Source organism: Sorangium sp. So ce124, assembly GCF_051525235.1.
Lineage (GTDB): Bacteria > Myxococcota_A > Polyangia > Polyangiales > Polyangiaceae > Sorangium > Sorangium atrum.
Genome location: NZ_CP150312.1, coordinates 2187922 through 2245592, shown reverse-complemented (window position 1 = coordinate 2245592; position 57671 = coordinate 2187922). Strand labels below are relative to the sequence as shown.

Sequence of the window (57671 nt, the reverse complement as noted above, 5' to 3'; positions counted from 1 at the left end):
CGTGGTCTGTGCGTGGGGAGCGAGCAGCACGCTGCTAGCTTGCACTTCGTACCGCGACGATTGCTGGGAGGTGATGGAGTGCGCCCCTGCGCCTGAGCCGACTTTCTGTGACGGCGACCCAGTGACCGCAATGGCGCTCGACGAGTGCGGGGTGTTCGTCAGCGAGCAGGGCGACGACAACAGCCCCGGAACGAAGGACGCTCCGGTGAAGACCCTGCAACACGCGATTGGGCTCGCCGCGCATGGGCGAAGCCACGACGAGGAGCCGACCCGGCGCGTGTACGCGTGCGGCGGGAAGTTCATGGAGACGATCTCGCTGCCCTCGGGCGTCGACCTCTGGGGCGGGCGTCGGTGTGACGGCGGGGATTGGTCGTACGAGGGCTCATTCGAAGGGCCGGATCACCCGACGATCATCGCTCCGCCGGGGGGGATCCCGCTGCGGATCCTCGGCGAGGAGGGTGCGGCGCTCGCGGGAAACGACGCGACGTCGGTGATCGCCGGCGTGCGCGTCGTGGCGGCGGACGCCTCGGCGCGCGATGGCAAGTCGTCGATCGGGATGATTCTGAGCACGGGGGCCAGGGCGAGCGTGCGGGAGAGCGTCATTCTCGCGGGCGACGGCAAAGATGGAGAGCCGGGCAAGGACGCGCCGAGCTATCGAGCGACGGATGGCGTGGAGGGGAACGATGGCGCGTCTGCCTGCACGGCCGACGCCGCCGTGGGCGCCCTTCCGGTGGCCAACATGTGCGACGACGGCATCGAGTCGACGGGCGGATACGGCGGCGACGGCGGGCTTAACGGCGGTGGCGATGGCACGCGAGGACAGCCCGAGCCCGCGGAAAATCCCGAGGGCAAAGGCCTTGGAGGAACCGGGGCCAACAGCATGAGGTGCGAAGACGGGAGAGACGGCGCGGAGGGCGCCGACCGTGGTCGCGGCGGCGGCGCGACGGGTGAAGGGTACCTCAACATCGATGGATGGATTGGCGTCCGGGGTGAAGACGGAAAGAAGGGCGGCGCCGGCCAAGGAGGGGGTGGCGGAGGTGGCAGCAAGTCGCGCGGGCCCATGTATGCGTGTCCGACAAGCCGCCCTCAACGTGGTGCGGCCGGCGGCTCGGGGGGAAGCGGGGGCTGCGGCGGCGATGGCGGCAGGGGTGGCGGCTATGGCGGCGCGAGCATCGGGATCGTCGCACTGGAGGACACCAAGCTGGAACTCGCGGCGACGCTGGTTGTCGCGGGCAACGGCGGTAGGGGCGGGGTGGGCGGAACGGGCCAACTAGGCGGTATGGGTCAACCGGGAGGCCAAGGGGGCTTGGGTTATGGTACTACTGGCATGTGGAAAGCGTGTGACGGCGGCTACGGAGGGACCGGCGGCCGCGGCGGTGATGCCGGTGGTGGGCTCGGAGGCGCTTCCGTCGGCATCGCGTACGTGGTCCCCAATCTGGCCCTCCTGCCCGGCACGACCATCGAGGTCGGGAACGCCGGAGAAGGTGGTCCCGCAGGAAACGCCAGCCTAGACGACGAGGTGGGCAAAGGCCGGTTCGGCCCGTTGGGTCCAATCTATCGTTTCGGCGCGGCAAACGAGCTGCCCCGTTGAGTCGCTCACGGTGGCGCTGTCGTCGAGGAGTGCCGATGGTGTCAAGTTCCACGATCTTCCAGCTCCTTGTCCTCCCGCTCGTCGCTGCCGGTTGCGGCACCGCGCCAGCGGTGAACACGCCCAGCGAGCCGGTCCCAGAGCCGGTATGCATGGAGCAGCTTGCCGCGGGTCAGGTGATCGATGGCTGCGGTGTGTTCGTCAATGGGCCATTTTTCGGCGGTGACGACGCGAACCCGGGCACGAAGGACAGGCCCGTTCGCTCGGTGCAGCGCGGGATCGAGCTCGCACGCACCGGGCGCGGTCGCGTATTCGTAACCAACGACGGCTTTGACGAGTCCGTTACGCTGCCCTCCGGCGTGGATATCTATGGAGGCTTCCAAACCCTCGGATGGGCACGCCTGCCGGACGATACGACCAAGATCGTTCCCCGCGACGGCAGGCGCATCGTGATGATCGTCGAGCCAGCGGGCGCGGGCGACACCGGGACCGCGGATGGAGTCTCGACGATCGACCACATGACCCTCCTCAGCGGAACCCATGTCGGGGTGCTCGTTCGGTCAGGCGCGGTGGTGGAGTTCGTCCGGAGCGAGCTTCGCGCTTCCTCTGGGTGGCGGGGCAGCGATGGGGAAGAGTGGGAGTACCCGAACCGAGCAGCGACTGGCCCCGACGGCCTATACGGTGGGGACGCGTGCTCTGACGCCACCGTCGCCGGGGGTGTGGCGGTGACGAGCCCTTGTGAGGACGGAGCTCCAAGCATTGGCGGCAAAGGCGGCGACGGGCTCCCGAACGGCGCCGAGGACGGCGGCGCTGGCGCGCCGGTCCCGACGCCGAACCCCACGAACTCAGGACGCGGTGGCCACGCGGGCAGCGACGAGTTCGGCTGCCAAACCGGAGCCGCTGGGAGTTCTGGGGCCCTGGGAATGGCGGGTGCGGCCGGCGAGGGCATCGGGCACATCAGTGAGACAGGATGGGAGGGCGACAAGGGAGGTGACGGCAGCAGGGGCATGCCGGGCCAAGGGGGAGGTGGCGGCGGCGGCCGTCGAGGCGGCCTCTCCGCCTGCGGCGTTGCCACAAAGGGTGGGGCGGGCGGCGGCTCCGGAGGCGCGGGAGGCTGCGGCGGCCGAGGGGGGCGAGGGGGCGGGAACGGCTACCCCTCGATCGGCATCATTGCGCTCCATGCGAAGGTCACCGTGCGAGACAGCGCGATCGTGACCCAAGATGCCGGATCAGGCGGCGACGGAGGGCCACCCGAGCGAGGCGGCAAAGGCGGTCGAGGTGCGCCGGGCGGCGCCCTGGACGACGGCGCATGGTCCTGCCAAGGGGGCAACGGCGGCCTAGGGGGCGACGGAGGTTACGGCGGCCCCGGGCGTGGCGGCGACTCGATCGGCATCGCCTACCTCGACCAGGACCAGCTTACGCTGGAGGGCGTGACCTACGAGCTGGGACCGCCGGGAACGGGCGGCGTGAGCTGGGATTGGTCTGGCGAAGAGATCCGGGGGGAGGACGGCACCCGGGTCGAAACGCTGCGTTTCCCTGAATAGGATCACGACACTTCAGGCGAACCCTGTAATGACAGGGCGCCGACGGTGGCACGCTCGGAGCTCCACGAGGGCGCCCGCGGGCCTGCTGGTGGCGACGTGGACAGCCGCGCGGCGCCCCAGGAGCACGCCGCCGAGACCTCGCTCGCGGAGCTCGCCGGCGAGGGTCACGAGCTCAGCGGCCTCCGCCTCGACCCCGCGGCCGGTCCGCAGGCCGTGGCGCCACGCACCCCCAAGCACACCTCTCCGGTTCCGCGACTGTCCGCGCATTGGGGACGGACAACCTGGCGCTCGGGGCGCGATCCAGGGTCGAGCAATGTCCTAGCGCTTTGGTGGGGACGCTTGCTTCTGGAAAACGTGCGGGCGAGCGTGCGCGAGCGAGAAAAATCGCGGGGTGGAGGCAATGAGCATGGGCGAAAGATCCAGACCGAGGCGACGGAGAACGATCCTTGCGGTCGCTGTGGCCGCCCTGGCGCTCGGCGCGGCAGGGGCCGGGTGCTTGTGGAAGTTCGGGGACGACACGTTCGGGAGCTTCTGCGCGGCGGCGGTGGGTGGCGAGGAGCACTGCGTGGGCGAGAATCAGGGGCCGGGCGCCGCGTGGGCCCAGGCCGAGACGGACGGCGCTCTGCCCATCGAGCTGTGGGCCACCTGGCCGAACAACAAGACGCCGGAGGAGATCGTCGCAAGCGATTACTCGCTCGGCGTCTGGTTCGGCCACATCGACGAGGCGATCGCGTACGTGCGCGACGACGCGAGGAACGCCGAGTCCCTGCGGGCGACGCTCGCGGGCAAGCTCGCGCGGCTGCTCGACGAGGCGAGGGACCGCCAGAGGGTGCTGCTCGCGGAGGCGCCGGTCGACGCCCCGGGCAACTTCAAGAAAGCAATGATCGACAAGGCCAGCGCCGAGCGGGAGCCGCTCGCCGCCGCGCTCGCGGCCGACAGGCAGGCCATGGCGGCCGTGCAGGCGGTCTTCGACCAGGCCCGGAGCGACGTCGCGCCGCTGCGATCGAAATACGCGGGCGTCGCGGCGCGCTTCGCCGCGTACCGCGCGACCGAGGCGGCGGAGACGGCGGCGTACGCGGAGCTCTCGGCGCAGGCGTCGCGGTCGGACATCGACGGCCTCGACGGCGTGGAGCAGGCGGTGCTCGCGACGGCGCGCGAGGCGAGCCGCTCGCCCGGCGAGCTCACCGCGGAGATCCTGAGGTGGTCGGCGACGCTCCAGGTCTTCGCGGCCTCGTTCGACGAGGCAATGGCGCCGCACAGGGAGCTGCTCGCGACGCACGGCGCGGTGCTGCCGGACATGACGTCGGGCGCGCTGCGCTCGCTGAATGCGATGCTGGGTTATGTGAAGGGTCGCGTCGCCCGGAGCGACGCGACCGCGGCGGCGCTGCTCGGCGGCATCGCGCTGCGCCGGCAGGCGCTCCGCGTGCTGCAGATGGACGAGGGGGCACGCGAGGCCGTCGCAGGGGCGCGGACCCGCAAGGCGTCGGACGCCTTCGAGCAGCGTGCGCGCGCGCAGGTCGCAGCGCTGTCGGCGGCGGCGCCGGTGAGCGAGAAGCTCGGGCTGCCGCTCTTGGCCGAGCGGTGCGGGGAGCTCCTGGCGCTGGCGCAGCTGCGACCGCTCTGCGAGGCGGCGGGGTCGTCCTGGCGCGAGGCCGGGTGCGCGGAGCTTCGAGGAAGGTTCGACGCCGCGGAGGCCGAGCTCAGGACGGGGGTGCCGCAGAAGATCGCGGCGGGCCTCGCGGCGCTGCGGGAGAAGGGCATGGCCGCGGCGGAGCTCGACGCGGCTCAGGCGAGGCTCGACGCGGGGGACGTGAAGGGCGCCGCGATCGCGTATGACGCCGCCGTGCGCGGCGCGGAGGGGACATGAGAGGCTCCAAGGACGTTGCGCTGCGCGGCCGGAGCGCCGCGGTGTTCCAGAGGCTCGTCGCGCTGGTCACGGCGCTGGCGGTGCTGGCGCCGTCGTTCGCGTGGGCCGGTACGCCGTACAGCCTCGACTGGGTCACCACCTCGTTCAACACGAGGTGCTTGACGCCCGAGCTCGACGACCCCGGAGCGCCTTACTTCCACGTGAACCAGACGCCGCTCCCCACCTACGAGGTCCCGGGCGAGTTCGTGTTCAACGCCGACGGCTCGGAGAGCAACCGGATGGAGGCGGCGTTCGATTCGGTGCTGCTCGTGATGGGCATGAACGACTTCCATTTCCACGTCACCAGGAAGGGCGGCGACAACACGTGCGTCGACGCGCGCGAGGTGGTGCACCTCGTCTCGGAACCGCTCGGGCTGAACAAGCCGCTCTTCGACGTCCGGCACCGCGGGGTGGCGTTCTCCGGCGCCACGACCCTCGACCTGAGCCTCGCGGAGATCAACCCGGCGCTGGCGCGCGACATCGAGATCCTGCTGGCCGAGATCGCCAAGGAGCGCGCGGCGCTCGTGGCGAACGCACGGGCGGTGGGCCTGCTGGCGGAGAAGATGGACCTGCTACAGCAGCTGGACACCGAGCTGAAGGACCTGGTCAGCCGGCCGCTGGACGAGATCTCGCGGACCGACCTCGAGGCGATCCTGGATCGGTACAAGGACGCGGTCGCGCCGGAGACGCGAGCGGCGATGGAGCAGCTCGTCGACGACCTGAAGAAGAGCGTCAGCGATCTCGAGGACGAGGTCGCGCGGCTGATGGACGATTTCGGCGCGCAGGCGGACGAGGTGGCCGACCTGGCGACGGAAGACGCGCGCGCCGAGGGGTGGGATCCGGACGACCCGCAAACGTACGCGCTCGGGGAGAGCGAGGTGCCGTGGGTCGAGGTGCCGAACGTCGCGGGGGTCGACGGGGCGTTCGAGGAGGGGCGGGATCCCTACGCGGCGTACGCGGACGCGGTGCTCGCTGCGCTGGAGGCGGATGTCAGCGGCCGGGTGGTGGTCCTCCGGGCGGACTTCGTGGCGAACGTGCGGGCGTGGAGGGCGAACAGCGCGGCGCTGGAGATCGCGCTGCGCGACCGGATGGGGGTGTCGCTCGCGGAGACCAACGCGTTCCTGAAGGCGCAGAACCGGATCACCGGGTTCGTGCGGCAGTTCATGGATGCGTCGGACTGGTTCGAGGACTCGCCGATCCTGCCGGATCTGCGGGTGCAGGTGGACACGGTGCTGAAGCCGCGGTTCGACGCGCTCGCGGACCAGATGAAGGACAACCTCAACCTGTGGACAGGGGACGGGTTCGATCTGGAGCAGACGCAGCTCTACCAGACGATCAGCGCGTTCGCGGGGGCGATGTCGACGGTCGCCGAGGGGTTCAAGGCGTACGCGGAGGTGATGCAGACGCTGGTGCACGCGACGACGCGCATCGGGGTCGGCTTCGTGCCGGTGGTGGGGCCGGCGCTCGACCTGTGCGAGGCCGTGACGGGCAAGGCGTGGTGCCTGCCGTCGGGGCAGGAGCTGAGCGACGAGGAGCGGATCTTCTCGGGGATGGGGTTCGGGCTCGGCGCGGTCGGGCCGATGTGGCGCGCGGTCAAGATCAGCAGCGGGCTGCGGCCGGCGGCGATCCGGGTGGCCGGGGAGATCGCCGAGATCGAGGAGGTGTTCGCCAAGATCGTGAAAACGAACCGCGTCCGGGGGTACAAGAACCTCCCCGGGGCAATCACGACCAAGGCGGTGAACATCTTCGAGAAGAAAGCGGCCAAGTTCCTGGTGGACGACGGAAGAGCGCTCATCGGGGTCGGGGACGACGGCGTGCGCAGGGTGCTCGACATTCCGAAGGAGTCACCCCCTCATACCATCGAGGGGAAGGCGCCGGACTTCGTCTCATTACGCGGAGGGAACGAGCTGATTCTCAGCGAGGCAAAAGGCGGGCACGAGGTGAGCGTCAAGGACGTGATCGAGCAGTTGACGAACGCGATGGAAACGCTGAAGACGAAGTGGGGGCTCGATGGCGACGTTGCCCGCTTGGAGGTCATCATGGAGCAGGGGGCGAAATTCAATAACCGGAACATCGGCGTGCGGGACGGCTACATGGTCAACCTGCGCACGGGCAAGCCCGTCACCGTGGACAACAAGGTCATCATGGTGATCCGGCTATGAGCGAAGCAGGCCCTATGTTCTACGCGTGGTGCGACGAGGCGAACCGGGTCGACGCGCTCGCGGCAGCGCTGTCGGCGCTGGTGATCCCGGGAGACCTCATCCGCGTGGCGATGGACAACGACATCTGGCAAAAAACGCACTCCATCGACGAGGCGGTCGCGACGGTCCGCGCCCACTTCTCCGGATGGATCAACGCGGACCTATCTTTCGGTGTCACGCTGCGCCACCCCGAGCGCGCCGTCTGCTTCGGCATCGCGTGCTACACGGAAGAATGCGAACGTGACTCTCCCTTCGGCCCCCTCGTCTTGCGGGTGTGCGACAAGTCGGATTTTCTCAGTCCTGAACTCGATCTCGTCTTGGGCAAGGGCGCACGCTCGATCGAGACCGAGGCTGCGGTGGCGTGGCTCGTGATTGAGGACGACCTCGAGGACCTCCTGCTCCGCTTCTACGCGCCAGACGCCAGCGGACGGATCCCGACCGGCGCGTGCACGAACGCTTGGGACTGGGTCGCGCCGGTCGACATGTGCGCCACGTACAACGCGAACGCCGCGGAACTCGCGCGCGATCTCGCCCTGTCATGGGTGCAACTCCACGACAAGGGCAAGATCAAGCGCGCCGCAGGCATGTCGCTCGATGCGCTCCGCGCACGGGTGGAAGCCGCGCCGGCCGGTGCGCGCGTCGCCATGAAAGGTGACAGCGAGCACGCGCGTTCGCTCTCCCGCGAGACCGTCCTCAAGGCGCTGGCAGCACCGCCTTCCGCGTTGCTCGACGCGCTCGAAGCATCGGCGGTGCCCGACGATGCGTGGCGCGCCGCCGCGCCGCGCGCGAGAGAGATTTTGGACCTGACAGAGCAGATCGAGGAGATCAAAGGCCTCCCCACCTCGCGGGTGGACACGACCACGCGCAGGCACGTCCGCTTCCTCGAAGAGCACGCCCCATTCCGCGTGCGCCGCCTTTCGAGCGGCGGCGTGGTGCTCGCGACCCACCCGTACCGCTCGCTCTGGCCTCTCTGGTCCGACGCCCTCTTCGTGCTCGGCCTGATGTCCTGACGCAGGTCGTGCACGCTCTCCCATCTCCGGACTTCGCACCCACGTCGTACGAGCCAGACGGCAGACCCCTCCCTGAGCGCGCGGAGCGTGCGAATAGGGAGGGGCGGACCGCGCGCAGGCGCGGAGCGCCGAGCACGGGCCGGGGGTGGGCATCCGCTCTCTCGGAGCCGTTCTCCGGTGACGGCGGCCCCCGCCACGCTGGCCACATCGACGAGTCCGTTCAGCATCGCGGTGGGGCTCGACGGCAGCGTCTACATCGCCGATGGGGGCAATCACAGCGTCCGTCGTGTGGCGCCCGACGGCATCATTGCCACGGTAGCCGGCACGGGGGCGTGGGGCTTCGGAGGCGAAGGTGGACCGGTCGAACCCGCTCGCCCGGTGCGCCTGGGTCGCGTTCTGCGCGGTGTGCCTACCTTGGGCCCCCTCGGTGTCACCTCCGCGCGCGTCGCTGAGGGGGCGCGCAGAACTACCAAATCGAGCCCTTCATTTTCCCCGTTTTTCGGCCCCTCAGCGACGCTTCCAAAAACACCTAACCCCGCGACATCGCTTGATGTTCTTTCCGGGCGCGTAGCCCGGTAGTTCGCGGCGAACTACCGGGAGCGCAGAATGAATAGGCGTTTGCGGGACTGCGCCTGAGCAGCAGCGGCGGCGAGGTCCCGGCGCAGTCCCGCAAACGTCGGGTTGGACCGGGCCGGTTCGCGGCCGGGCGAGGCGGTCGCGAGGCCTATGGAGATCCTGCCCGAGAAGGCAGCAGAGGGCGGGCGTGGCGGGGCTCGCACGCGTGGTGCATCCCGCCGCCACGACGTTGGGCGCAGACGTGCCGAGGCAGAGCGCGGCGCCGACGGAGGCCCAGAAGCACGCACGCCGCCGACGTGGACGGCGCAGAAGGCGGATCGATCCCTGACCGCCGCGCAACGGAGGTGGTGTTGTTGCTCCTGCCCAGGCCAGCAATGCTCATGACGTGTCCGGAGGGGCAGCGGAAGAGGCGACGACGCACGACGGCAGCGGGCGGCGAGCCATCGCAGCCTGACCGCAGCGAGGACAGATGGACAGGTCGATCCCCGTGAGCTCGGCGAGCAGCGTGCACCAGTCGACCTTGACGACGTGGCGCGCAGAGGGCTCGTGCTCGTGAGAGCTGGCTTCCCGGTGCTCATCTCCCCCGACAGCGCACTGCCCTGCGTCTCGCGCCGCCAGGATCCTCGTGCGTGCCACCTCGAGCGTGGTGGTGGCGTGACACGCAGCCATCAAGCCGAAGTGTCGGATCTTCACGAAGCGATGAGGCAGCACGTGCAGCAGGAAGCGACGCAGAAACTCCTCTGCGGAGAGCGTCACGGTCTTGTCTCCGCGGGTCCGGAAGCACACGCCGCGCTCATCCATCCACCGCAGCCGGTGATTGGACAGCCCGACACGGTGGGTATAGCGACCGAGGTAAGCAAAGACCTGCTCGGGCCCAGCGAAGGGCGGCTTGGCGTACACCACCCAGGGTTTGCGGTAGAGCGCGCCGAGCAGCGCAGCGAAGGCAGCGGGGTTGGCCAGCGCGGCGGCCTCGCCGGTCAGGTCGAGCTCTCCTTGATCATAGGCCTGCCGGAGCGCGGCGAGCAACTTGCCACGGAAGAGCTTGCCGAGGACCTGCACAGGGAAGAGGTAGCCGCGCCGCCCCTCGATCCAGCGCGAGCCGTCGAGCGAGAGCCCACCGCCCGTGACGATGCAGTGCAGGTGCGGATGGAAGCTGAGATTGCGGCTCCAGGTGTGCAGCACGGCGGTGACACCGATGTCGGCGCCGAGCCGCCTGGGATCGCGGCCGAGCGTGAGCAGGGTCTGCGAGCCGCACTGGAAGAGCAGATCGAAGACCGTCTGCGGGTTGACGAGCGCCAGCGGGCGCAGCTCAGCCGGGAGCGTGAAGACGACGTGGAAGTAGTGCGTCGGCAGGATGCGCTGCTGCCGCTCGGCGATCCACCTGGCCTGGCTGAGGCTCTGGCACTTGGGACAGTGGCGGTTGCGGCAGGAGTTGTACGAGGGCTGCTCGTGGCCGCAGCTCGTGCACACGTCGACATGGCCGCCCAGCACCGCGGTCCTGCACGCGGCGATGTCGCGTAGGACCTTGCGCTGGGCGGCGGAGACGGCGTGGGCGCGCAGGTAGGCCTCGCCGTGGGCGCGGACGATATCCGCGACCTCGAGACGAGGCCTACCCGTCGCCGCGGGCCGCGGCGCCAGGCGATGCGGGTGCACGCGACCTCAGCCGAGCTTCTTCTTGGCCTCCTGGGTGCCGAGCACCTCGACCGGGCTGCGGGTGCGACCGACGTGAGCCTGGCTGACGCGGACGTAGCGGACGGTGGTGCGGATGGAGCGATGGCCGAGCAGGGCCTGGATGACGCGGATGTCGGTGCCGAGCTCGAGCAGGTGGGTGGCGAAGCTGTGCCGCAGCACGTGCGGGGTGACGCGCTTGTGCAGCTTGCAGCGCCTCGCCGCCTCGCGCAGCGCGTTGCGCACCGCCTCGTGCGAGATGACCGAGCCCTGCTTGCGACCCGGGAACAGCTCCGGTCCAGCGGGTCTCTCCGCCCGCCAGTAGATGCGCAGCGCGGTCAGCACGGGGGCGCTGAGCATCACGTACCGATCACGCCCGAGCTTGCCATTGCGGACGTGGATGAGGTTGCGCTTGCTGTCGACGTCCTCGACCCGCAGCGAGCAGACCTCATCGATCCGCAGACCGGCGCCGTACGCCGTCAGGACGATCGTGCGCTGCTTGACCGAGCCGATCGCGTTGAGCAGCGCCTCGACCTCGGTGCCGCTGAGGACCGGCGGCAGCTTCTGGGGTACCTTCGGCCAGGGGATCGCGACGGCGACCTCCGGACGCCCGAGCGTGGTGGCGTAGAGGAACTTGATCGCCGCCACGTACTGGTGCTGGGTCGCCTCCGCGATCTTTCGCTGCTCGGCGAGGTAGAGCAAAAACGCGCGCACCTCGTCGAGACCCATCTGCTGCGGCGGCTTGCGGTGGTAGGCTACGAAGGCCCGTGCGCAGCGGAGGTAATTGTCGCACGTCGACGGCTTGTATCGCCGCAGCTTCAGGTCTTCGGCCATTCGATCGCGGAGCTGTCCCATCGCTGCCCTCCTGGTGGACGCGGCGCCCGGGCAGGGGCGTCGCGAACGGCAGGGTGGGCAGGGAATGAGGCGGCGGGCGGCCAGTCCTGCGCGGCGCCGGGCTCTTTTTTCGCAATAAATACTGGCAAAATCCGCGCTGCGGCAGCAATGCCTGCCGTGACAACCGCAGCGAAGACAAGGATCCGAGCCGCGGCAGGAAACCGCGGCTCGGTATCCGCAATGCTTAACGGAGCAGGGCCCGCAGCAGCTTCTTGAGCCTCACGCCGAGCTCCTGCACCTCGTCCGCATCGCGCTCGCGGTCGCAGCAGTCATCGCGGTCGACCTCAGCAGGCACAGGAGCTGCCGCGAAGCGGCTTGGTCCAACGGGCCGCCTGCAGCCACCGGGGCGCCCGCTGCGGGCTGGCTGGCGTGGTCAACGACCGCGCCCGGCGCTCGGTGGTGCAGCGCGCGGACAAGGGATGCGCCGTTGCTCGGCGACGGCGAGCCCGCCTCCAGTCCCGCGGACGTGGGAGCACCTCCACCTAAAGGGCCGCCCTTGCCGTTCAGCTCGGGGATCGCCTCGTCCAGAGGCGCGAAGTCCCCCAAGCCGAGCTCAGCGACCTTGCGCGCCGCGCGCTTGTAGTGGTGGATCTGGCGGCTCGACTTATGCCCGGTCCGATCAGAGATCCACGTCTCCGTGCGGCAGTTCGCGAGCTTGATTGTAATGAAAGTCGCACGGGTGTCATGCAAGCGTATATTCAGCCGCGACTGCGTGGTCTCGAACAGCTCGGGCCGATCGATGCCAGCACGGCGCAGGTGATTTCGAAAGTTATGCGCCCCACTGCGCCACGGCAGAGGCCCGCTCGGCCCAATGAAGACACGCTCCTTCGGAGGACATATAGCGAAATAGGTCCGAAGCGCGCGCACGACGTCGGGGGAGAGTGCCCACGCGCGTGGGTCATCCGTCTTGTTCTCGTCGAGCACCACGGCGCCGCGCTCGAGATCGAGGTCGGACGGCTCCAGCCTTCCGGCCTCGTCTGCCCGCATTCCCTCGCGAATCAGGAAGCCATAATAGATCCGATAGGACAGCGGAATATTCACCGCCGCCATGAGGCGCCTATCCTCGTCGGGATAGAGGGAGCCTTTGGCCTTGTTGTCCTCCGCCTTGGGGATCCATCCACGCGGCAGCGGATTGCTGGCGATGATGCGCGCCGGATAGGTCGCGAGCGCGAGTATCCGATGAATGACCTTTGCGACTCCTTGACGCGAGGAGTCCTCAAGATGTCCTGGCAGCATGGAGATCGCTCGGTCCGCATGATCGAGCGTCAAACGAGGGAGAGGAACGGGGCCGAGCACCGCTAGAACATGATTCAGCTTATGCCGGTATTGTTCCGGATGGCGAAGCGCTTTCACATGCAGTGGGTATTGCTCGGCGAGCCTTCCAGACACAACCAACTCGGCGAACTCAGCGAAGGTTGTTTCCCCGGACGCGCGAGCACGCGCTTCGCCCCTGCAGAGCTGCTCGATGGCAAGCCGGACGTCGCGGAGCGCGCTGCCCTCGCGCGCCGCAGCCCGCTCCAGCAGCGGCAAGCCGAGAACGATCTGGCCGGCTGCGAGCAGGCGCCCGGCGAGGTCGGCCAGCACCTCCAAGCGCGCGTTGGCTTCCTGCTCGGTCCGGCATGTCGGCAAGCTGAACGTGGATCGACCGGCCTCGCCGAGGCTGAGGCGCGCGGTCCACGTCTTCCCGCGCAGCCGGACGGACCCGGAGCCGTTGGCGCGCTTGTCTCCTGCTGGGCTGCCAGGGGCGCGGGCGGCCAGCTTCGGGTGCTCCGTCGTGCTCGCCGAACCCGGCGAGTCTGCGGCGACCGCCGCTGCTTCCTCCACCGGAGTGGCACGTCCGGCGGAGCGGCTCGAACGCAGACGCCGATCAGTCGATGCCGGTGCAGGGAGGGATGAGGCGGGGGACGACGCCGAGCGCTTGGCGCGCACCCGTCGCTGGGGTACGTCGGTCATGGGTCGGTCTCCGGTGAACGCGGGGGTCGATCAAGGGCCCGTCCGGCGTTCCAGCGCCGAGCGGGCCCGCTCTACTTCGGCGGCAGCCTAGCACGGCTTGTTGCTGCGGGAGGAGCGCTCGCCCGGTCGGTGCGCGGGCATGGGACAGATTCGAGACCGGCGGAGGCCAGCACGGCGGCAACCCGCGTGCGCTCATCCGCCTCTGTCGTGCGACGCGAGGCCGGCTCACTGGCCAGCGCCCGCAGGTAGGCCACGAACGCCTCGCGCTGGACCAAGCGCAACTTGCCGAGTTTCGTGATCAGCAGGGGAAAGCCCGGCGCGCGGATCGTGTCGAGGAAGACGCGCGCGGGGATGCCGGTTACCGACTCGACGTTCTTCTGTGAGAGCATCTCCGGCGGCGGCGCCGTAATCGTCAGCCCATCCAGGGGGATCGCGAGCGTTGCGGTTGCCGTCGCCGTCCCTGTCTGGTCGATCACCTTCGGGCTGGACCATCCGCCGGGGGAAAGCTCCGGGCTCTCTTTGTAGCTGGCGCGCACGCCGCTGCCGGCCTGACGAAAAGCAAGCGGTGCCGATACACGGGCGAGAGCCGCTCGTGTCATGCTGTACCTCCATCTGTGTTGGGTTCGTGCGCAACCGTGACCGACGCCGCCAGAAGGTGCCCGAAAAGGTATCTCGGAGCCGACGGTATCTCACTGCGAGATACCCTCTGTGCGCGTTTAAGAAAACACCGCGTCGTGTCGCGAGGTTAGATGTTCTGGAAGGCGCCGAAGAGGGGCCGGAAGATGGGGGGAGCGAAGGGCGTCATTTGGTATCTCGGAGCGACCGGCCGGCACCGTCTGGGGAGGTCGCGCCGCGGCGTGCGCTGAGACCGGCTGCGATCGTGGGCGCGGCCGTGCCGTGGCGGTAAGGGCCATCGGCGGCATCGCGTCGTCGCCATCGCCGATCGGCACACGCTGCCAACGGAACTGCGTCAATTCCGTGCGGTGTCCGTCGTGGGGCGCTCCTCGTCGGCGACGAACTCGGGCGGCCTCCAAGCGCCCGGCGCGCTCGGCGAGCACCTCCAGCCGCGGGTTGGTTTCGTCCTCGGTCCAGTACGCCGGCAGACTGGCGGTCCAGGTGTTCCCGCGCAGCCGGACGGAGCCCACGCCGTTGGCGCGCATCGCTGTCGTTGGTTTGCGGGCACCGCGAGCGTCCGGCTTCCAGCATTCCGCCAAGCTCGCCGGCTCGGCGAGGCCGCGTCGGGTGCAGCAGTCTCCCAGCACAACGACGGGCCCCCGCCGCAGCGGCTCGAGCGCACCCGCCGGTTCGGCGGACGACGGCGCGGGGAGGGACGCAGCAGGGAGCGAAGGCGAGCGCTTGGCACGCGCCCGCCTTCGCTGGGCGAGATGAATCATGGGTCGTCTCCGGGTTCCTGGGGGTCCGACGACGGGCTCGCGCGGCATTTTCAACGCCGGACGAGCCCACCACGCGTCCGCCGCAGCCTGCCATCGCCTGCGCCGTGTGGAGGCGCCACCGCTCGGCCGGTGCGTGCGCACGGGATGGGCTCCAGGCCAGCAGCCGCCAGCACGGCGGCAACGCGCGTTTGCTCATCCCCGTCTGCGTCACGGCGCGACGCTGGGTCACCAGCCAGCGCCTGGAGGTAGGCGACGAATGCTTCGCGCTGGACGAGGCGCAGCTTGCCGAGCCTCGTGACCGGCAGCGGGAAGCCCGGCCCGCGGATCGTGTCGAGGAAGACGCGTGCCGGGATCCCGGTGACCGACTCGACGTTCTTCTGCGAGAGCATCTCCGGGTGCGGCGCTGTGAGCGTGAGCCCGTCCAGCGGGATCGCGAGCGTCGCCGTCGCTGTGATGGGATGGGCAAGCCCCCTCGGGGGGCACGATCCTCGGGCAGGCACGTCCGGGAATGTCCTCTCGACCACGCATGTGCCGTGTTCCACCTGACGAAGCGCAAGGGGTGCCGATACACGGGCGAGAGCCGCTCGTGTCATGATGTACCTCCATCCGTGTTGGGTTCGTTCGCAACCGTGACCGACGCCGCCGGAAGGGGCACGAAACGGTAGTTGGACCAAGCCGCTTCGCGGCAGCTCCTGTGCCTGCTGAGGTCGACCGCGATGACTGCTGCGACCGCGAGCGCGATGCGGACGAGGTGCAGGAGCTCGGCGTGAGGCTCAAGAAGCTGCTGCGGGCCCTGCTCCGTTAAGCATTGCGGATACCGAGCCGCGGTTTCCTGCCGCGGCTCGGATCCTTGTCTTCGCTGCGGTTGTCACGGCAGGCATTGCTGCCGCAGCGCGGATTTTGCCAGTATTTATTGCGAAAAAAGAGCCCGGCGCCGCGCAGGACTGGCCGCCCGCCGCCTCATTCCCTGCCCACCCTGCCGTTCGCGACGCCCCTGCCCGGGCGCCGCGTCCACCAGGAGGGCAGCGATGGGACAGCTCCGCGATCGAATGGCCGAAGACCTGAAGCTGCGGCGATACAAGCCGTCGACGTGCGACAATTACCTCCGCTGCGCACGGGCCTTCGTAGCCTACCACCGCAAGCCGCCGCAGCAGATGGGTCTCGACGAGGTGCGCGCGTTTTTGCTCTACCTCGCCGAGCAGCGAAAGATCGCGGAGGCGACCCAGCACCAGTACGTGGCGGCGATCAAGTTCCTCTACGCCACCACGCTCGGGCGTCCGGAGGTCGCCGTCGCGATCCCCTGGCCGAAGGTACCCCAGAAGCTGCCGCCGGTCCTCAGCGGCACCGAGGTCGAGGCGCTGCTCAACGCGATCGGCTCGGTCAAGCAGCGCACGATCGTCCTGACGGCGTACGGCGCCGGTCTGCGGATCGATGAGGTCTGCTCGCTGCGGGTCGAGGACGTCGACAGCAAGCGCAACCTCATCCACGTCCGCAATGGCAAGCTCGGGCGTGATCGGTACGTGATGCTCAGCGCCCCCGTGCTGACCGCGCTGCGCATCTACTGGCGGGCGGAGAGACCCGCTGGACCGGAGCTGTTCCCGGGTCGCAAGCAGGGCTCGGTCATCTCGCACGAGGCGGTGCGCAACGCGCTGCGCGAGGCGGCGAGGCGCTGCAAGCTGCACAAGCGCGTCACCCCGCACGTGCTGCGGCACAGCTTCGCCACCCACCTGCTCGAGCTCGGCACCGACATCCGCGTCATCCAGGCCCTGCTCGGCCATCGCTCCATCCGCACCACCGTCCGCTACGTCCGCGTCAGCCAGGCTCACGTCGGTCGCACCCGCAGCCCGGTCGAGGTGCTCGGCACCCAGGAGGCCAAGAAGAAGCTCGGCTGAGGTCGCGTGCACCCGCATCGCCTGGCGCCGCGGCCCGCGGCGACGGGTAGGCCTCGTCTCGAGGTCGCGGATATCGTCCGCGCCCACGGCGAGGCCTACCTGCGCGCCCACGCCGTCTCCGCCGCCCAGCGCAAGGTCCTACGCGACATCGCCGCGTGCAGGACCGCGGTGCTGGGCGGCCATGTCGACGTGTGCACGAGCTGCGGCCACGAGCAGCCCTCGTACAACTCCTGCCGCAACCGCCACTGTCCCAAGTGCCAGAGCCTCAGCCAGGCCAGGTGGATCGCCGAGCGGCAGCAGCGCATCCTGCCGACGCACTACTTCCACGTCGTCTTCACGCTCCCGGCTGAGCTGCGCCCGCTGGCGCTCGTCAACCCGCAGACGGTCTTCGATCTGCTCTTCCAGTGCGGCTCGCAGACCCTGCTCACGCTCGGCCGCGATCCCAGGCGGCTCGGCGCCGACATCGGTGTCACCGCCGTGCTGCACACCTGGAGCCGCAATCTCAGCTTCCATCCGCACCTGCACTGCATCGTCACGGGCGGTGGGCTCTCGCTCGACGGCTCGCGCTGGATCGAGGGGCGGCGCGGCTACCTCTTCCCTGTGCAGGTCCTCGGCAAGCTCTTCCGTGGCAAGTTGCTCGCCGCGCTCCGGCAGGCCTATGATCAAGGAGAGCTCGACCTGACCGGCGAGGCCGCCGCGCTGGCCAACCCCGCTGCCTTCGCTGCGCTGCTCGGCGCGCTCTACCGCAAACCCTGGGTGGTGTACGCCAAGCCGCCCTTCGCTGGGCCCGAGCAGGTCTTTGCTTACCTCGGTCGCTATACCCACCGTGTCGGGCTGTCCAATCACCGGCTGCGGTGGATGGATGAGCGCGGCGTGTGCTTCCGGACCCGCGGAGACAAGACCGTGACGCTCTCCGCAGAGGAGTTTCTGCGTCGCTTCCTGCTGCACGTGCTGCCTCATCGCTTCGTGAAGATCCGACACTTCGGCTTGATGGCTGCGTGTCACGCCACCACCACGCTCGAGGTGGCACGCACGAGGATCCTGGCGGCGCGAGACGCAGGGCAGTGCGCTGTCGGGGGAGATGAGCACCGGGAAGCCAGCTCTCACGAGCACGAGCCCTCTGCGCGCCACGTCGTCAAGGTCGACTGGTGCACGCTGCTCGCCGAGCTCACGGGGATCGACCTGTCCATCTGTCCTCGCTGCGGTCAGGCTGCGATGGCTCGCCGCCCGCTGCCGTCGTGCGTCGTCGCCTCTTCCGCTGCCCCTCCGGACACGTCATGAGCATTGCTGGCCTGGGCAGGAGCAACAACACCACCTCCGTTGCGCGGCGGTCAGGGATCGATCCGCCTTCTGCGCCGTCCACGTCGGCGGCGTGCGTGCTTCTGGGCCTCCGTCGGCGCCGCGCTCTGCCTCGGCACGTCTGCGCCCAACGTCGTGGCGGCGGGATGCACCACGCGTGCGAGCCCCGCCACGCCCGCCCTCTGCTGCCTTCTCGGGCAGGATCTCCATAGGCCTCGCGACCGCCTCGCCCGGCCGCGAACCGGCCCGGTCCAACCCGACGTTTGCGGGACTGCGCCGGGACCTCGCCGCCGCTGCTGCTCAGGCGCAGTCCCGCAAACGCCTATTCATTGGGCCCGCGTTGGGCCACGTCGGCGAGCGATCCGGCTGCGGATCAGACAGAACATATTGAAATTATTGATCTTTCGTCCGCCTCCGCCTCGTCGTCGCAGAAATCCTGGCGGGATTTCCGCCCCGCGGATCAGCGCCCCCGGCGCACCACCCGCGCGATCTTTCGGGACAGCGCGTCCGGGGCGACCGGATAACGCGCCACGTCGGCGGCGCCCGCCGCGACGAGCGCGTTCATTCGGTCCGAGGAGAGCCCGGCAGCGCACACGACGGCGCGCACGCCAGGCGCCGCGCGGCCGATCACCTCGAGCAGCGCGCACGCGCCCTCCACGTCGGCGCCGGCGTCGATCACCGCCACGCCCAGCCCCGCCTCGATCAGCGCTGCGGCGTCCGGCACCTCGGCGAGGTGGATCCCCTGCGCGTCGAGCCCGATCTCGCACGCCTCGCTGAGCCCCTGCCCCGCCGGCGTCAGCCGGAGCAGCGCGACGGTCCGCTCCGGCACGGGCGCGAGCTCCGCCGTCTCGCCCTCCGGCCAGGCCTGCGCCCGCTCCGCCCGGTCGCCGAGCGGCGCGCCCGCCTTGCGCGCGGGCAGCCGCCGCGCCTCGGCCTCCCGCGACATCGCCTCGTCGAGCCGCGACCGCGCCGCCGCGGCGCTCTCCGGGCGCTTCTCCGGCAGCTTCGCCAGCAGATCCAGCCGGAGCCGCTCCAGGAGCGGCGGGACCGGCGGAGCCCCGGGCGGCCGCCGCAGCGGCGGCGGGATCGAGAACATGTGCATCGCCATGAGCTCGACCGCAGGGAGGCCGACGAACGGCGGCGCTCCCTGGAGCAGCGCCGTGAGGATGCAGCCGCACGCGTACAGATCGGTGCTCGGGCCCACCGCGAGCGAGCGGCACTGCTCCGGGCTCATGTACTCCGGCGTGCCCGCGACCATGTCCTTCGAGGTGAGCGTCGGCCCGGCGTCGAGCGGGTCGTCGAGGTGCGCAAGGCCGAAGTCGACGACCTTGGCGACGCGCTCCCCGTCCTGCTCGGCGAGCAGAACGTTCTCCGGCTTGAGGTCGCGGTGGACGATGCCGCTCGCGTGCGCGGCGCCCACGCCGTCGAGGATGTCCGCGAACAGGGCCGCGACCTCCGCGAGCGGCAGCAGCTCGCGCGACGCCCGGAGCAGCGCGCCGAGCGACTGCCCCTTGAGCAGCTCCATCACGAGGTAGATCGAGCCGTCGCCGCCGTCCTCGTCGCCCCCGAGGTCGAGCACCTTGACCACGTTCCGGTGCACCAGCCGCGACGCGGCGCGCGCCTCGCGGAAGAACCTCCGCCGGCTCTCGGGGAGGATCGCGACGTGCGGGTGCATCGTCTTCACCGCGACCGGAACGCCGAGGAGCACGTGCTCCGCCTCGTAGACCTCCCCCATCCCGCCCGCGCCGAGGAGCCGCACGAGGTTGTACTTCCCGCCAAGGACCCGCCCGACGCGCGTCCGCTGCCGCGCGCCCTCGCCGGGATCATCCGAGGCGAGCGTCTCCGCGGCTGCAAAGGGGTCGGCGCCCGGTCGAGGCGCGGGCGCCCGCCCGTCCGGCGCCCGTTGGCCCTTCAGCACGGTGCGGTCCGGGTCCCCGGCCGGCGGCGGGCGCTCGCCGTCGCCCGCGCTCACGGCGGCGCCTCGCGGAAGCCCACCGCGATCTGCCCCATCACCAGGCCCTCGCCCTCGTCGCGCCACGGGCTCACCCGCACCGACAGCGCCCCGAAGAGCGCGCCGCCCGCCTCCACGCCCGCCGACAACCCGCCAAGCACGTCGTCCGCCCTGACCTCCCGGTGGACGAGGTGCAGATCCAGCGCGCCGTGCAGCCGGAGCCACGGCGCCGGATCCGCCGTCGCCCCCGCCAGCAGGAAGCCCTGCACGTCCGGCGTGGCCGGCTCCCCGCCCGCCGCGCCGTCGCCCGCCGCAGCGCCGTCGCCCGCGCCCACCGCCGCGCCGTCGCCCGAGGCGCGGATGCGGGCCCCGGCATCCGCGACCCACGTGAACCGGCCCGCGGCGCCGCCGAGCGCGATCCCGGGCTCGATGCGGACAGGCGGGCTCCCGTCGGCCATGGGCACGCCCAGGCGGAGCGTGGGGCCGAGCTCGAGCTCCGAGCGCCCGAGGCGCAGGACGCGCAGGCGCGCGCCGAACCAGCCGGTGCTGCCCACGCCCGCGCCGTCGCCCTCACCGGCCGGGTTCGAGCGGAGCGCGACGTCGAGGCCCAGCGGGCCGATCGCGCCGCTCGCGCGCACTTGCCCCGCGGCGACCCAGCCGCCCCCGGAGCGCGCCGCGGCCGCGCCGACAGCGGCGACCGAGGGCGGCGTCGGCGCGAGCCAGAGCCCGTCGGCCACCCCGGACATCGGGAGGAGCGGGAGGTACGCGCCCAGCACGGGCGCGGCCGGGGGCGCAGGCGGAGGCGCGGCTCGCGGCGCCTCCGGCGCGGCGGGCAGCTCGGCGTCGCTCGTCGCGATCACGCCGCCGCGGCCGTCGGCGACGTCGAGCCGGACGCGCAGCGGCTCGCCGGGGCGCAGCGCCTCCCGGGGCAGCGGGATCCGCGCCGTCAGGGCGCCGCCGCGATCGCCGCCGGCGAGCGCGACGGAGCGCACCCCCCCCGGCAGGTGGGCGACGAGCCGCGGCGCCACCCGCCGTCCTACGTCGACCCCGGCGAGCCCCTCGAGCTCGACCCGGGCCTCGAGCGCCGGCCCGCCCGGCGTCGTCGTCGTCGTCGTCGACGACGACGACGCGCGCGAGGCCGAGACCACCGCGCCCACCTTCGTGTACCGGACCGGGAGCGACGTGGCCGCGTCGCTCCCACGCTCCGCCGCGGCGCTGCCCCGCTCGCGCAGCCGGAGCGCGCGCGGGGCGCGCTGGAGCAGATCGATGCGCTCGGGGACGGGGCCGAACGGGCCGTCGTCGAGCGAGAGCTCGAGCGCGGGAGACGGCGTGAGCTCGATGATCCCGTACGGGTTCGCGGTGATCTCCTGCGCCCCCGGCACGACGCCCCCGGCGGCCCGCGCGGCGACGAGGTGGAACCTGCGCACCGCGCCCACGCCGAGGTACTCCTCGCGATCGACGACCCGGACCCGGAGGAAATAGGCGCCGGCCGGCATCTTCTCCGCGCGGAACGACAGGACGTCCGGCTTCACCTCCTCGCGGGCGATGAGATCGTTGAACTCCGCGTCGCGCGCGATCTCGACGCGATAACCGGCCGCGGCCGGCGCCGGCTTCCACGACGCCGACAGGACGCCGAGCCCCTCCGGGGCGAGCGCGATCTGCGCGGCGTCCGCGGTCGTCCACTCGACAGGCGCCGGCAGCGGGCGCGGGCGCGCGGGCGGCGCCTTGCCAACGAACCGGGTGCCGTGGTCCTTCGGGACCACGACGGAGAGGCCGCCCGACGTGACGCCCGCCTTGCCGTCGAACACCGCGACCGTCGTCCGCTCCCCGCGCCGCTGCACCACCGTGTCGCGCGACGACGCGCTCACGCGGCCGCCCCCGCTCGCGGCGACCTCGACCGACTGTCCCCGCAGCGCGGCGAGCGCGGCCTTCACCTCGCCGTCCGCGAGCTCGACGGCCGCGGGCGGCGTCTTCGATACCCGCGCTCGGCTCGCCGTGCCGTAGATGACGACGAGCGTATTCGGCGCGAGGAGCACCCGAGTCCGGTCCACAAACTCGATATCTGCCCTCCCCTCATCCAGCGTGTTGACGCTCGAGTTCGTGAGCAGCGGCATCCCCTGAGCCGCGGGCGACCAGGCGCCGCCGGCCGGGCGCGCGCGCACGTCCGGGTGCATCGACCGGAGCTTCGCGTCGGGGATCGACGTCACCTCGGCCGGGAGGACCAGCGTGAGCCCCTCGGCGAGCGTCGTGCCCGGGCCGCACGCGACGCGGTTGTACCGCTGGATCAGCGCTGCATGCTTGGACGAGCCGTAGAGGACCGCCGCGATGTCGTCGCACGTCTCTCCCGCCTGCACGCCCCATTGAATGACCGCCTCCGGATATCCGGGCGTCGGCTCTCCGGCGCTCGCCACGCCGACGGATCCAACGTGGATCGCAGCGTGGCTGGCGCAGCCGAGGAGCACCGCGATAGCGACAGACTGGCCATTTGACGGTGCCACGCCGGTGGCACGCTACCGGATCGAGATCGGCGTTGCAAGGGACCAGGCAATAGGATACGAGCAGACCGATGGCGTATTGGTCGGCGCGCGTCATCGCGCCCCTCCTGGCCTCCCCGCTGCTCGTCGCCGCGGCCACGGCTTCCATGCCGGCCGCAGCGCAGGAGGCCACAGCGCTCGACAGGCTCGCTCCCGCGCCCGCGGGCGACGGGCTATCCACTGTCCCTTCTGCCGGCGTATCGGGGGAGCTCCGGCCCGCGGTCGGACTTCTGTTCTCCTATTCTCATCAACCGCTCAGCCTGCGCGGGACCGCGCCTGCCGGCTCGGTAACGTGGGTGGGCCGGCAGGCGATCCTCCACGCGCTCGCGAGCGTCGAGCTCCTGCGCCGGATCAAGCTCGATCTCGACGCGCCGTTCGTGCTGGAGCAGGGCGGCGCGTCCGGCGCGCTCGGGGGCATCCGCGTCACGGCGCCCGCGGGCGGCGCCACGCTCGCCGATCTGCAGGCGGGAGGAAGGGTGACGCTGCTGCCGCAGGAGGGGCTCCGGCCGGCGGCGGCGCTCGGGCTCTCCGTTTGGCTGCCGACGGGAGACGAGGCGGCGTTCGCCGGCGCGGGCGCCGTGCGTTATGCTCCGCGGGTGATCGTGGGGGCCGAGCACCCGGGCTTCCGCTGGTCGGCCTCGGCGGGGGGCCGGTTCCAGAAGACCTCGTCGGACAGCCTGACGGGCAGCGAGGTCCTCTTCGCCGCGGGCGCCGGCGTCAGCAAAGGCCCGCTGCAGCTCGGGTCGGAGCTCTCCGTCTGGGCCGCCGCCGGTGAGGGTTCGGCGCTCGCGGTCCCGGGCCGCGCGGGGGCCGAGCTCCTCCTCACCGCGCGCTGGTCGCTCGGCCCCCTCACGCTCGACGCGGGCGCGGGCCCCGGCTTCGGGCGGCTGCCCGGCATACCGAAGGCGCGCTTCTTCGCGGCGCTCGGCATCGCGGCGGACGTCGTTCCGTCGGCGCCCCCCGCCGCCGCCCCCGCGGCCATCGCCGGCGCGTCCGCCGCGACGAAGGGCGCTCGCGGCGCGGCGCGGGCTGCGCCTCCGGCCGCCGACTTCGACGGGGACTCGGTCCCCGACGCGGAGGACGCCTGCCCCCGGGTCATCGGCGAGGCGCGCCCGCCGGCCGCGGCGGCGGGTGCCCGACCGGCGTTCCGCCGCGGCTGCCCGCCGGACCGGGACGACGACGGGATCTACGATGTCGACGATCGCTGCCCGGACGTGCCGGGGGTCAGCAGCGCGGCCGCCGACGCGGGACCGGGCGGCGCGGGATCCGGGCCCACGTCCGCAGCCCCCGCGAACGCGGGGTCCCAACCGGCGTCGAAGCACGGGTGCCCTGCGGATACGGACGGCGACGGCATCCCGAACGCCGAGGACGCCTGCCCCTACGAGCGCGGCAAGCCGAGCGAGGATCGCGCGACGCACGGCTGCCCGTTCGCCGTGCGCATCGAGGGCTCGCAGATCGTGATCCTGCAGCAGGTCCAGTTCCGGACGGGCAGGGCCGAGATCGAGCCGGAGAGCTTCGAGCTGCTCTCCGAGGTCGCGGCCGTCCTCGAGGAGCACCCCGAGATCGCCCGGGTCGCGGTCGACGGCCACACGGACAACCAGGGCTCCGCCCAGGCGAACCTGAGCCTCTCGCAGCGCCGCGCGCTCGCCGTCGTCGCGTGGCTGACCGCGCACGGCATCGACGCCCGCCGCCTCGAAGCGCGCGGCTTCGGCGCGCGCCGCCCCCTCGCCGACAACCGCACCCGAGACGGCCGGGCCAAAAACCGCAGGGTGGAGTTCCAGATCCGCAAGCGCACCGACGAGGGCGCGGCCGGCTGGAGGGACGGCCCTCTTGAATGACGCGTCGCCCGCGGAGGCCTCCGCGTGAGGGCGTTCTCGCTCAAGACGAAGGCGATCGCGCTCTTCACGGCGATCGCGCTCGTCCCCGTGGCCGTCGCCGTGACGCTCCTCACGGACGTGAACCAGCGCGCCGTGCGGACCTCCGAGGAGAGCTTGCAGGCGTCGATCCTCTCCGAGGTGGCCTCGGCCTCGATCCAGCTCGTCCGGGATGTCGAGAGCGATGCCGTCGCCGCGGCGGCCATCTTCGGCCACGCCGCGAGCGGCGCCATCCGGGACGAGGACGCTGTCGCCTCGGTGCGCGCCCTCGTCGCGACGCGCGCGCTCATCGACGCGGTGCGGCTCGAGGTGCCCGACGCGGGGATCAGCACCTTGATCCGCAAGGCGTCGTCCGACGCGGACGTGCCCGCGGCGCCGGCTGCGCTGCGCCGGCTCGCCGACGAGCGCGGCGTCGGCTTCGGCGTGATCGGGCCGGCCCGCGGCCTCCTCGTGGCCCGCGTGCGGCCCGCCGGCGACGCTGGCGCCGCGCCGGGCGCAGGCGCAGGCGCCGCGGCGCCGCCTCCCCCGGGCGGCCCGGCCGGCTACGTGGTCGCCGAGGTGGCGCTCGACATGCTCGGACGCGACCTCGAGGTGATCGCCGGGCGCCGCTTCGGGGGCCGCGCCGTGCGCCTGCTCATCGCGGGCCACGACCGCCGGGCGATCGCGGCGTTCGGGGTGCCCGGTGTCGCGCCGGGCAGCGACGCCTCGTCCTTGCCGATCTGGCGCAACCTCCCCCCGGGCGCGGGGTTGAACGACAGGATCACCGTGCTCGCCCCGCACGACGAGGGCGGCCGGCAGATGATCGGCGCCATCGAGACGGTGCCCGACCTCGGCTGGGCGGTCGCGATCTGGCGGCCGGAGCCGGAGGCCTTCGCCGCGCTCGACGAGATGCGGCGCCGCGGCCTCGCCGTCGCCGCGGGCGCGCTCGTCCTCGCGCTCGCCCTCGCGCTCGTCACCGCCCGCCACGTGACGCGCCCGATCCTGCACCTCGTCGCGCAGGCGCGGCTCATCGGCGCCCGGCGCTGGCGCGAGATCGCGCTCGGCGAAGCGCTGCGGGGGCGGCGCGACGAGATCGGCGAGCTCACGACATCGCTCGGCCGCATGGCCCAGGACCTCGAGCAAGGCGAGGCGGACATCGCCCGGGAGGCGAAGCTCCGCGGCGATCTCGGCCGGTTCATGGACAGGGCGGTCGTCGACGCAATCGTGCGGGGCGAGCACCCGCTCGCCCTCGGCGGCAAGCGGGCGGCCGTGTCGGTGCTCTTCGCCGACGTCGTAGGCTTCACGCCGCTCGCCGAGTCGCGCGACGCCGAGCGGATGGTCGCCCTCCTCAACGAGCTCTTCTCGATGCTCACCGAGATCGTGTTCCGGCACGGGGGCACGGTCGACAAGTTCATCGGCGACTGCGTCATGGCCGTCTGGGGCGCCCCGATCGCGCAGGAGGATCACGCGCGCCGCGCGCTCGCGGCCGCGGAGGACATGATGCGCTTCCTCGAGACGGCGAACGAGGAGTGGCGCGAGCGGTACGACGTCGAGGTCCGCCTCGGCGTGGGCGTGAACTCCGGAGAGGCCATCGTCGGCAACATCGGCTCCGACAAGCGGATGGAGTACACCGTGATAGGCGACGTGGTGAACGTGGCCTCGCGGCTCGAGGCGATCGCGGCGCCGAACCAGGTGCTGGTCTCCGCGGCGACGAGGGACCTCGCCGGCGACGCCTTCCCGCTGCGCGCGCTGGGCGAGCGCAACCTCACGGGGCGAAAGACGACCACGGCCGTGTACGCGCTCGATCCGAACTGAAGAGGGCCCAGCGCGCCCGCGCCCGCCAGCGCATGGTGGGACTTCCCCCCGCCCTGCCGGAAGGATGGCACCGCTTCCGTCATATTGTGAACGTTCACAAATATCGTCACTTCCAGCGACGACATCGACGCCGCGCAGCAAGGCGCACCTCGCGCGATCGCGGCGCCGGCGCCCACCCTCTTGACGCAGCGATCCGGAGGAGCTCGCCGGCCCTGCCCTCCCTCGGCCTCGCGGAGCGGCACGGGCCGGTCGATTGGCATTGACCTCGGCCATGTGATCGTTCACATTTGGTTCAAGGGGTATCCTTTTACTTCGCGCATGAGCGGGTCGCCCTGCGCGCCGCGCCCTTCGTCATCCAATCGAGTTCTTGTCGATTCCAGAGCTCCGTTCGCCCGACCGCCGCGAAAGCGATGGCCGAGCGATGGTGCTTGGTGTTCTTACCGAGGGTGAGCCGCCGGAGGACACCGCAGACCTCGTCGATTCGACGGGGGTCGAGAAATCCTCGGTACGGTCCGCCGGGTCACCCCGTCGCGTCATCGGAGAGCAAGATGAAGAAGCCGTCCTGGCATGAGCTCCGTTTCTCAAGAGAAGGCGCCGCCATTTGCGCGCTCGCATTCGCGGCCGCGTGCACGGGCGCGCTGGGTGACACGACGAAGGGCGGTGGGGCATCCTCTGCCGGAGGCGACGGATCACCGACGGACTCGGGTGTCGGCAGCGGCGGATCACCGACGGACGCGGATCCCCCGCCGTTCCAGCCCGCGGCCGGGATGTTGCGCCGTTTGACGAGAACGCAATTTCGCAACGCCGTGCGCGACGTCTTCGGCGTGGAAGTCAATATCAATGACCTCGACGCCGACAGCTGGAACGGGAATTTTGCGGTCATCGGCGCATCGACCGTCGTGACCTCGGAGCGAGGCGTCGAGCAGTACCACGCGGCCATCGAGAGCGCCGTCGACGCGGTGTTCGCGGATCGCGCGAAGCGGGACCAGTTCATCGGCTGCGCGCCCAGCGGCGCGGAGAACGACGCTTGCGTGCGTGGCTTCCTCCAGACGCTCGGGCTTCGAGCGTGGCGCCGCCCGCTCGAGGCCGCCGAGCTCGACCGGCTCGCGGCCGTCGCCGCGAAGGCCGCGACCGAGCTCGAGAGCCCCGTCGAGGGGGCCCGCTGGGCGACCGTGGCCCTCTTCACCTCTCCGAACTTCCTGTATCGCCCGGAGCTCGGGGCGCCGAGCGCCGACGGGTCGCTTCGCTTGACGGGCTACGAGATGGCGTCCCGGCTCGCGTTCCTTTTGTGGAACAGCCTGCCGGACCAGGAGCTGCTCGACGAGGCCGCGAGCGGGGCGCTCGGAACGGTGGAGGGGATACGCGCCGCGGCGACGCGGCTGCTCGAGACGCCTGCCGGGCGCGAGGCGGTCGGCGCCTTCGCCGAGGAGTACATGCGGCTCGATCGGATCGGCACGCAGGCAAAGGACTCGGGGCTCTTTCCGGAGTACAACCCCGCGCTGCAAGCGGCGATGGTCCGCGACATGCGAGGCACCTGGGAGGTCCTCGCGTTCGACGATCAAGCGAGCGCGCTCGACCTGTTCTCGACCACAAAGGTCGTCGTCAACAGCGACCTCGCCCAGCTCTACGGTCTCGACACCGCCGGCCTCGGCTCGGGCGCCTTCGAGATCCGCTCGTTGCCCGCGGACGGCCCGCGCATCGGGATCCTCAGCAAAGCGGGCTTCCTCTCGCAGTTCGCGAACCAGAAGGAGGGCTCTCCCACCCTGCGCGGCAAGTTCATGCGTGACGCCCTCATGTGCACGCCCATCCCGCCGCCCCCGGGCGACGTCGCTCTCGAGCTCCCGGAGCCGCCTGCGGACAAGCCCCTCACGAAGCGTCAGCGCCTCGAGATCCACCGGACCGAGCCCGCCTGCGCAGGCTGCCACTCGTACATGGACCCACTGGGCCTGCCGCTCGAGACCTTCGACGCGATCGGCCGCTTCCGCACCACCGACCACGGCCTGCCGATCGACCCGAGCGGCGAGTTCGACGGGCAGCCGGTGGCCGACGCGCGCGCGCTCGGCGTGACCCTCAGCGCGGACGCCTCCGTCGCGGAATGCCTCGTCCGCAAGTACTACATGTACGCAGCGGGGCACGAGGAGAGGAAGGTGGACGCGAGCGTGCTCAACGCGCTGACCGCCTCGTTCGAAGGGTCGGGGTACAGGCTGCGCGAGCTGGTCCTCGACGTCGTGACCAACGACGCTTTCTCGTCCGTCGCCCCCCAACCCTGATCGCAGGTACCCCAATGACGAACAAAGCCTTGAACCGACGAACTGTTCTCCGGGGGATTCTGGCGACGGGCGCCGCCGTCACGATCCCGCTCCCCCTGCTCGAGATCATGCTGAACGAGAGCGGCACGGCGCTCGCGCAGACGAAGACCCCGGTCTCGCCGCTCTACGTCACGTGGTTCTTCGGGAACGGCACGCTTCCCGGTCGCTGGAAGCCGACGCGCACGGGCTCCGGTCAGGCCTGGGACCTCAGCCCGCAGCTCCAGCCCCTCGCGGACCTCAAGTCGTACCTCACGGTGATCAGCGGCCTCGAAAACAAGCTCGTGGTATCCGGCGCCGAGCACCCCTCGGGGTCGGCGGGGGTCACGACCGGCGCGCCGCTCAGCGGGAACGCCGTGCGGGCCGCCTCCATCGACCAGGTCGTCGCGGACGCCATCTCGGCGGGGGCGCCGTACCGCTCCCTCGAGGTGGGGGTGACGCCGGCGACGCCGAACGGCCCTCAGGACTCGCTGCACACGGTCTCGCACAAGGGGCCGAACGCGCGCAACAACCCGGAGTTCGATCCGAAGGCCGTGTTCAATCGACTGTTCATGAGCGGCTTGCCCGAGCCCAGCGACGACGGCGCGGCTCAGGCCACGAAGATCGCGAACGTCCGGAAGAGCGTGCTCGACTCCATCCTGCAGGACGGCGCGAGCCTGAAGGAACGGCTCGGGGCGGCCGACAGGCATCGTATCGACGAGCACCTCGAGTCGATCCGGGCCATCGAGCAGCGCCTCGAGACCATGTCGTCCGGAGGCGGTTCGACGTCAGCGTGCAAGAGCCCGACGGCCCCCACCGCCGGAAAGGATGCGCGGAGCGAGGCGCCCCCCGACGTGAACGCCGCCATGGTCGAGCTCTCGGCGCTCGCGCTCGCGTGCGAGAGGACCCGCGTGCTCTCGTTCATGTTCTCGCTGCCCGCCGCGCACGTCTACTACCGGCACCTCGCGCAGGACATGAACGACGACTTCCACGACACCATCTGCCACGGAGATGCCGGGGACCAATCGAGTCAGCCTCGCGTCGACAAGGGCGTGATCTACACGATGCGCTGCCTGAACGAGTTCTTGACGAAGCTCAAGAACACGCCGCACGGCAGCTCGAACCTGCTCGACAGCTCGCTCGTGTACGTCACGTCCGACACCGCGTGGGGCAAGGTGCACACGAGGACGGAATGGCCGGTACTCTTCGCGGGGAAAGCCGGAGGGCGGCTGCGCGGCGACGAGCACCACAACTTCCCCGGCGACAACCTGAGCAAGGCGCTCCTGACGGTCGCCCAGATCATGGGCTTGCCGATCAAGGAGATCGGCATCGACGCGGGGCGGGTCACGTCGCCGCTCGCGGGCATCCAGGTCTGACCGCGCCAGCGCGCGCCGCGATCCCGCGGACGATGGAGTACATGCACCGCATGCTTTCTCGACACGCTCCCTTCTTGCACGTCACGCTGGTCCTCCTCGCATCTGCCGCCTTCCTCGCCTGCGGCGACGACGCCGACACCTCCTCTGCTGGCAGCGGCGGCGCCGGCGCTTCTGGCGGCGGCGCCGACACGACCAGCAGCGGCGCCGGCACGACCAGCAGCGGCGCCGGCACGACCAGCAGCGGCGCCGGCGCTTCCGGCGGCGGCACCGGCACGGCCAGCAGCGGTCAGGGCGGGTCCGGCGGCCAGCCTCCCGCGGACCTCGTCGAGCCCGGCGATCCCGGGCCGGGTGATGTCACCTTCACCGTGCGCGCCGATCGGGACGTGCGCCCCATCAGCCGGCTCATCTACGGCGCCAACTGGGCCGAAGACCTGGACGGCGAGCAGCGCGGCACCACCGTCGTGCGCATGGGCGGCAACCGCATGACCGCGTACAACTGGGAGAACAACGCCTCCAACGCGGGCTCGGACTACATGCACCAGAACGACGCGTACCTCGTCGACAACAGCCCGAAGGGCGATGTCCCCGGGGAGGCGGTGCGCATGCACGCCGAGGGCGCGCTGGGGCACGGCGCCGCCTTCATCGCGACCATCCCCATCTGCGGCTATGTCGCGGCGGACAAGAACGGCGGCGGCGACGTCAACCAGACCCGGAATTACCTCGAGACCCGCTTCCACCCGACGATTGCGCGCAAGGGCGCTCCCTTCTCCTCGTCGCCCAATCTCAACGACAACGCCGTGTACCAGGACGAGTTCGTCGCCTGGATGAAGCAGGCCTTCCCCGGCGCCTTCGAGGGCGACGTCGCGAGCGTGCTGTTCTCGCTCGATAACGAGCCCGACCTCTGGAATCACAGCCACGAGCGCATCCACCCGGAGCCGGTGCGCTACGCCGAGCTCGTCGACAAGAACATCGAGTTCGCGTCCGCGATCAAGGACGTCGCGCCCAACGCGCTCGTCACCGGCTTCGTCTCCTACGGGTATTCGGGCTATGTCAGCCTCCAGGACGCGCCCGACGCGGACGGCAACTTCATCGAGTACTGGCTCGACGCCATGAAGGCCGCCGAGACGAGCGAGGGGCGCCGCCTGGTCGACGTGCTCGACCTGCACTGGTACACGGAGATCTACGCGAACGGCGAGCGCCTCACGGGCTCCGACGCTTCCCCCGCGTCGGTCGAGGCCCGCGTGCAGGCGCCGCGCTCGCTCTGGGACCCGACCTTCGTCGAGGACAGCTGGATCGCGAAGGACGTCGTGCGCGGCCCGATCAAGCTCATCCCCTGGCTCCAGGGCCTCATCGACGCCCATTACCCGGGCACCGCCCTCGGCATCACCGAGTACAATTACGGCGGCGGCAACCACATCTCCGGCGCGATCGCGCAGGCCGACGCCCTCGGCGTCTTCGGCCGCGAGGGCGTGTTCCTCGCGACGATCTGGGATCCCGGCGAAGAGGTCTCGATGCTCCGGGCCGGCGTGCGCGCCTTCACGAGCTACGACGGGCAGGGCGCGCGCTTCGGCGATACGTCCGTCCGCGCCGAGACGAGCGACGTCGCCAAGGCCACCGTGTACGCGAGCATCGACGAGGCCGATCCGAGCCGGATGGTCCTCGTCGCCATCAACAAGACCGCGGCCCCGCTCACGGCCGCGGTGACCCTCGCCGCCTACGAGAGCTACACGGCCATCGACGCGTGGCAGCTCACGTCCACCAAGGCCGATCTCGTGCCTGCGGATCCGATTGCGCCGCGCGCCACGAACGCCTTCACCTACGCGATGCCGGCCCACAGCGTGTCGGTGCTGGTCCCCCGATAGTCGCGTCCCCCTCGTCCGGAGCGTCGTCGAGACAAGCCCCGTCGAGGAATGCGGAGACCCGACACGGGTTGGACAAGCCGCATCGCCGCGCGAAGGGCCCGAGCGAGCGAGCCGGGGTGGCGGGCGCTGGGCCCGAGGGTCGAGAAGCCTCGCAACAGGGAGAAGTTCGCGAGATTCAGACGACCGCCCACGGCGCACCGCGCGATGGTTTGCCCCAGCGCACTGTCGAGCGTTTTGTTTGATGGAAACGCCGCGCAGCGCCCACCCACCGGCATGACGTCTCTTCGCGCTGGGCTCGGCGGCGTCACCATGGTGGTCACGCTGCTTGTCGTGGGTTGTGGCGGATCCGGCAGCGATCCGGGCGGCAACGGCGGCTCCGGAGGCAACGGTAGTCAAGGCGGCTCCACAAGCAACAGCGGCTCCGGGGGCGAAGGCCCCATGGCCGAGCTCTCCGCTGAAGCCGGCTTCATCGAGATCCCGGGCTCGCCAACGCTCGGCCTGAACTGGCCCGCGCGCATGTTCTACTCGTTCCAGCCCGCTCAGGAGCACCCCGACGAGGCTCCCCTCATCCTGTTCTTCAACGGCGGCCCCGGCGCCGCGACCACCAGCGTCCTGCTGCCCTATGGGACCGGGCCGTTCACGCTGGATCCAGACGCGCCCGCCGACACCGCCCCGCGCGCGAACGCCGCGTCCTTCACGCGCTTCGCGAACCTGCTCTATGTCGACCCCCGCAGCGCAGGCTTCTCCTACGAGCTCGCGACCGTGGACCCGGCGTCGGACTGCTACAGAGACGTCCCCCTGTACGTCGCCGACGCCGCCGACTTCGTGTACGTGCTGCTCGAGTTCCTCGAGGCGCACGAGCCGCTGCGCGACAACCCGGTGGTGATCGCCGGCGAGAGCTACGGCGGCACGCGCGCGACGATGATGCTCTACATGATGCAGAATTACGCCCGCGACTCGGACAGCCTCGAGCTGATGGACAGGCCGCCCTCCTGGCTGAAGGACAAGATGCAGGCGCACCTCGACGCGGCGTTCCCGGCGCGCGCCGGGGCCGCTCGGGAGCCCGTGCAGGTCGCCGAGCAGTTCGGCTGGCAGCTCCTGATTCAGCCCAGCCTCTACGGAGCGGAGCAGAGGATGTACGAGGCACCGCTGGCGAGGCAAGACCCGGATTTCGCCGAGTACTTCGTCAACCCGGAGGTGTGGGACGGGTACGATGTCCGCCGCACGTCCGAGGAAGGAGCGCTCATCAAGGAGCACGCCTATCACGCGATGCGTACCCCCGAGCACCTCGAGACCTTGCTGGGCGTAGACCTGACCGAGGTCGCCGGGCTCGCGCCGCCGGGGCGGGAGCCCTCCTTCCGCTACTTCGAGAGAGACGATCCTGCGGAGATCGCGGCGAGCGAGAGCAGCCTCCGCGCCGAGCTCGGCGAGCTCGACGACACCGACGCGTACTGGCTGCCCTCCACGCGGCCGTGCGGGAGCTACGCCGGCGATTACCGCACCCTCAGCGCGTTCACGAGCCTCCTAGAGCGCACCGCGACGTTCATCACCAACGCCCGTTACGACGCGGTCGTTTACACCGAGGCCTTGCCGGTATTCCTGAGCGAGTACTCGACCTTCACCGTCGACGTCGACAGGTCGCTGCCCGCGGGCGCCGCGCGCCCCGGCGTCGTTCGCCTCACGACCGACACGACCGAGAGGTCCTTCCGCTTCCCGGCCTACGAGTCGGGGCACAAGGTCTCCGTCGACGCCCCGCGCGAGCTCGCCGAGGACGTCGAGGCGTGGCTCGCCGAGACCGGCGCTACCGCCGCAAGATAACGGCACGGCCGCCGCGAGGCGGATCGCTGCGCGAAGAAGCCTGGTGCGATGAAACGTCACGGCGCGCGCCGTACACGCGGGTTGAGCTGGACGCGCAGACGGCTCCCGGCCCGCCACGGCAGCGTGGACCGCGCTCCCGTCAGATCGCCGGCGCTCGGTAGCCGCCGAGCTCCCGCTCGATGTGGCCGGCCAGGGCGAGGACGACATCCTCGCGGAAGGGGCGGCCGATGATCTGGACGCCGACCGGCGTTCCTCGCGACGAGGTGCCCGCGCGCACGACGACCGCCGGCCACCCTGTCATGTTGTAAGCGAACGAGTAGCTGAATCCTGCGTAGACTCCGTGCTCGACCCACGCATCGTGGGGCAGCGCCTCGAGGACACACGGCGGGCAGACGATGGCGTCGACATCCTTCATGAAGCCGAGCATCCGCCCCCGCCACGCGTCCAGCCGCTCGACTGCCGCGGTCAGCTCCCCGCTCGACAGCGGCTCGCTCGCGAGCGCGGCGTCCACCTCGGCGCCGGGGTCCGTGGTTCCGGCCAGATCCAGGAGCCGCCTCAACCAGGCGCCGCCGTCCGCCCGGAAGATATCTGCGTCTATCGTGAGCACGTCGCTCAGCGCGTCGGGCTTCTTCGACTCCACCCGCGCGCCGCCCGCCTCCAGCGCCGCCGCCGCGTCCACCACCGCCTGGCGCACCGCCGCGTCCGGCGCCGCGATCCCGTTGTCGGTGTGCATCGCGATCCGCAGCTCCCTGAGCTGCACGTGCTTCGGGTCGCCGAGCGGCGCCGGGATCAGCGCCGCGTCGCGCCAGTCGGGCCCCGCCAGGACGCTGAAGAGCAGCCAGAGATCGTCGACCGAGCGGGCCATCGGCCCGAGCACGGTGAACGATTGGAGCAACCCCTCCGCCGGCACGATATGGCCCGTCCGCGGGATGCGGCCGGAGGTCGGCTTGAGCCCGGCGATCCCGCAAAAATGCGACGGCACGCGGATGCTCCCGCCGGTGTCGCTCCCCACGTCGAACGGCGAGCCGCCCGCGGCCACGATGGCGCCCGCCCCCCCGCTGGAGCCGCCCGGCGACAGGTCGAGGCCGTACGGATTGTTGGTGCGCCCGTAAACCGCGTTGTTCGTCTCGTACGACCACGTCATCTCGGGCGTATTGCTCTTGCCCAGCAGGATCGCGCCCGCTTCCTTGAGGCGCCGGACCACGGTGGCGTCCTCTTTCGGAACGAAATTCGTTCGCCCGGCCGTCCCGCCGGTCGTCACCACGCCGGCGGTATCGATGGAATCCTTGATCGTCATCGGCACGCCGTGCAGCGGGCCGAGCGGCTTGCCTCTCGCCAGGGCCTTGTCCGCCGCCCGCGCCTCCGCTCTTGCCTCGTCGGCGCGGAGCTTCACCACGGCGTTCAGCCGCGGGTTGATCTGCGCGATGCGCGCGAGGTGCGCCTCCACGACCTCGAGCGACGACACCCGCTTCCGGCGGATGAGATCCGCCAGCTGCCCCCCTGTCGCCCGCGTGAGCTCCGACAGCGCCTCTGCCGCAGGCTCCTCGACGGGCGTCATCCCATCGCACGCGCCCGACAAGGCCGCCACGCTCCCGGCGAACGCTCGCAGGAAGAAGCGGCGCGAGATCTCCCCTGTATGCCCGGCAGCGCCCGGGTCATCGACGTTTGCCGATTGGGTCATACTCTCCTCCCCACGGGAGCGTCGTGAGCCAGTGTCGCACGGCTCGCGAGACGCACGCCGCGATTCGTCACGTCCAGCCTATGCCTTCACGGGAAACGAGCTATTGCACAGCAGGATACCGGCAATTGGTGGCGCGTTGGCCACAGTCGTCCCGCGTGGAACGAGGAAACGATGCGATCCCGGGGTATCACGCGGCGATCGCCACGCCCACCTCGGACGACCGTACCCTGATGCACTCCGCCCGCCCCTCGTGCGACGGCTACACGATCTCGATCGTCGATCCACGCATCGAAGGGGCCGACTTCGCCCCGCGGCTCCTGGCCCATCTACGGCGCTCAGCGCGCGCGGTTTCGGCGCCGACCGTGTCTTCGACGATCCGTGAAGGAACCCCGCGTCATGTTGCCCCCCGGTACCCACCCGGCCATGCTCTCCATCGAACCGCCGGATCCTCACCTCGTCTTCCGTCGAGCTCGCAGCTTTGTGCGCGCCGCTCGGCTGTCTCCTGGTCTGGTTTCGGTCGCCTGAGCAGCTGTCGCTCAAGGCACTTGCGACCGGCATCATCGTCTCTGTCGAGCTCGCGACGGTCACCGGTGGGCCCTGCCGCAGCAACATCTTCCTGACCTCGCAGCGAGGCCAGCAGATCCTCATCGTGAAGTTCACGGCCGCCGTCTGCCGCGTCGGAGCACCTTGCCTCTCGTCGGGCTCGTGGCGGAGCGTGAATGTCCTGGTCATGCCGGGCACCGAAGGCGGCATGATCAGAGACCCTGAGCAGCTTGTTTCAGTACCATCCAGGTCAGGCGGCGGTGTCTCGGCAGCGTTGATCATCGCGGTGGTCCTCACCTCCACGGCGTGCGATCTCGTGGTGCGCGGGGGCGGCGGCGCCGAAACGGGCGGCGGCTCCACGACCGGTGATCAGGGCGGCGGCGCCGGTGCCGTCGGCAGTGGTGGTGGCGAGAGCGGCAGCGGCGGCGAGGGCGGCGGCATCGGACCCAGCGGCAGCGGCGGCAGCGGCGGCAGCGTCGAGCCCGGCGGCAATGGTGGCGCGAGCGGCAGTGGCAGCGGCGGCGCGGGCGGCAGCGCGCCAGGCACGTGCGTTCCGGGCACGGTCCTCACCTGCTATACCGGCCCCGTCGGGGTCGCCCACATTGGACAGTGCGTCACCGGGACGCAGACGTGCCGCTCCGACGGGCTGGGCTACGGCCCCTGTACGGGAGCGGTGACGCCCGCCGAGGAGATCTGCGCCACACCGGTGGACGAGAACTGCGACGGCGAGCCCCATTGCCGGGGGCTCCCGCCGTGGGCGCGAGGGTACGGCGGCCCCGGCGACGACGAGGGTCTATCCATCGTGAGCGACGCCTCGGGCAACTACTACGTCGCGGGCGATTTCGAAGGGACGGTCGACTTCGGCGCCGGCCCCCTCACCAGCGCAGGGGGCTCCGACATCTTCTTCCTCAAGCTCGATCCCTCCGGCTCGGTGATCTGGAGCAAGCGCTTCGGAACCGAGCACGACGATGAGAACGCCACCATGACCGTCGACGGGAGCGGGAACATCGTCCTCGCCGCAATCTACAACGGCGGTCCCGGACATGCTTCGGCGCCAGGTCCGGATTTCGGCGACGGGCCCCTGCCGTCGAGCGAACAGCCCTCGGTCATCGGGGCCACGTTCGACCACGAAGGCAACCACATCAAGAACACGGGCTTCGAGGTCGAAGCGGGCAGCTGGGAGCTCAAACAAGTCGCTGTCAACGGCGACGGCGATGCATACATCCTCTATGACAGCGGCGGCATCATCGGGTTCATGAGCTTCACGGCCGGCTTCTTTCGCGGGTGGGGCGAAGTGTATCCCTATGATTATCCTGACGCCAGGGCAGCAGGCTTTGCGGTCGATGGCGCTGGCAACGTGATCGTGGCGGCCGAGGTGCATTATGGCCGTACGGACTTCCCTCCATTCGAGCTGATCGTCGCCAAGTTCAGCTACTACGGTGCGCTGTCGTGGCAACAATCGTTCCCGTCGAGCTCGACCGACAGATCCGCCGTGCCCTTGGCCGCGTCGGTGGTGGTCAACGCGGCGGACGAGATCCTCGTGACGACCTTCACGGACGGAACCATCGATTTCGGCGGCGGCGTGCTCGCCCGTGGGGCTGCGCTCGTGAAGCTGGACGCCGGAGGCCAGCCTCTCATGAGCCGTTCTGTTCGCTTCGGCGACGAGATCACCCTCGATCCCTCAGGCGGCATGTTCGTCGCCGGGCACGGCCTTGCCAGGCTCGACGCGAGCGGGTCGGAGACCTGGTCGGTCGACTTCGATCCTCTCGCGAAGGACATCGCTGTCTCTCCGAACGGCGCCGTGGCCGTCACCGGGAGCGCGCTCGCGCCGGCGGACTTCGGGGCCGGCCCGATCCCCTACGCAGCGGGTCGCGACATCTTCGTCGCCATGTTCAGCCCGCCCTGCGACAGCGGCGAGTGGGACTGCGAGACCGCGGGCAGCGGCGAGGGCGGCGGCGGCGGCGCGGGCGGCGGCGGCGGCGGCGGCGCGGGCGGCGGTGGCAGCACGGAAGGCACGTGCGTGCCGGGCTCGGTCCTCACCTGCTACACCGGCCCCGTAGGGACCGTCGGCGTCGGGCCGTGCGTGACAGGTACACAAACGTGCCGCTCCGACAGGCTGGGTTACGGCCCCTGCACAGGTGCGGTGGCGCCCACCGAAGAGCTCTGCGCCACCCCGGTGGACGAGAGCTGCGACGGCGTGCCTGATTGCCCCCGGCTCCCGCCGTGGTCGCGGGGATACGGGGGGTCCGGCGACGACCTGGGGCTGTCCATCGTGAGCGACGCCGCTGGCAACTTCTACGTCTCGGGTAGCTTCCGGGGAACGGTCGACTTCGGCGCCGGCCCCGTCACCAGCGCAGGCGGGTCGGACGTCTTCTTCCTCAAGCTCGATCCCGCAGGCTCGGTGATCTGGAGCAAGCGCTTCGGGACCGAATACGACGACGCGAACGCCACCATGGCCGTCGACGGAAGCGGCAATATCGTGCTCGTCGGGGTCTATGACGGTGAAACTCTCACGCCAGGTCCGGATCTCGGTGGGGGTCCCCTCCCGCCCGTTCTCGATGAGGGCACGCTGTTCGTGGCCGCATTCGACTCCGATGGCAATCACATCTGGAGCAACGGCTTCCCAGGCAGGCTCGGCACCTCGGGCTGGCCCTGGATGGTACAGCAGGCTGCCGTCGATGGCGCCGGCGATGTGTACGTGCTCCACGTCGTCGATGAAGGTTATCGGCTGGTAAAGGTGGGCGCCGGAGGTACCGCCGTCCTCTGGACAGCCCACCTGCAAGGGATGTACAACTATACACTGGTCAATGGAGCGGGACGCATCGCGCTCGACAGCGCTGGCAACGTGCTCGCGGTGACCCCGAGCTTCGATACGGGCCTGCCCCCGTGGCCGACATTCAACGTCACCAAGCTCGCCCCGGCGGGGGCCGTGCTGTGGGAAAAGCTGTTTCCGTCGATGGCGACGTACCCCCTGGCGGCGGCCTATTCGGTGGCGGTCAACGCGGCGGACGAGGTCCTCGTGACGGGCCTCACGGACGGCACCGTCGACTTCGGCGGCGGCGCGGTGGGGGGGTCCGTGCTGGTCAAGCTCGACGCAGCAGGAGAGGTGCTCTCCAGCCACACGATCAGCGCTCCCTTCCACAGGATCTCCCTCGATCCTGCCGGCGGAATATTCGTCGCCGGGCCCTCGGGGCTCGCCAAGCTCGACGAGGACGGGACCAAGCTCTGGTCGGTCGCCTTCGACCCGCCCAGCAGCGATTCACACGACCGTTTCGTGGAGGACATCGCCGTGTCTCCGAATGGCACGGTTGCGATCACCGGCAGCACGCGCGCGCCGGTCGACTTCGGGACCGGCCCGATCCCCTACGCAGCGGCGACCGACATCTTCGTCGCCACGTTCAATCCCTGACGACCTCGCTTCTCCGCCTGCAAGCCAGCCTCGCGGAGCGGGAGCTTGAACTCCCTCGCTCCCCGCTCCGCGAGGTCAGTCGCCGGTCGTAGCTCAGGGCTCGCTCGCGCTCGAATCCCGCGGCGTGCTTTCCGTGCTCGTGTGTCTTCATCCTACCTTCTACTTGGCCGACGGTCGCTCGGTCCGCCTGCAGCGGGGAGTAGCGTCGTTCGTGCCGTCTCGACAGGGCACGGCTTTCGATCCGACGGGCGGGGCTTTCTGTCGCGACCCCCGGCCTCCGGGCAGCCCGGCGCAGGTCCCGCGGTCGAGGCTTGACATTTTGAGTCGGCTTGGATTTCCTTCTCCCTTGGGGAAACTTTGACGTGCAACTTTTTATCTGGACGTCGCCGCGCCTCGCCTGAGCCGGCGCGCGTCCGCCTGTAAGCCTGGGAGCATGGATCTATTCCAAGTCTCGGCAGCGCTGCTCTCGCTCGCTGCGATCTTCAGCTTCTTCAACCATCGGCTCCTCAAGCTGCCGACAACGATCGGGTTGATGCTGATCGCGATGACGACGTCCCTCGTCATGGTGGCCATCGGAGAGCTGTTTCCGGAGGTGGAGGCCGAGGCGAAGGAGCACCTCCATGGCATCGACTTCAACAAGACGCTGATGCAGGGGATGCTCGGTTTCCTCCTGTTTGCCGCCGCGTTGCACGTCAACCTGGCGGATCTGAAGAAGCAGCGGGTCGTCATCGGCGTCCTGGCCACCGGGGGTGTGCTCATGTCCACGGTGCTGGTGGGCGGCATGACCTACGCCCTGATGACGCTGATGGGCGTGCACATCCGGCCGGTCTACTGCTTGCTCTTCGGCGCGCTCATCTCCCCCACCGATCCCATCGCGGTGCTCGGGGTCCTCAAGCACGTGGGGGCGCCCAAGGAGCTCGAGATGAAGATAGCCGGAGAGTCGCTCTTCAACGACGGCGTGGCGGTGGTGGCGTTCATCGGGCTCCTGGAGATCGCGTCGGGGACGTCGGGCCTCGATCTGCAGCGGCTCTCGCTGCTGTTCGTCCAGGAGGCGATCGGCGGCGTGCTGTACGGCCTCGCGCTCGGCTTCGTGACGCTCGCCATGCTCCGGCAGGTCGACGACTACAAGGTCGAGGTCTTGCTCTCGCTGGCGACCGCGGCGGGCGGCTATGCCCTGGCGTACGCGATCCATGTCTCCGGCCCCATCGCCATGGTGGTGGCCGGGCTCTTCATCGGGAACGAGGCGCGCGCCGGCGCCATGAGCGAGAAGACCCGCGAGCACCTGGACGACTTCTGGGAGCTGATGGACGAGATCCTGAACGCGGTGCTGTTCGTCTTGATCGGCCTCGAGCTCTTGATCGTCGCCTTCGACGCCCAGTCGCTGCTCGCAGGGCTCCTCGCGTTTCCTGTCGTGCTGCTCGCGCGGTTCATCGCGGTCGCGCTGCCGGTGAGCCTCATGAAGAGGCGCAGGGTCTTCACGCCGGGGGCGATCCGTATCCTCACGTGGGGCGGCCTGCGCGGCGGCGTCTCGGTGGCCCTCGCGCTCTCCATCCCCGGAAAGCTCGCGGACGGCACGCTCGTTCCGGAGCGCGAGATGGTGCTGACCATCACCTATGTCGTGGTGGTCGTCTCCATCGTGGTGCAGGGCCTGACCATCGGCCCATTGCTGCGCCGGACGCTCGCCGCCGCCGCCGAGCCGGAGGAGCCGCTCCCCGTGGAAGCCGCCTGAACGACCTGGAGAAGCGCCGCTCGCCCGCGACGGCGCTCAGTGGTGCACGGCGTTGATGATGCCGTCGAAGAACTCGGTGCAACCGACGTTGTCGAGCATGCGGTTCCAGCCGAGCTCGTCGAACGGCTGCGGCAGGCCGTGGTTGGTGAGGAGGACGCCGATGATCTCGAGATCCGGATCGACCCACATGAACGTGCCGGCGCCGCCCGCCTTTCCGTAGGCGCGCGGCGACAGGCGCATGCCGCCGTTCGAGAAGCGCCGTGTCCGGAGCTCCCACCCGAGGCCCTTCGGGGCGAGGAGCAGGTTGTTGATGGGCGACGTGTCGGTCGCCGCCTCCGTCACGTAGGGCGTGTTGTTCTTCTTCATCTGCCGGACCAGATCGGGCCGCAAGACCTCGGCGTTGCCGTAGGCGCCGCCGTTCAAGATCATCTGGCAGAAGACGGCCACGTCGAGCGCCGTGGTGAACACGCCGTCGCAGCCGGCGACGCCGCCCAGCGCGAAGTCCTGCTCGTCCTGCACCTGGCCCCGCACGAGGCAGCCCCGGCGGGCGGAGTACCCCGTGGCCGCGACGCGCTCGACGAGCTCCGGAGGCGGGTTGTACATCGTGTCGCTCATGCCGAGAGGACGCCAGATGCACTCTCTCGCGATGGCGTCGAGATCGTCCCCCGCGGCGGCCTCGATCATGCGGCCGAGGAGGCGGTACGTGAGATCGCTGTACAGCGCCGATCTGCCCGTCGCGTATTCGAGCGGGGTCTCGGCCATGATGTACCAGGCCGTCTCGACGTCCTCATCCAAGCACTGGTTGTCCAGCGGCAGACCGGACGAATAACGGAGCATGTCGTAGACGGTGACAGCCCCCTTTCCGTTGGCGGCGAACTCCGGCAGGTACCTGGCGACCGGCGCGTCCAGCCGGATCACGCGCTCTTCCACGAGCGCGAGGGCCGTCGCCGCGGTCGAGAGCACCTTGCTCATCGACTGGACGTCGAAGATCGTATCGAGCGTCACCGGCTCGTCGGCGCCGGCGACCTTGCTGCCGAAGGCCCTGTGACCCACGATGACCCCGTGCCGGGCGACCAGCGCCGTGGCGCCGGGAAACAGGGCGTCGTTCACGCGGCGCTGGATCCGCGCGAAGACGTCCTCCAGCCGCTCCGAGCTCATGTTCACGTCCTCGGGCCGCCCCGTGGTGAGCGTGGTCGAGCAGGCGCCTCTCCATGGGTCCGAACCGAGCGCGGGCGCCGCGGCGGCCACCGAGGCGATCTGGGTCATCCCTTGCAAGAACGTCCTGCGGTTGACCGCTCGTGGTTGATCGATCATGGCTCTTCCCAACCTTGCTTTCATGAAGAACGAATCCTTCCACGGCGTTTGCCCCCCGGAGGGCCGGAGGCGCATTCAGCGTGGGCGTCTGGCGTGAAGGCTCGCAATATGTACGCCAGCGTGACCTGCCGTCTCCCCTTCGAGCTGCACCGCCAAAAAGAGCTTCCACCTGGCCGCTGGTTTCAGCTGAGAGGTCCGGCGCGTCCCCTCCAATGGAGTTGGCACGACTGGAATGGAAGCGCAATCGATTGCGGGATGACGCAAGCAGATGACATCCTGGACGACCGTGGACGACCGCGGACGAATGAACGAGCTGTTCCCGTTGTGCTCCGTTCCGCTCCGTTCCGCTCCGTTCCGCCCCGTTCCGAGCTCGTCTGGAGGCTGGCTCACCGATCACGGGCGTCCTTCGCCGGCCGACCCCGACATGCTGTCATGTCCTATCGACTCCAGACCAGCGGCGCCCGACGCGCCCGCGAGGCGGGGTTGCGGGCGCTCGTGGCCTGACGTCTCCCCCGCTGCCTCTCTCGTCGTCTCGCCCCCCGTCACTCGCGCACTTGCGCGCCAGCGGACGATACGGTGAGCGTTCCGCTCAATGCTGAGCTCGGCAGACAGCGTCTGACGACTCCGCGATCGACGCGGCTCACCCTGACCGGCCGTCATGCCGCAGCCGGCGCGTCGAGTCGCCCGGATGCCTGGATCCGCCGCGGAGCCGACCGCTCACCTCTGGTACCGATCCTGCTTGCCGGTCGGCAGCGCAGGCGCTTTCGAGCGCAGCTGCGCCCCGGAGACGTGTGTGACGCCCAGCACGCCAGAGCCATGCAGACAGCGACCGAATACCTCGCGGAGGCCGTGCTGGACGAAGGTCCGGATTTCGCGCTCTACCGGGCGCGCGGGCCGGCGGGGCGGAGCGTCCTCGTCAAGGCCCTGAAGGCCGCTCACCCCTCGACGGCCGAGTACGAGGCGCTGCGGCGCGAGCTGGAGGCGACCCGGCTGGTCGGCTGCGACGTGGCCATGAAGGCGGTGCGGATCTGCACGTTCCATGGCCAGCCCGCGCTCGTGATCCAGGACGACGGCGCGACGCCGCTCGCCCGCCTCGTGGGCACCCCCATGGATCTCGGCCGGTTCCTGAGGCTCTCCATCGCCATCGCCGACGCGCTGGCGACGATCCACGGGCGGCAGATCGTCCACCTCGGCCTCACCCCGCACCGCGTGATGCTCATGCCCGGCGACGACATCAAGCTGACCGGGTTCAGCCCCTGGTCGCTCTCGCCGGGCCGGTGTAGCCCCCGATCCGCCCGTCCAGCCCCCTGCACCTGGCCGTACCTGTCGCTCGAGCAGGGCGGGCGCCTCGGCGTGGCGATCGATCATCGGTCGGACCTCTACTCGCTCGGCGTGATCCTGTTCGAGCTCCTCACCGGACGGCTGCCGTTCGCCGCGAACGATCTGCTGGGGTGGCTCTACTGCCACGCCGCGGTGGTCCCCCCGTCGCCGCTCGCGTCCGTGCCCGGGCTGCCCTCGACCGTCGCCGAGCTCGTCCTGAAGCTGCTCGCGAAGCTCCCCGAGGACAGGTACCAGAGCGCCGCCGGCCTCCAGCACGATCTCGTCCGGTGCCGGGAGGCGCTCCGGACCGAGGGGCGGATCGCGCCGTTCCAGCCGGGTCTCGCCGACGTGCCGCCGCCTCTGCGGCTGACGCCCGGGCTCTACGGCCGCGCCGGCGAGGTCGCGCGGCTGGAGGGCGCGGTGGCGCGGGTCGGGAGCGATGGCCGGACGGAGCTGGTCCTGATCTCCGGCCTCCCGGGCGTGGGCAAGACGCGCCTTGTCCATCGCCTGGGCGAGTCCGTCCGCGCGCCCGCGGCGCGCTTCACGGGCGGCAGGTGCGAGGCGGCCCCGCGCCATGCCCCGTGTGAGGCGCTCCTCGCGGCGCTGGACGGCGCGCTCGTCCAGGCCCTCGAAGAGGGCGAGGCGTCGCGCGCGGAGCTGCAGCGCGGCCTCGCGGGGGCGCTGGGCGCGAACGCGTCGCTGCTGGCCGGCATGCTCCCGGCGCTCGCCCGGATCCTCGGCCAGCAGAGCCCGCCGCCCGAGATCCCGCCCCCCGAGGCCGAGGCCCGGTTCCTGCTGGCGCTCAGCCAGCTCCTCGGCGCGCTCGCGCGGCCGGGGAAGCCGCTCATCGTCTTCCTCGACGATCTCCAGTGGACAGACGCCGATACGCTGAAGGTCGTCGAGCGCTGGGCGACCGACCCCGGCGTCCGCGACACGCTGATCCTCGGCGCGTACCGGAGCAACGAGGTCTCCGATTCCCACGCTGTGCGCCGGATGATCCGCCGGCTCCGCGAGCAGGACGTCGCCGTGACCGAGATCGCGATCGCCCCGCTGTCCGCCGACGCCGTGACCTCGTGGGTGGCCGACTCGCTGCGCGCCCCCCGGGAGGAGGTCGCCCCGCTCGCGGTGAGCCTCCACGAGAAGACAGGGGGAAATCCGCTGTTCGTCGCGCAGCTCGCGGGCACGCTCTACCAGGAAGGGCTGATCCGCTTCTCGACCGCCGCCCGAGCGTTCCGGTGGGATCTCGAGAAGATCCGGGCAAAGAGGTGCTCGGACGACGTCGCCGAGATCATCGCCGCGAACCTCCGCAGCCTCGATGCGGGCACGCAGGACGCGCTGCGGCGGTTCGCCGTGTTCGGCGACGCCGCGGATCTGGCGACCCTGGCGCTCCTGCTCGGCTGCCCGGAAGCCGCCGTCATCGAGCGCCTGCAAGCGGCCTTCGCCCTGCGGCTCATCGTCCGGATCGACCGCGAGATCCGCTTCCTTCACGACCGCATCCATCAGGTCGCCTACGAGCTCACCCCCGCCGAGCAGCGGCCCGAGGCGCACCTCGCCGCCGCGCGCGCCCTGCTCGACGGCCTCCCGCCCGACCGCATCGAGGCCCAGCTGTTCGAGATCGTCCGCCAGATCACCCGCGGCGCGTCACGGATCACGTCGCCGGAGGAGCGCGCGCGGGCCGCCGAGCTCGACCTGCGCGCGGGCCGGAAGGCCCAGGCCGCGACCCACCACGCCGCGGCCATCGGCTTCTTCCTGCAGGGCGCCGAGCTGCTCGGGGGCGCGCGCGCCGAGCTCGCGTTCGAGCTCGACCTCGCGCTGGCCCAGTGCCGGTTCGCGACCGGCGAGCTCGCGGCCGCGGAGCGCATCTGCGCGTCGCTGTGCGAGCGCGCCTCCGGGCGGTGCGCGGCCGCGACCGTGTACGCCCTGCTCGCCGAGATCCAGGTCGCCCAAGGCGCGATGGACGCCGCCGTCGAGAGCTGCGTCGCAGGCTTCGGCCACTGCGGGCTCCCCCTGCCGCGCCACCCGGAGGCCGCCGCGGTGGACGCCGCCGTCGCAGCGGTCCTGGATCGCCTCGAGGGCCGCGCCCTCGCCATCTCCGCCCTCCCGGACCTGCCGCCCATGACCGACCCGCGCACCCGGGCCGTCTGCGATCTCGCCGCCACGCTCTACCAGCCCGCTTACCACGCGAGCTGGGACGTCATGGCGGCCGCCGCCAGCGTCGCGGTGGAGCTCTCGCTGACGCACGGGAACACGAGCAGCTCCGCGGCCGCCTACGCGACATTCGGGCTCGTCCTGGCCGAGCGGCGCGGGCGCCCCGCGGACGCGTTCGCCTTCGGCGAGGCGGGCTATCGGCTCGCCCAGCGCGAGGAGCACTCGCCGTACAGGCCCAGGGCGAGCTTCACGTTCATCGTCCTGCTCGGCTACCTGAAGATGCCGGTCCGACGCTGTCTGGAGCTCATGCAGCGCGAGCTGGACGCGGCGATCTCCGCCGGCAACTACCCGTTCGCGTGCTACTTCGGCCATCAGCTCGTCGCGCTCCGGCTGTTCGTCGGCGACTCCCTCGACGACGTCGCCGACGAGGCGACCCGGCGCCTCGCGTTCGCCGAGCGGACGAGCGGCTGGCTCGACCAGGAGGTCTTCCGCGACCAGCTACGCCTGTTCGCGCGGCTGCGCGACCCCTCCGCGCCCGATCGCCCTGCGGACTGCTCCGTCGAGGAGCTCGCGCAGATGTCGCCGATCAGGGGCTTCCATGGCCACCTCCTCGAGCTGCAGGCGCGCCTGCACCTCGGCGATCCGGGCGGGGCCGTCGAAGCGGCGGAGCGCGCGGGCGCCTTGCTGCAGGCCGCGCGCGGCTTCCTCGGCGCCGCCCAGCTTCACTTCTACGCGGCGGTCGCGCGCTCTGCCGGCCACGCTCGCGCGCCCCCGCCCGCCTGCCTCGAGGCCGTGCGCGCGCACCTCGCCCACCTGACGGCGCTCGCGGAGGTTTCCCCGGCGAACTTCGCACACCAGGCAGCCCTGGTCTCGGCCGAACTCGCGCGCCTCTCGGGCGATGAGCTCGCCGCGGAGCGCGCGTACGAGCAGGCCCTCGAGGACGCCCGCGCCGGCGGGTTCCTCGAGGTCGAGGGGCTCGCCAGCGAGCTCTGCGCGCGCTTCTACGAGCAGCGGGGGCTCGACACGGCGGCGAGCGCCTACCTCGCGCGCGCCCGCGACAGCTACGAGGCCTGGGGCGCGCGGGCGAATGTCTGCGCCCTGCTCCAGCGGCACCCCGAGCTCGCGAGGCGGCCCGCGTCCGGGGTTGGCGACGTCAAGTACCTGGATATGCTCGGCATTTTGAAGGCCTCCCAGGAGATCTCGAGCGCGCTGGTCCTGCCCCAGCTGCACGCGCGGCTCCTGCGCGTGGCCATGGAGCACGTGGGCGCGCAGCGCGGCTGCCTGCTCCTCTCGTCGCCGGAGGGCCTCGTCCTGGCGGACGCGAGCGGCGACGGCGAGCGCGCCTTCGGCCCCGCCGGCCGCCTCGCGGCGCCGTCGCAGGTGCCCCTGTCGCTCTGCACGGCCGTCGTCCGCGCCCGCAAGCCGATCGCGATCGACGACGCGGCTGCGCCGCACCGGTTCGCGATGGATCCTTATTTCGGCGATGCGCTGCGCCCCCGGCGCTCGGCCCTCGGCGTGCCCATCGTGCGCCAGGACGAGGCGGTGGGCCTGCTCTACCTGGAGAACGACCTGGTCCCGGGCGCCTTCTCCACGGCGGAGCTGGGCGTCCTCGATGTCCTCGCGTCGCAGGCGGCCATCTCGCTCGAGAACGCGCGGCTCTACGGCGAGCTCCAGCTGGAGAACGCGCAGCGCCGGCGCGCGGAGGCGTCCTTGCACGACAGCAGCTCGCTCCTGCAGGCCATCCTCGACAACACGCCCGCCGTCGTGTTCGTCAAGGCCCCGGACGGGCGGTACCTGCTCGTCAACCGCCGTTATGAGGACGTCGTGCACGTGAGCCGCGAGGACATCCTCGGCAAGACCGACCACGAGCTGTTCCCGACCGAGATCGCCGACGCGGTGCGCGCCAACGATCTCGCCGCGCTGCGGGAGGACAACCCCATCGAGAGGGACGAGTTCGTCTCGGCGCCCGACGGCATGCACGTGTTCCTCTCCCTCAAGTTCCCGCTGCGCCATCCGGACGGGACGTCGTATGCGGTGTGCGGGATCTCGACGGACGTCACCGAGCGCAAGCGCGCCGAGGAGATGCTGCGCCACTCGCACGCGCTGCTCGAGGCCACGCTCGACTCGACGGCGGACGGCATCCTCGTCGTCGACGACGCGGGCCGCCCCGTGCGGCACAACCGAAGGTTCAGGGAGATGTGGGGGATCCCCGAGCAGGTGCTCCTCTCGCAGGACGACCGCCTGGCGCTCTGCGTCGATCAGCTCGCGGACTCGGAGCAGCTCCTGCAAGAAACGAAGACAGGAAAGACAGCGAAGACAGCGAAGATGACGAGGACGACGACGAGCGTCGATGATCCTCGCGAGGCGAGCGGCGTCGACACCCTGACGTTCGACGACGGCAGGGTCTTCGAGCGCTGCTCCCAGCCTCAGCGCGTGAGCGGGCGCATCGTCGGACGGGTCTGGAGCTTCCGCGACGTCACCACGCGCGTGCAGGCCGAGCAGCAGCGGGACCGCCTGCTCGCGGACGAGCAGCGAGCGCGCGCCGGCGCGGAGGAGGCCGTCCGCGCGCGGGACGAGTTCCTCTCCGTCGCCTCGCACGAGCTCCGGACGCCGCTGACCAGCCTGCAGCTCGCCGTCCATTCGATGGAGAAGAAGCTCTCGCGAGGCGCGGAGGGCATCGAGCGGGCGCGCGCGTCGGTCGATCTCTCGCAGCGGCAGATCAAGCGCCTCGTCGCCCTCGTCGACATGCTCCTCGACGTCTCCCGCATCCAGGCGGGGCGCCTGGAGCTCGACCCGATCGAGATCGATCTCCGCGCGATCGTGGGAGAGGTCGCCACGTACCTGGACGACCAGCTCGCGCGGGCAGGCTGCGCGCTCGACGTGCGCGCCGCCGGGCCGGTCGTCGGCCGCTGGGACGCGCAGCGCATCGAGCAGGTCGTGACCAACCTGCTGAGCAACGCGATCAAGTTCGGCGGGGGCAAGCCGCTCGAGCTCACCATCGCATCGGACGGAGAGATCGCCCGTCTCTCGGTGACCGATCATGGCATCGGCATCCCCGCCGACGTGCGAGAGCAGCTCTTCGAGCGGTACCGCCGGGGCGTCTCGTCGCGTCATTACGGCGGGCTCGGGCTGGGCCTCTACATCACGCGCACCATCGTCGAGGCGCACGGAGGGCGGGTGAGCGTGGCGAGCGAGATCGGCGAGGGCTCGACCTTCTCCGTCGAGCTGCCGCTCTCGCGCGACGTCAAGCCACCCACGAGCGGCCGGGAGCCGCGGCGGCGGCGCTAGACTAGAGTCGTTGAGTAGTTGAGTAGCGACGAGGGCGTTGACAGCGGGCGCGCTGGCGCTACCCTGGGCACACCGGTCAGGAACAGGATCCGTCATTCCACCGACCGACGAGTCATGACGGGCCGCGCTAGCGCCTGGCGACGATGGACCTGAGAGCGTCCCTGATCCCACATGGGGTCTCGGGTGATGAGGTCGCGCCATGCGAAAGGCGGAGATCGAGGCCCTGGTGCGTGCGCACCGGGGCCGTGCCCGTCCCGTCGCGTTCTTTCATGTGCTCCGTCAGCCGTCGCTGGAGCCAGACGATCATGCCTTCCTGTCCGAGCACATCGACGAGCTCGGGACATCCGATCTCCTGCGCTGGAGAGCGCGCTGCGAGAGCGGGTTCAGCGGGCCGGTGATCCGGCAGCTCGCGCGGCTCGCGATCCAGGATCCCGCGCACTTCCAGCATGAGGTGCTGGGCGTGCCGCGCCTCGTGCTCGACGAGGAGGAGTGGATCGAGCTCTCGGATCTCGTGCGCGGCAAGGTCCCGGCGGGGATCTACGAGCGCGTGCTCGAGCGTTGCCGGCGCGAGCCTGTCCAGTGGCCCTCGGAGTTCATCGTCGTGCCCAAGGTCCACAAGGGGCTGCCGCCGCTGCTCGACGGGGACGAGCTCGACGGCCTGAACGGGGAGCGCCCCGCGCTGCGCGATCTGCCGGTCCCGAAGATTCTCGCGGCGAGGCGGGCCGGGGCGCTCTCGCTCGACGACGACGCGCTGGCCGCGCTGGCGATGGAGCGCGCGCGCGGCTCGGACGAGGACTGGAGCGTCGATATCCTCCATTTTCCCCCGGCGCTCCGGGACGCGATCCTCGAGAAGGCGCGCCGGACGCCGCGGAGCGCGGAGCGGGCGAACCTGCTCGGCTGGCTCGAGGCGCACGGCGTGGGGCGGGCCACGCTGATGGACATCGCGCTCGGCGCGATCCGGGCGGGGGACGACGCATATGCCGTGCTCTCCTGGCTCGCGCGCCAGCTGACGACGCGGGCGGCGTGGGACAAACACGGCCTGGAGACGCTCTCCACGCTGATGTCGAGGCGCGCCTTCTCGGAGATAGGCGAGCTCGTGACGCTCGCGTGGAGCGAGGCCAGCCAGGGCGGCAAGGAGGTCTCCCGCGGCTTCCTGGAGGCGATCCAGGTCGCCTTCGCGCTGGTGCTGCTCGGGATGGCGCGGGAGGCGCTCGCGGCGGGCCGCGAGGCGGGCGCGACGGCGGCGCTGTCGGCGCTCGCGTGCCTCGACCCGCCGTCGCGGGTGAGCCGCGCTGTGCACGAGCTCCGGCGGGTCCCGGGCGCGAGCCCGGACGTGGTGGAGCTCATCGCCGTGAACGAGCGGCTGGTGAAGCACAGCGACGCGCGCGACGCCTCCCTGGAGGGCTTCGTGGCGGCCCTCCACGCGATCGCCGACGCGTCTTCGTGATCGCCGCCGGCGCGGCGCCGCTCGCGGCGGCAGCAGCGGCGCGCCCGCTCGCCGCCGGCCGCGCGTGACGTAGCGCGGGGAGCAGCGAGCGGGGCGCGCCGTGGGCGAGCCGGGGCGCCCCCGGCGCGGCGCATGGAATCGTGGGGAGAGCGGCCGCCGCCTCCCCTCCCAGCGCAGGAGTCGACAACGGCCGCAGCGTCGAGCGCGGCGGCCGCTGATCGCCTTCGTTTCCAATGCGCTTCACGACGGTCGCCATCGCTTCCAAGGCGATGGACGACGGTCGCCTTCTTTTTCAATGCGGGGGCCGGCCTTGCCTCCCCTCGAACGTCGACTCTGGAGGAGCACGCCGATGGCGTTCATCAACTATGCGAGCCGGGAGATCTACTGCAAGATCGTCTATTACGGGCCCGGTCTCTGCGGCAAGACGACGAACCTTCAGTACGTGTACGACCGGACGGTGCCGGCCGCCAAGGGGCGGCTCATCTCGCTCAAGACCGAGAGCGATCGCACGCTGTTCTTCGATTTCCTGCCGCTCGATCTCGGGGGCCTGTCGGGCTTCCGGACGCGCCTTCAGCTCTACACGGTGCCGGGCCAGATCTTCTACAGGGCGAGCCGGAAGCTCATCCTGAAGGGGCTGGATGGCGTCGTGTTCGTGGCGGACTCGCAGCGCGCCCGGCTCGACGCGAACATCGAGTCGATGGCGGACCTCTGGGACAACCTCGCCGAGGAGGGCCGCTCGCCCGGCCGGCTGCCGTTCGTCGTCCAGTACAACAAGCGGGATCTCGACGGGATCGCCGATGTCGCAGAGCTCCGGGAGCTCCTCAACCCGGACGGGGCGCCCGAGTTCGAGGCCGCGGCGGCGAGCGGCCGCGGCGTGTTCGACACCCTGAGGGCGATCTCGAAGCTCGCCCTCAAGGAGGTGCAGCGCCGCCAGCGGTAGGGCCTTCGCGAGCGCCGATCTCTTGCTGCTCGCGCGCGCCGAGCTCACCCTCCCGGAGGGAGGACACACCATGACACAGAGGCTCACCTACCACGTCATGCCGGACCCAGACGGCTGGGGCTGGGTGGTCGCGGCCGAGGGCTACGTCACCCGCTCGCTCCCGTACGGCACGGTGCAGGAAGCGATCCAGTCCACGGAGGAGCTCGTCCGCCGGCACCCGGGCAGCGCGGTCGTCATCGACGAGCTGCCACCGCCGCTCACGCCGATCGAGATCGAGCACCGCCTGGCGGCGTGACCGCGGCCAGCGCCGCCGCGGAGGCGCGCGGCCCGCGAGGGTACGGCCGGCGCGCCCGGGCGCGCCCCCGCGGCGGCGCGAAAAAAAAACGCTCCCCCGTGTCGATCCGGCGCGCCTCCGTTCGTCGCCCTGCTGAGCGCCGGGCTTCCCCGGTAACGACCCCGTAGGAAGAGTGTACAAGCAGACAGCGTCATGACCGGAGCGAGGGCACGAACGAGCAGGGCTGCAGCGAGCACGCCGGCGCGTGAGGGCCACCGCTCCGGGAGACATCGAGAAGAGCGTCGAGCTGGACGACGGCAGCTCGTGAGCTCCCTGTCGGCCTATACCAAGGAGAATGTGGACATGCGTTTCATGATCATGCACAGGACCGACGCAAAAACCGAAGCCGGCGCGATGCCGAGCCCCGAGTTCATCGAGCGTGTGGGGCAGATGATGGGGGACCTGGTGAAGACGGGGGTGCTGCGCGACGGCGACGGGCTCCGCCCCAGCTCCGAGGGCGTTCGCCTCCAGTTCACCGGCGGCCGGCGCACCATCACCCGAGGGCCCTTCGGCGGCGCGAAGGCGGTCCCCGCCGGCTTCGCGACCCTGCGCGTGACGTCGCTCGACGAGGCGATCGACTGGGTGTCGCGGTTCGCGGCCCTGATCGGCGACGTCGACATCGACATCCGGCCTGTGACGGAGATGTGGGATCTCGGCGTGGCGCCGAAGCCCGAGGGGCTCACGACGACGCGGTACATGGCGGTCCACTGTCACGACGAGGCGGGAGGCGACGCGCCGCCCGCGCCGGAGCTGATGGCGGCGATGGGTCGCCTCATCGAGGAGATGACCCGGGCCGGCGTGCTGCTCGCGACCGAGGGAATGCAGCCGAGCGCGAAGGGCGCTCGTATCGTGTCGACCGGCGGCAAGCACAAGGTGACCGACGGGCCGTTCGCCGAAGCCAAGGAGCTGATCGGCGGGTACGTCATCGTCGATGTGCCGTCTCTTGACGACGCCAAGGACATCGCGCTCCGCTACGCGGACGTCATGGGCGACATCACGATGGATATCCGCGCGCTGTCCTGACGTAGGTCGGATGCTGAGAGCGGCGTCGTTCTGATGCGGCTCAAAAACTCCGACCCACCAAAAATACACGGCTCTCGTCGCTTTCGTGATTGGGTCCGAGCTGCTCGGGCAACCATGGAGGTCATTCATTGCTCCTCGGTCTCCGAGCGCCACTGGCCGCAGGGCCGCCGGCGCCGGAGGCCGAGGACCTTTCGCGGATCGCCTCGCGCTCCGCGTGCTCTGAAAGGAACTTTCCATGCGAACTTGCTTGTCGGCGGCGACCGCCGCCGCCCTCGTGCTCCTCGGAGCGTGCGTCGTGGAGGACGCCTACGGGCCGGAAGCGGAGATCGAGCAACTGGAAGGCTGGGATCAGCCGCTGACCGGCGACGGGCTGACCGCCACATTGACGGTCGCGTCGGACTGGGGGACCGGGTACTGCGCCGACGTCGCCATCCGGAACACCGGAACCGCGACGACGACGACCTGGCGGATCACCACGAACCTGAACGGCTCCACGCTCGTGAACGCGTGGAGCGCAACCACGAGCGTGAGCGGGCAGCTGGTCGCCACGCCCGCGGCGCACAACGCGACCCTGGCGCCGGGCGCATCGACGAGCTTCGGGTTCTGCGCCAACGCGAGCGGCCCTGCCCAGCGCCCAGCGCTCGCCAGCGTGACGGCGGGCGGGTCCGGCAGCAGCAGCGCCAGTAGCAGCAGCAGCAGCGCCAGCAGCAGCAGCGCCAGCAGCAGCAGCGCCAGCACCGGCAGCGGCGGCGCAGGCGGCAACGGCGGCTCCGGCGGCACAGGCGGCAGCGGCGGCACAGGCGGCAGCGGCGGCACAGGCGGCAGCGGCGGCTCCGGCGGCGCCGCGCCGACCGGGCATTACCAGATGGAGGACCTCGATCGCGGCGTGGTCGCCGTCAAGGTCTCGAACGGCGTCTACGTCGGATGGAGGATGTTCGGTTACGAGTACGACGCGGCGAACCCGAGCGCGATCTCGTACGATGTGTACCGGAACGGGACGCGCATCGCGAACGTCACGAACAGCACCAACTACCTCGATACCGCCGGCACCAGCGCGTCGACCTACACGATCCGGGCAGTGGTCGGCGGCGTCGCACAGGCCGCCTCCCCCGCCGCCGCCACGTGGGGCCAGAACTACCTCCGGATCCCTCTCACGGCGCCCGCGGGCGGAGCGACGCCATCGAAATGCGATAACGCCGGCGAGAGCTACTCGTACTCCGCGAACGACGCGAGCGTCGGAGACGTCGACGGCGATGGGCAGTACGAGATCATCCTCAAGTGGGATCCGTCGAACGCCAAGGACAACTCCCAGGCTGGCTGCACGGGGCCTGTCTACCTCGACGCCTACAAGCTCGACGGGAAGCGCCTCTTCCGCATCGATCTCGGGAGGAACATCCGGGCGGGCGCGCACTACACGCAGTTCGTCGTGTACGACTTCGACGGCGACGGCAACGCGGAGATCGCGGTGAAGACCGCCCCCGGCACGCGCGACGGCGCGGGCGCCTACCTCAGCCGCGGTCCCGCGGCCTCCGACGACGACGCGGCGGACTACAGGAACGCCGCGGGCTACGTGCTCACCGGCCCCGAGTACCTGACGGTGTTCAGCGGCGCGAGCGGCGCGGAGCTCGCGACCGTCGCGTTCGACGTGGCCCGCGGGACGGTCTCCTCGTGGGGGGACTCGTACGGCAACCGCGTCGATCGCTTCCTCGCGAGCGCGGCGTTCGTGAGCGATCTCGGGACGGGCCAGGACGCGAGCGGCAGGCCGGCGATCCTGATGGCCCGCGGCTACTACACGCGAGCCACCGTGACCGCCTGGAGCTTCCGCGGCGGCAAGCTCACCCAGATCTGGAAGGCCGACAGCAACGCGAACACCGTCTACACGGGCCAGGGCGCCCACTCCATGGTCGTGGCCGACGTCGACGCGGACGGGGCGCAGGAGGTGATCTACGGGGCCTCGACGATCGACAGCAACGGCACCCGGAAGTGCTCGACGGCGCTCGGGCACGGCGACGCGCTGCACGTCAGCGACTTCGTCCTCTCACGCCCCGGGCTCGAGGTGTTCATGCCGCACGAGGACGGCACCAAGCCGACCTACGACCTCCACGACGCGAACACCTGCGCGATCCTCAAGCAGGGCCCCGTCACGGGGGCCGACACCGGGCGCGGGGTGGCGGGCGACGTGCTCGCGAGCAGCGCCGGCGCGGAGATGTGGACCAACTCCACGGGAGGGCTCCTGTCCGCGACCAGCGGGTCGAACGTCGGGAGCCAGCCGGCGTCGGTCAACTTCCTGATCTGGTGGGACGCGGACGAGCTGCGCGAGCTGCAGAACAACACGTCGATCACCAAGTACGGCGGCGGCTCGCTCCTCAGCTGCAGCCAGTGCGCATCGAACAACGGCACGAAGTCGACGCCGGCGCTCACGGCCGACCTGCTCGGCGACTGGCGCGAGGAGATCGTGTGGCGCGAGTCCGACAACTCGGCGCTGCGGCTGTACACAACGACGAACGTGACGACGCGCCGGCTCTACACGTTGATGCATGATCCCCAGTACCGGATGCAGGTCAGCTCGGAGCAGACCGCCTACAACCAGCCGCCCCACCCGAGCTTCCACATCGGCGGCGGAATGGCGGCGCCCCCGAAGCCGGACATCCACGTGAGGTGACGTCGACGCCGCGAGGCGGGCAGATCGGGCCGCGCGAGGCCGCCACGCGATCTGCCCGCCGGTGCGGGATCGTCCCTGTCGAGCGCTCGCGGCGCCGCGCGCTCGACAGGCGCGTCGGTCCTGTCACTTCCGGTACCGCGCGAGCGTCAGACCGGCGTCCTCGGTGCCGTCGGCCACCAGGCCCGCCATGACCCGGGCGCCGGTCTCGTTGAAATGGGTGCCGTCGACCGAGCCGTCCGCCCGGACGAGGAAGAAATCCTCGCCCGCCGCCACACACCCGATCGAGTTCAGGTGGGCGAGCGTCTTCGCGTTGAGATCGATGACGGCCACGTCCAGCTCGTCTCCGAGCTCCCGCATCGCCTTCGCATAGGCGCTCAGGCCGTTGCCGAACTCGTGGCTGTCCCCGGAGCACGATCGCCGCGGGGGCGGGGTGACCAGCACCGGCGTCGCGGCGCGCGCCTGCGCGCCCGTGATGTACTGCTCGAGGTACGATTTGAAGTCCGTCGCGGGATCCAGGTAATAGGGAATGGTCTCGCCGTCATGCTCGTACGTCGCGGTCTTGTTGCTGTCGTTCGTGCCGAACTGCACGAGGAAGTAGTCTCCGCGCTGGATGTCCTCGAGGACGTCGTCGAGGCGGCCCTCCTCGATGTACCGGCGCGCGGTCCGGCCGCCGATGGCCCGGTTGTCGACGCGCACCCGCTCGTCGAAGAACTCTCCCAGCATCTGGCCCCAGCCCGCCTGGTGAAGGGCGCTGTTCACGTAGGTCTGAACGGTCGAGTCGCCGGCGATGTACACAGTGACGTCGGGCAGCTCGGCGCTCCCGCCGCCGCCTTCCGAGCCGCCTGAAGCGCTCATCGCCCCCCCGGCCGCGCCGCCGGCGCCCCCCTCTCCCGCGCCGCCCACCCCCGCGGCGCTGGTGCCGGAAGCGCTGCTCGCTCCGCCCACACCGCTGCTGGCGCTTGTGCTTGCGCTGGTGCTGCCGCCGCCACCGCCGCTGCCTGTGGTCTGCGTGGCGGGGTGTTCGTCGGGGCCTCCCGAGCTGCAACCGCCCGACGCGAGGCCGGTGCCGGCGACGAAAGAATGAAGCACGACGGTCATGAAGATGGGCCGAATTCGCATGACGAGCTCCTGGAGGAAGACAGTGCACGGCGAGCACGCGTCATTGCGTGCCCGGAAGGACGTACGTGGCCAACGTGGGTGGAGAGAGCGCGAAGCGATAACCGAGCACCGCTCGATCCTCCCCACGTGCGCCGAGGCGGCTGCGATCAATCACGCTTCGTTCGATTTTCTCGCGGGGGCCTGGGCCGTCGCGCCAAAGCGCAAATTTTCACGAGAATGACCGTTCGACGGCTCGACGCAGTCCGGCGCGACGCCGTCAGAGCTCGACGCCGAGCAGCACGCCAGGCCGGAAACGGTACCGCGCAAGGACGGTCTCGGTGCCCTGCTCGAGCGCGAGATCGTAGCGGACGCGCGCGGGATCGAGCTCGACGAAGAGCTCCGTGAAGAGCCGGACATCGCGGCTCAGCGGCAGCTTGGCGACGGCGCCGGCCACGAGCACGAGCGCGTTCGAGGCGCTCGCCCCGGAGGGGACGAACGACGGCGCGCCGGCGCTGCCTGGCCGCGGCGCCGCCTCGACATGATCGAGGCCCGCGCCGAGCCGCGCGCCGAGCTGGAGCGGCGCCGCGCCGGGCGTGAGGGCGTAGAGCCAGGAGGCGTCCGCGCGGAGCGCTATCGTGCGGAGATCGAGGCCGATGCGCGGCTCCTCGTAGCGGCGCTCGAACTGGTACTGGAAGCGCGCGTCGAGGGCGAGCCGCTGCTGCCCCGAGCTCCCGCCGAGCGCGACGCGAACGCCGGGGCCATGCGTCCAGCCGATCTCCGCCGAGTGCACCGTGACGCCGTAGAAGGCCCCGAGCTCCAGCGCGCCGCGCAGCGCCGGCGCCGCCTGGCCCGGCGCACCGCCCGATGGCGCCGCCTGGCCCGGCGCGCCGACCGATGGCGCCGCAGGGTCCAGCGCGCCGCCCGATGGCGCCGCCTGGCCCGCCGGCGCCGCCTGGCGGAGCACGAGCGCGCGCGCCTGCTCCCGATCGAGCGACGCGCGCGCGCCCCCGCGCAGCGACCGCAGCGAGAGCTCCACGACCTGGGCCACGGACTCGCGATCGAGCTCGTCGAAGCGGCCCGAGAGCTCGATCGAGCGCACGAGGAAGCGATCGGCCACGGGGTCGGTGAAGTAGAGCGCGGCGCGGCGCGGGTCGCTCACGTCGATCCAGCAGGAGAGCGCCACGCCGGAGGAGGCCCGCGCCGCGAAGAGCGCCGCCGCGTCGAACGTCGGCGCGACGCGGAACCGGAGCGTGAACGCGGAGAGCGCCTGAGATTCGAGCGCCGCCCGGATCACGCCCAGGTTCGGCGCGGAGCCC

At 70.8% G+C, this 57671-nt stretch carries 33 protein-coding genes (1 of these 33 running past the window's edge); 21 read left to right on the top strand and 12 right to left on the bottom strand.

The genetic code is table 11. The features are described 5' to 3' along the window. The first annotated feature begins 130 nt into the window (after positions 1–130). Positions 131–1591, top strand: coding sequence for a hypothetical protein (locus tag WMF19_RS08440; protein WP_437898618.1), 1461 nt, complete (start codon positions 131–133; stop codon positions 1589–1591). A 41-nt stretch (positions 1592–1632) separates the two neighbouring features. Here the strand turns inward: WMF19_RS08440 and WMF19_RS08435 are convergent, their stop codons facing one another. After that, positions 1633–2130 (bottom strand): hypothetical protein, encoded by a 498-nt coding sequence (locus WMF19_RS08435; protein WP_437898617.1) that lies wholly within the window; start codon positions 2128–2130, stop codon positions 1633–1635. Positions 2131–2799: 669 nt separating this feature from the next. On the opposite strand from WMF19_RS08435, the gene WMF19_RS08430 reads away from it, so the two are divergent. The 4 genes from WMF19_RS08430 to WMF19_RS08415 all read left to right on the top strand — a co-directional run bounded on the left by WMF19_RS08430 (position 2800) and on the right by WMF19_RS08415 (position 8249). Further along, the gene (locus tag WMF19_RS08430; protein ID WP_437898616.1) at positions 2800–3132 is read left to right on the top strand and encodes a hypothetical protein; all 333 of its coding nucleotides are present in this window, start codon (positions 2800–2802) and stop codon (positions 3130–3132) included. A gap of 457 nt (positions 3133–3589) precedes the next feature. Continuing rightward, complete coding sequence (locus WMF19_RS08425; protein WP_437898614.1) at positions 3590–4999, top strand: hypothetical protein; 1410 nt, start codon at positions 3590–3592, stop codon at positions 4997–4999. Then, positions 4996–7200: a hypothetical protein gene (locus WMF19_RS08420; RefSeq protein WP_437898613.1), complete on the top strand. Its 2205-nt coding sequence runs from the start codon at positions 4996–4998 to the stop codon at positions 7198–7200. The genes WMF19_RS08425 and WMF19_RS08420 overlap by 4 nt, the downstream gene beginning before the upstream one ends. Further along, the gene (locus WMF19_RS08415) at positions 7197–8249 is read left to right on the top strand and encodes a hypothetical protein (RefSeq protein WP_437898612.1); all 1053 of its coding nucleotides are present in this window, start codon (positions 7197–7199) and stop codon (positions 8247–8249) included. The genes WMF19_RS08420 and WMF19_RS08415 overlap by 4 nt, the downstream gene beginning before the upstream one ends. 954 nt (positions 8250–9203) lie before the next feature. Here WMF19_RS08415 and WMF19_RS08410 read toward each other — a convergent pair. From WMF19_RS08410 to WMF19_RS08390, 5 genes are all read right to left on the bottom strand, one after another. Then, on the bottom strand, positions 9204–10478 hold the full coding sequence (locus tag WMF19_RS08410) for an IS91 family transposase (RefSeq protein WP_437893383.1): 1275 nt from the start codon (positions 10476–10478) through the stop codon (positions 9204–9206). A gap of 6 nt (positions 10479–10484) precedes the next feature. Beyond that, positions 10485–11348, bottom strand: coding sequence for a tyrosine-type recombinase/integrase (locus WMF19_RS08405; protein WP_437893382.1), 864 nt, complete (start codon positions 11346–11348; stop codon positions 10485–10487). A 258-nt stretch (positions 11349–11606) separates the two neighbouring features. Further along, positions 11607–13211 (bottom strand): tyrosine-type recombinase/integrase, encoded by a 1605-nt coding sequence (locus WMF19_RS08400; protein ID WP_437898611.1) that lies wholly within the window; start codon positions 13209–13211, stop codon positions 11607–11609. Between the two features lie 200 nt (positions 13212–13411). Next, a complete protein-coding gene (locus tag WMF19_RS08395; RefSeq protein WP_437898610.1) occupies positions 13412–13939 on the bottom strand; it encodes a hypothetical protein in 528 nt (175 codons plus the stop codon). An 845-nt stretch (positions 13940–14784) separates the two neighbouring features. Further along, positions 14785–15234, bottom strand: a complete 450-nt coding sequence (locus WMF19_RS08390) for a hypothetical protein (protein ID WP_437898609.1) — start codon at positions 15232–15234, stop codon at positions 14785–14787. Positions 15235–15762: 528 nt separating this feature from the next. On the opposite strand from WMF19_RS08390, the gene WMF19_RS08385 reads away from it, so the two are divergent. After that, on the top strand, positions 15763–16626 hold the full coding sequence (locus WMF19_RS08385; protein ID WP_437893382.1) for a tyrosine-type recombinase/integrase: 864 nt from the start codon (positions 15763–15765) through the stop codon (positions 16624–16626). Between the two features lie 6 nt (positions 16627–16632). Then, complete coding sequence (locus WMF19_RS08380) at positions 16633–17907, top strand: IS91 family transposase (protein WP_437893383.1); 1275 nt, start codon at positions 16633–16635, stop codon at positions 17905–17907. Between the two features lie 478 nt (positions 17908–18385). Here the strand turns inward: WMF19_RS08380 and WMF19_RS08375 are convergent, their stop codons facing one another. Together WMF19_RS08375 and WMF19_RS08370 are read right to left on the bottom strand one after the other, a co-directional pair. Further along, positions 18386–19897: a serine/threonine-protein kinase gene (locus tag WMF19_RS08375; protein ID WP_437898608.1), complete on the bottom strand. Its 1512-nt coding sequence runs from the start codon at positions 19895–19897 to the stop codon at positions 18386–18388. Beyond that, the gene (locus WMF19_RS08370; RefSeq protein WP_437898607.1) at positions 19894–22287 is read right to left on the bottom strand and encodes a FecR domain-containing protein; all 2394 of its coding nucleotides are present in this window, start codon (positions 22285–22287) and stop codon (positions 19894–19896) included. Before WMF19_RS08370 ends, WMF19_RS08375 begins: the two co-directional genes overlap by 4 nt. 155 nt (positions 22288–22442) lie before the next feature. Here WMF19_RS08370 and WMF19_RS08365 point away from each other — a divergent pair, with 155 nt between their 5' ends. The 6 genes from WMF19_RS08365 (at position 22443) to WMF19_RS08340 (ending at position 33419) form a co-directional block, all read left to right on the top strand. Further along, on the top strand, positions 22443–24248 hold the full coding sequence (locus WMF19_RS08365; RefSeq protein WP_437898606.1) for an OmpA family protein: 1806 nt from the start codon (positions 22443–22445) through the stop codon (positions 24246–24248). Between the two features lie 24 nt (positions 24249–24272). After that, positions 24273–26078: an adenylate/guanylate cyclase domain-containing protein gene (locus tag WMF19_RS08360; protein WP_437898605.1), complete on the top strand. Its 1806-nt coding sequence runs from the start codon at positions 24273–24275 to the stop codon at positions 26076–26078. Positions 26079–26857: 779 nt separating this feature from the next. Further along, complete coding sequence (locus tag WMF19_RS08355) at positions 26858–28348, top strand: DUF1592 domain-containing protein (protein WP_437898604.1); 1491 nt, start codon at positions 26858–26860, stop codon at positions 28346–28348. 29 nt (positions 28349–28377) lie between these two features. Beyond that, the gene (locus WMF19_RS08350; protein ID WP_437898603.1) at positions 28378–29739 is read left to right on the top strand and encodes a DUF1552 domain-containing protein; all 1362 of its coding nucleotides are present in this window, start codon (positions 28378–28380) and stop codon (positions 29737–29739) included. A 50-nt stretch (positions 29740–29789) separates the two neighbouring features. After that, positions 29790–31601 carry a glycoside hydrolase family 44 protein gene (locus tag WMF19_RS08345; RefSeq protein WP_437898602.1) on the top strand — a complete coding sequence of 604 codons (1812 nt, stop codon included), beginning with the start codon at positions 29790–29792 and terminating at the stop codon, positions 31599–31601. A 273-nt stretch (positions 31602–31874) separates the two neighbouring features. Continuing rightward, entirely contained in the window at positions 31875–33419 is a 1545-nt protein-coding gene (locus WMF19_RS08340; RefSeq protein ID WP_437898600.1) for a S10 family serine carboxypeptidase-like protein, read from the top strand. A gap of 139 nt (positions 33420–33558) precedes the next feature. On the opposite strand, the gene WMF19_RS08335 is transcribed toward WMF19_RS08340, so the two are convergent. Next, positions 33559–35100 (bottom strand): amidase, encoded by a 1542-nt coding sequence (locus tag WMF19_RS08335; protein WP_437898599.1) that lies wholly within the window; start codon positions 35098–35100, stop codon positions 33559–33561. Between the two features lie 478 nt (positions 35101–35578). On the opposite strand from WMF19_RS08335, the gene WMF19_RS08330 reads away from it, so the two are divergent. Both WMF19_RS08330 and WMF19_RS08325 read left to right on the top strand, forming a co-directional pair. Continuing rightward, complete coding sequence (locus WMF19_RS08330; RefSeq protein ID WP_437898598.1) at positions 35579–39052, top strand: hypothetical protein; 3474 nt, start codon at positions 35579–35581, stop codon at positions 39050–39052. 433 nt (positions 39053–39485) lie between these two features. Continuing rightward, positions 39486–40781, top strand: a complete 1296-nt coding sequence (locus WMF19_RS08325) for a cation:proton antiporter (protein ID WP_437898596.1) — start codon at positions 39486–39488, stop codon at positions 40779–40781. 36 nt (positions 40782–40817) lie between these two features. Here the strand turns inward: WMF19_RS08325 and WMF19_RS08320 are convergent, their stop codons facing one another. Then, positions 40818–42119, bottom strand: coding sequence for a serine hydrolase domain-containing protein (locus WMF19_RS08320; protein ID WP_437898595.1), 1302 nt, complete (start codon positions 42117–42119; stop codon positions 40818–40820). Positions 42120–42911: 792 nt separating this feature from the next. On the opposite strand from WMF19_RS08320, the gene WMF19_RS08315 reads away from it, so the two are divergent. The 6 genes from WMF19_RS08315 (at position 42912) to WMF19_RS08290 (ending at position 55257) form a co-directional block, all read left to right on the top strand. Beyond that, the gene (locus WMF19_RS08315) at positions 42912–48851 is read left to right on the top strand and encodes an ATP-binding protein (RefSeq protein ID WP_437898594.1); all 5940 of its coding nucleotides are present in this window, start codon (positions 42912–42914) and stop codon (positions 48849–48851) included. Between the two features lie 199 nt (positions 48852–49050). After that, the gene (locus WMF19_RS08310; RefSeq protein ID WP_437898593.1) at positions 49051–50298 is read left to right on the top strand and encodes a hypothetical protein; all 1248 of its coding nucleotides are present in this window, start codon (positions 49051–49053) and stop codon (positions 50296–50298) included. Between the two features lie 349 nt (positions 50299–50647). Beyond that, complete coding sequence (locus WMF19_RS08305; RefSeq protein WP_437328236.1) at positions 50648–51238, top strand: GTP-binding protein; 591 nt, start codon at positions 50648–50650, stop codon at positions 51236–51238. A gap of 70 nt (positions 51239–51308) precedes the next feature. Then, complete coding sequence (locus tag WMF19_RS08300) at positions 51309–51533, top strand: DUF2188 domain-containing protein (protein ID WP_437898592.1); 225 nt, start codon at positions 51309–51311, stop codon at positions 51531–51533. A 342-nt stretch (positions 51534–51875) separates the two neighbouring features. After that, the gene (locus tag WMF19_RS08295; RefSeq protein ID WP_437898591.1) at positions 51876–52595 is read left to right on the top strand and encodes a YciI family protein; all 720 of its coding nucleotides are present in this window, start codon (positions 51876–51878) and stop codon (positions 52593–52595) included. Between the two features lie 235 nt (positions 52596–52830). Next, positions 52831–55257, top strand: coding sequence for a cellulose binding domain-containing protein (locus WMF19_RS08290; RefSeq protein ID WP_437898590.1), 2427 nt, complete (start codon positions 52831–52833; stop codon positions 55255–55257). Between the two features lie 123 nt (positions 55258–55380). On the opposite strand, the gene WMF19_RS08285 is transcribed toward WMF19_RS08290, so the two are convergent. Both WMF19_RS08285 and WMF19_RS08280 read right to left on the bottom strand, forming a co-directional pair. Next, on the bottom strand, positions 55381–56376 hold the full coding sequence (locus WMF19_RS08285) for a rhamnogalacturonan acetylesterase (RefSeq protein ID WP_437898589.1): 996 nt from the start codon (positions 56374–56376) through the stop codon (positions 55381–55383). A gap of 256 nt (positions 56377–56632) precedes the next feature. Further along, positions 56633–57671, bottom strand: the 3' portion of a protein-coding gene (locus tag WMF19_RS08280; RefSeq protein ID WP_437898588.1) for a hypothetical protein. 140 nt of this gene lie beyond the right edge of the window; the window shows 1039 of its 1179 coding nt (coding positions 141–1179); the start codon falls outside the window, past its right edge — the gene reads right to left on this strand; the stop codon is at positions 56633–56635.

Excerpts from the sequence above, each read along its gene's own strand:
- WMF19_RS08415 (WP_437898612.1), top strand. The coding sequence starts at position 7,197 with ATGAGCGAAGCAGGCCCTATGTTCTACGCGTGGTGCGACGAGGCGAAC.
- WMF19_RS08345 (WP_437898602.1), top strand. The coding sequence starts at position 29,790 with ATGCTTTCTCGACACGCTCCCTTCTTGCACGTCACGCTGGTCCTCCTC.
- WMF19_RS08340 (WP_437898600.1), top strand. The coding sequence starts at position 31,875 with ATGACGTCTCTTCGCGCTGGGCTCGGCGGCGTCACCATGGTGGTCACG.
- WMF19_RS08335 (WP_437898599.1), bottom strand. The coding sequence starts at position 35,100 with ATGACCCAATCGGCAAACGTCGATGACCCGGGCGCTGCCGGGCATACA.
- WMF19_RS08310 (WP_437898593.1), top strand. The coding sequence starts at position 49,051 with ATGCGAAAGGCGGAGATCGAGGCCCTGGTGCGTGCGCACCGGGGCCGT.
- WMF19_RS08300 (WP_437898592.1), top strand. The coding sequence starts at position 51,309 with ATGACACAGAGGCTCACCTACCACGTCATGCCGGACCCAGACGGCTGG.
- WMF19_RS08315 (WP_437898594.1), top strand. The coding sequence starts at position 42,912 with ATGCAGACAGCGACCGAATACCTCGCGGAGGCCGTGCTGGACGAAGGT.
- WMF19_RS08435 (WP_437898617.1), bottom strand. The coding sequence starts at position 2,130 with ATGGGTTCCGCTGAGGAGGGTCATGTGGTCGATCGTCGAGACTCCATC.
- WMF19_RS08395 (WP_437898610.1), bottom strand. The coding sequence starts at position 13,939 with ATGACACGAGCGGCTCTCGCCCGTGTATCGGCACCGCTTGCTTTTCGT.
- WMF19_RS08405 (WP_437893382.1), bottom strand. The coding sequence starts at position 11,348 with ATGGGACAGCTCCGCGATCGAATGGCCGAAGACCTGAAGCTGCGGCGA.
- WMF19_RS08290 (WP_437898590.1), top strand. The coding sequence starts at position 52,831 with ATGCGAACTTGCTTGTCGGCGGCGACCGCCGCCGCCCTCGTGCTCCTC.
- WMF19_RS08440 (WP_437898618.1), top strand. The coding sequence starts at position 131 with ATGGCGCTCGACGAGTGCGGGGTGTTCGTCAGCGAGCAGGGCGACGAC.
- WMF19_RS08305 (WP_437328236.1), top strand. The coding sequence starts at position 50,648 with ATGGCGTTCATCAACTATGCGAGCCGGGAGATCTACTGCAAGATCGTC.
- WMF19_RS08285 (WP_437898589.1), bottom strand. The coding sequence starts at position 56,376 with ATGCGAATTCGGCCCATCTTCATGACCGTCGTGCTTCATTCTTTCGTC.
- WMF19_RS08420 (WP_437898613.1), top strand. The coding sequence starts at position 4,996 with ATGAGAGGCTCCAAGGACGTTGCGCTGCGCGGCCGGAGCGCCGCGGTG.
- WMF19_RS08295 (WP_437898591.1), top strand. The coding sequence starts at position 51,876 with ATGCGTTTCATGATCATGCACAGGACCGACGCAAAAACCGAAGCCGGC.
- WMF19_RS08320 (WP_437898595.1), bottom strand. The coding sequence starts at position 42,119 with ATGAAAGCAAGGTTGGGAAGAGCCATGATCGATCAACCACGAGCGGTC.
- WMF19_RS08325 (WP_437898596.1), top strand. The coding sequence starts at position 39,486 with ATGGATCTATTCCAAGTCTCGGCAGCGCTGCTCTCGCTCGCTGCGATC.
- WMF19_RS08365 (WP_437898606.1), top strand. The coding sequence starts at position 22,443 with ATGGCGTATTGGTCGGCGCGCGTCATCGCGCCCCTCCTGGCCTCCCCG.
- WMF19_RS08385 (WP_437893382.1), top strand. The coding sequence starts at position 15,763 with ATGGGACAGCTCCGCGATCGAATGGCCGAAGACCTGAAGCTGCGGCGA.